This window comes from Mycobacterium sp. 48b, assembly GCF_048282725.1.
GTDB lineage: Bacteria > Actinomycetota > Actinomycetes > Mycobacteriales > Mycobacteriaceae > Mycobacterium.
Genome location: NZ_JBLVUL010000001.1, coordinates 2,206,472 through 2,261,241, shown reverse-complemented (window position 1 = coordinate 2,261,241; position 54,770 = coordinate 2,206,472). Strand labels below are relative to the sequence as shown.

60 protein-coding genes and 1 pseudogene (2 of these 61 running past the window's edge) are annotated in these 54,770 nt (G+C 66.2%); 28 read left to right on the top strand and 33 right to left on the bottom strand.

Annotated elements, in window-relative coordinates:
• On the top strand, window positions 1–192 hold the end of the coding sequence (locus ACNQR1_RS11035) for a hypothetical protein (RefSeq protein ID WP_418046025.1). Its footprint begins 192 nt before the window's first position; only the last 192 of its 384 coding nucleotides appear in the window; the start codon falls outside the window, past its left edge; the stop codon is at window positions 190–192.
• Between the two features lie 15 nt (window positions 193–207).
• A complete protein-coding gene (locus ACNQR1_RS11030) occupies window positions 208–1,398 on the top strand; it encodes a lipid-transfer protein (protein WP_418046023.1) in 1,191 nt (396 codons plus the stop codon).
• A gap of 104 nt (window positions 1,399–1,502) precedes the next feature.
• Here ACNQR1_RS11030 and ACNQR1_RS11025 read toward each other — a convergent pair whose 3' ends face one another.
• The gene (locus ACNQR1_RS11025; protein WP_418046021.1) at window positions 1,503–2,108 is read right to left on the bottom strand and encodes a TetR/AcrR family transcriptional regulator; all 606 of its coding nucleotides are present in this window, start codon (window positions 2,106–2,108) and stop codon (window positions 1,503–1,505) included.
• A gap of 62 nt (window positions 2,109–2,170) precedes the next feature.
• On the opposite strand from ACNQR1_RS11025, the gene ACNQR1_RS11020 reads away from it, so the two are divergent.
• Window positions 2,171–3,001, top strand: a complete 831-nt coding sequence (locus tag ACNQR1_RS11020) for an alpha/beta fold hydrolase (RefSeq protein ID WP_418046019.1) — start codon at window positions 2,171–2,173, stop codon at window positions 2,999–3,001.
• A gap of 216 nt (window positions 3,002–3,217) precedes the next feature.
• Here ACNQR1_RS11020 and ACNQR1_RS11015 read toward each other — a convergent pair whose 3' ends face one another.
• Window positions 3,218–4,840 carry a fatty acid--CoA ligase gene (locus tag ACNQR1_RS11015; RefSeq protein WP_418046017.1) on the bottom strand — a complete coding sequence of 541 codons (1,623 nt, stop codon included), beginning with the start codon at window positions 4,838–4,840 and terminating at the stop codon, window positions 3,218–3,220.
• Between the two features lie 108 nt (window positions 4,841–4,948).
• Between ACNQR1_RS11015 and ACNQR1_RS11010 the strand changes: the two genes are divergently transcribed.
• Entirely contained in the window at window positions 4,949–5,260 is a 312-nt protein-coding gene (locus ACNQR1_RS11010) for a hypothetical protein (protein WP_418046016.1), read from the top strand.
• Window positions 5,261–5,263: 3 nt separating this feature from the next.
• Here the strand turns inward: ACNQR1_RS11010 and ACNQR1_RS11005 are convergent, their stop codons facing one another.
• The 3 genes from ACNQR1_RS11005 to ACNQR1_RS10995 form a co-directional block, all read right to left on the bottom strand.
• Window positions 5,264–5,578, bottom strand: a complete 315-nt coding sequence (locus tag ACNQR1_RS11005) for a hypothetical protein (protein ID WP_418046014.1) — start codon at window positions 5,576–5,578, stop codon at window positions 5,264–5,266.
• A 134-nt stretch (window positions 5,579–5,712) separates the two neighbouring features.
• Complete coding sequence (locus tag ACNQR1_RS11000; RefSeq protein ID WP_418046012.1) at window positions 5,713–7,074, bottom strand: cation:dicarboxylate symporter family transporter; 1,362 nt, start codon at window positions 7,072–7,074, stop codon at window positions 5,713–5,715.
• 152 nt (window positions 7,075–7,226) lie between these two features.
• Window positions 7,227–7,478 carry a hypothetical protein gene (locus ACNQR1_RS10995; RefSeq protein WP_418046010.1) on the bottom strand — a complete coding sequence of 84 codons (252 nt, stop codon included), beginning with the start codon at window positions 7,476–7,478 and terminating at the stop codon, window positions 7,227–7,229.
• 205 nt (window positions 7,479–7,683) lie between these two features.
• On the opposite strand from ACNQR1_RS10995, the gene ACNQR1_RS10990 reads away from it, so the two are divergent.
• Window positions 7,684–9,246, top strand: a complete 1,563-nt coding sequence (locus ACNQR1_RS10990) for an ATP-binding protein (protein ID WP_418046009.1) — start codon at window positions 7,684–7,686, stop codon at window positions 9,244–9,246.
• A complete protein-coding gene (locus ACNQR1_RS10985) occupies window positions 9,243–9,932 on the top strand; it encodes a response regulator (protein ID WP_418046007.1) in 690 nt (229 codons plus the stop codon). The genes ACNQR1_RS10990 and ACNQR1_RS10985 overlap by 4 nt, the downstream gene beginning before the upstream one ends.
• A 1-nt stretch (window position 9,933) precedes the next feature.
• Here the strand turns inward: ACNQR1_RS10985 and ACNQR1_RS10980 are convergent, their stop codons facing one another.
• The 7 genes from ACNQR1_RS10980 to ACNQR1_RS10950 form a co-directional block, all read right to left on the bottom strand.
• Window positions 9,934–11,025: an MmpL3/TtfA transport complex stabilizer gene (locus ACNQR1_RS10980; RefSeq protein WP_418046005.1), complete on the bottom strand. Its 1,092-nt coding sequence runs from the start codon at window positions 11,023–11,025 to the stop codon at window positions 9,934–9,936.
• Window positions 11,026–11,473: 448 nt separating this feature from the next.
• Entirely contained in the window at window positions 11,474–12,148 is a 675-nt protein-coding gene (locus ACNQR1_RS10975) for a helix-turn-helix domain-containing protein (RefSeq protein ID WP_418046003.1), read from the bottom strand.
• A 98-nt stretch (window positions 12,149–12,246) separates the two neighbouring features.
• Entirely contained in the window at window positions 12,247–13,059 is an 813-nt protein-coding gene (locus ACNQR1_RS10970; RefSeq protein WP_418046001.1) for a methyltransferase domain-containing protein, read from the bottom strand.
• On the bottom strand, window positions 13,056–13,808 hold the full coding sequence (locus ACNQR1_RS10965; protein WP_418050338.1) for an ABC transporter permease: 753 nt from the start codon (window positions 13,806–13,808) through the stop codon (window positions 13,056–13,058). Before ACNQR1_RS10965 ends, ACNQR1_RS10970 begins: the two co-directional genes overlap by 4 nt.
• 32 nt (window positions 13,809–13,840) lie before the next feature.
• Window positions 13,841–14,548 (bottom strand): ABC transporter ATP-binding protein, encoded by a 708-nt coding sequence (locus ACNQR1_RS10960; RefSeq protein ID WP_418045999.1) that lies wholly within the window; start codon window positions 14,546–14,548, stop codon window positions 13,841–13,843.
• A gap of 7 nt (window positions 14,549–14,555) precedes the next feature.
• The gene (locus tag ACNQR1_RS10955) at window positions 14,556–15,011 is read right to left on the bottom strand and encodes a hypothetical protein (RefSeq protein ID WP_418045997.1); all 456 of its coding nucleotides are present in this window, start codon (window positions 15,009–15,011) and stop codon (window positions 14,556–14,558) included.
• 109 nt (window positions 15,012–15,120) lie between these two features.
• Entirely contained in the window at window positions 15,121–15,960 is an 840-nt protein-coding gene (locus tag ACNQR1_RS10950) for an N-acetylmuramoyl-L-alanine amidase (protein ID WP_418045995.1), read from the bottom strand.
• Window positions 15,961–16,202: 242 nt separating this feature from the next.
• Here ACNQR1_RS10950 and ACNQR1_RS10945 point away from each other — a divergent pair, with 242 nt between their 5' ends.
• Window positions 16,203–16,904 (top strand): DUF3060 domain-containing protein, encoded by a 702-nt coding sequence (locus ACNQR1_RS10945; RefSeq protein WP_418045993.1) that lies wholly within the window; start codon window positions 16,203–16,205, stop codon window positions 16,902–16,904.
• On the opposite strand, the gene ACNQR1_RS10940 is transcribed toward ACNQR1_RS10945, so the two are convergent.
• Window positions 16,877–17,776, bottom strand: a complete 900-nt coding sequence (locus tag ACNQR1_RS10940; protein ID WP_418045991.1) for an alpha/beta fold hydrolase — start codon at window positions 17,774–17,776, stop codon at window positions 16,877–16,879. The genes ACNQR1_RS10945 and ACNQR1_RS10940 overlap by 28 nt on opposite strands.
• A gap of 104 nt (window positions 17,777–17,880) precedes the next feature.
• Between ACNQR1_RS10940 and ACNQR1_RS10935 the strand changes: the two genes are divergently transcribed.
• Window positions 17,881–18,483 (top strand): TetR/AcrR family transcriptional regulator, encoded by a 603-nt coding sequence (locus tag ACNQR1_RS10935; protein ID WP_418045989.1) that lies wholly within the window; start codon window positions 17,881–17,883, stop codon window positions 18,481–18,483.
• A 1-nt stretch (window position 18,484) separates the two neighbouring features.
• Here the strand turns inward: ACNQR1_RS10935 and ACNQR1_RS10930 are convergent, their stop codons facing one another.
• Together ACNQR1_RS10930 and ACNQR1_RS10925 are read right to left on the bottom strand one after the other, a co-directional pair.
• Window positions 18,485–19,258 (bottom strand): amino acid ABC transporter ATP-binding protein, encoded by a 774-nt coding sequence (locus ACNQR1_RS10930; RefSeq protein ID WP_418045987.1) that lies wholly within the window; start codon window positions 19,256–19,258, stop codon window positions 18,485–18,487.
• Entirely contained in the window at window positions 19,255–20,625 is a 1,371-nt protein-coding gene (locus ACNQR1_RS10925; RefSeq protein WP_418050337.1) for an amino acid ABC transporter substrate-binding protein/permease, read from the bottom strand. The genes ACNQR1_RS10930 and ACNQR1_RS10925 overlap by 4 nt, the downstream gene beginning before the upstream one ends.
• 221 nt (window positions 20,626–20,846) lie before the next feature.
• Between ACNQR1_RS10925 and ACNQR1_RS10920 the strand changes: the two genes are divergently transcribed.
• Window positions 20,847–21,764 carry a hypothetical protein gene (locus ACNQR1_RS10920; RefSeq protein WP_418045985.1) on the top strand — a complete coding sequence of 306 codons (918 nt, stop codon included), beginning with the start codon at window positions 20,847–20,849 and terminating at the stop codon, window positions 21,762–21,764.
• A gap of 4 nt (window positions 21,765–21,768) precedes the next feature.
• On the opposite strand, the gene ACNQR1_RS10915 is transcribed toward ACNQR1_RS10920, so the two are convergent.
• A complete protein-coding gene (locus tag ACNQR1_RS10915) occupies window positions 21,769–23,433 on the bottom strand; it encodes a CotH kinase family protein (RefSeq protein WP_418045983.1) in 1,665 nt (554 codons plus the stop codon).
• 344 nt (window positions 23,434–23,777) lie between these two features.
• Between ACNQR1_RS10915 and ACNQR1_RS10910 the strand changes: the two genes are divergently transcribed.
• Window positions 23,778–24,071: a hypothetical protein gene (locus ACNQR1_RS10910; protein WP_418045981.1), complete on the top strand. Its 294-nt coding sequence runs from the start codon at window positions 23,778–23,780 to the stop codon at window positions 24,069–24,071.
• Between the two features lie 14 nt (window positions 24,072–24,085).
• Here the strand turns inward: ACNQR1_RS10910 and ACNQR1_RS10905 are convergent, their stop codons facing one another.
• Window positions 24,086–25,006: a TauD/TfdA dioxygenase family protein gene (locus ACNQR1_RS10905; RefSeq protein ID WP_418045979.1), complete on the bottom strand. Its 921-nt coding sequence runs from the start codon at window positions 25,004–25,006 to the stop codon at window positions 24,086–24,088.
• A gap of 72 nt (window positions 25,007–25,078) precedes the next feature.
• Window positions 25,079–25,393, bottom strand: coding sequence for a hypothetical protein (locus ACNQR1_RS10900; RefSeq protein ID WP_418045978.1), 315 nt, complete (start codon window positions 25,391–25,393; stop codon window positions 25,079–25,081).
• 158 nt (window positions 25,394–25,551) lie between these two features.
• Between ACNQR1_RS10900 and ACNQR1_RS10895 the strand changes: the two genes are divergently transcribed.
• Window positions 25,552–25,845 (top strand): DUF4193 domain-containing protein, encoded by a 294-nt coding sequence (locus tag ACNQR1_RS10895; protein WP_135457682.1) that lies wholly within the window; start codon window positions 25,552–25,554, stop codon window positions 25,843–25,845.
• A 30-nt stretch (window positions 25,846–25,875) separates the two neighbouring features.
• Here ACNQR1_RS10895 and ACNQR1_RS10890 read toward each other — a convergent pair whose 3' ends face one another.
• Complete coding sequence (locus tag ACNQR1_RS10890) at window positions 25,876–26,235, bottom strand: Rv2640c family ArsR-like transcriptional regulator (RefSeq protein WP_418045975.1); 360 nt, start codon at window positions 26,233–26,235, stop codon at window positions 25,876–25,878.
• 99 nt (window positions 26,236–26,334) lie between these two features.
• Here ACNQR1_RS10890 and ACNQR1_RS10885 point away from each other — a divergent pair, with 99 nt between their 5' ends.
• From ACNQR1_RS10885 to ACNQR1_RS10840, 10 genes and pseudogenes are all read left to right on the top strand, one after another.
• A complete protein-coding gene (locus ACNQR1_RS10885) occupies window positions 26,335–26,766 on the top strand; it encodes an ArsI/CadI family heavy metal resistance metalloenzyme (protein WP_418045974.1) in 432 nt (143 codons plus the stop codon).
• A pseudogene (gene arsB, locus ACNQR1_RS10880) lies at window positions 26,751–28,255 on the top strand (ACR3 family arsenite efflux transporter). The gene ACNQR1_RS10885 and the pseudogene arsB overlap by 16 nt, the downstream one beginning before the upstream one ends.
• Before the next feature lie 42 nt (window positions 28,256–28,297).
• On the top strand, window positions 28,298–28,720 hold the full coding sequence (locus tag ACNQR1_RS10875) for a YybH family protein (RefSeq protein ID WP_418045972.1): 423 nt from the start codon (window positions 28,298–28,300) through the stop codon (window positions 28,718–28,720).
• 78 nt (window positions 28,721–28,798) lie between these two features.
• Window positions 28,799–30,160: a cytochrome P450 gene (locus ACNQR1_RS10870; protein ID WP_418045970.1), complete on the top strand. Its 1,362-nt coding sequence runs from the start codon at window positions 28,799–28,801 to the stop codon at window positions 30,158–30,160.
• 11 nt (window positions 30,161–30,171) lie between these two features.
• Window positions 30,172–30,495, top strand: a complete 324-nt coding sequence (locus tag ACNQR1_RS10865) for a hypothetical protein (protein WP_418045968.1) — start codon at window positions 30,172–30,174, stop codon at window positions 30,493–30,495.
• Between the two features lie 13 nt (window positions 30,496–30,508).
• On the top strand, window positions 30,509–30,799 hold the full coding sequence (locus tag ACNQR1_RS10860; protein WP_418045966.1) for a cupin domain-containing protein: 291 nt from the start codon (window positions 30,509–30,511) through the stop codon (window positions 30,797–30,799).
• 147 nt (window positions 30,800–30,946) lie between these two features.
• A complete protein-coding gene (locus ACNQR1_RS10855) occupies window positions 30,947–31,510 on the top strand; it encodes a hypothetical protein (RefSeq protein ID WP_418045964.1) in 564 nt (187 codons plus the stop codon).
• An 11-nt stretch (window positions 31,511–31,521) separates the two neighbouring features.
• Window positions 31,522–32,859 carry a Dyp-type peroxidase gene (locus ACNQR1_RS10850; RefSeq protein WP_418045962.1) on the top strand — a complete coding sequence of 446 codons (1,338 nt, stop codon included), beginning with the start codon at window positions 31,522–31,524 and terminating at the stop codon, window positions 32,857–32,859.
• Window positions 32,856–33,872, top strand: coding sequence for a hypothetical protein (locus ACNQR1_RS10845; protein WP_418045960.1), 1,017 nt, complete (start codon window positions 32,856–32,858; stop codon window positions 33,870–33,872). Before ACNQR1_RS10850 ends, ACNQR1_RS10845 begins: the two co-directional genes overlap by 4 nt.
• Before the next feature lie 11 nt (window positions 33,873–33,883).
• A complete protein-coding gene (locus ACNQR1_RS10840; protein ID WP_418045958.1) occupies window positions 33,884–34,714 on the top strand; it encodes a bile acid:sodium symporter family protein in 831 nt (276 codons plus the stop codon).
• Here ACNQR1_RS10840 and ACNQR1_RS10835 read toward each other — a convergent pair.
• The 4 genes from ACNQR1_RS10835 to ACNQR1_RS10820 form a co-directional block, all read right to left on the bottom strand.
• Window positions 34,644–36,908 (bottom strand): AAA family ATPase, encoded by a 2,265-nt coding sequence (locus tag ACNQR1_RS10835; RefSeq protein WP_418045956.1) that lies wholly within the window; start codon window positions 36,906–36,908, stop codon window positions 34,644–34,646. The genes ACNQR1_RS10840 and ACNQR1_RS10835 overlap by 71 nt on opposite strands.
• 38 nt (window positions 36,909–36,946) lie before the next feature.
• Complete coding sequence (locus tag ACNQR1_RS10830) at window positions 36,947–37,624, bottom strand: YczE/YyaS/YitT family protein (RefSeq protein ID WP_418045954.1); 678 nt, start codon at window positions 37,622–37,624, stop codon at window positions 36,947–36,949.
• Between the two features lie 87 nt (window positions 37,625–37,711).
• The gene (locus ACNQR1_RS10825) at window positions 37,712–38,134 is read right to left on the bottom strand and encodes a hypothetical protein (protein WP_418045952.1); all 423 of its coding nucleotides are present in this window, start codon (window positions 38,132–38,134) and stop codon (window positions 37,712–37,714) included.
• Window positions 38,135–38,324: 190 nt separating this feature from the next.
• Window positions 38,325–38,615, bottom strand: coding sequence for a hypothetical protein (locus ACNQR1_RS10820; RefSeq protein ID WP_418045950.1), 291 nt, complete (start codon window positions 38,613–38,615; stop codon window positions 38,325–38,327).
• A 131-nt stretch (window positions 38,616–38,746) separates the two neighbouring features.
• Between ACNQR1_RS10820 and ACNQR1_RS10815 the strand changes: the two genes are divergently transcribed.
• Complete coding sequence (locus tag ACNQR1_RS10815) at window positions 38,747–39,586, top strand: 1,3-beta-glucanase (RefSeq protein WP_418045948.1); 840 nt, start codon at window positions 38,747–38,749, stop codon at window positions 39,584–39,586.
• A 21-nt stretch (window positions 39,587–39,607) separates the two neighbouring features.
• Here ACNQR1_RS10815 and ACNQR1_RS10810 read toward each other — a convergent pair whose 3' ends face one another.
• The gene (locus tag ACNQR1_RS10810) at window positions 39,608–40,222 is read right to left on the bottom strand and encodes an LGFP repeat-containing protein (RefSeq protein ID WP_418045946.1); all 615 of its coding nucleotides are present in this window, start codon (window positions 40,220–40,222) and stop codon (window positions 39,608–39,610) included.
• Window positions 40,223–40,324: 102 nt separating this feature from the next.
• On the opposite strand from ACNQR1_RS10810, the gene ACNQR1_RS10805 reads away from it, so the two are divergent.
• Complete coding sequence (locus ACNQR1_RS10805; RefSeq protein ID WP_418045944.1) at window positions 40,325–40,633, top strand: GNAT family N-acetyltransferase; 309 nt, start codon at window positions 40,325–40,327, stop codon at window positions 40,631–40,633.
• A 13-nt stretch (window positions 40,634–40,646) separates the two neighbouring features.
• On the opposite strand, the gene ACNQR1_RS10800 is transcribed toward ACNQR1_RS10805, so the two are convergent.
• From ACNQR1_RS10800 to ACNQR1_RS10780, 5 genes are all read right to left on the bottom strand, one after another.
• A complete protein-coding gene (locus ACNQR1_RS10800) occupies window positions 40,647–41,789 on the bottom strand; it encodes a zinc-binding dehydrogenase (RefSeq protein WP_418045942.1) in 1,143 nt (380 codons plus the stop codon).
• Window positions 41,790–41,817: 28 nt separating this feature from the next.
• Window positions 41,818–43,719 carry a hypothetical protein gene (locus tag ACNQR1_RS10795; protein ID WP_418045940.1) on the bottom strand — a complete coding sequence of 634 codons (1,902 nt, stop codon included), beginning with the start codon at window positions 43,717–43,719 and terminating at the stop codon, window positions 41,818–41,820.
• Window positions 43,720–43,813: 94 nt separating this feature from the next.
• Window positions 43,814–44,257 carry a DUF6636 domain-containing protein gene (locus ACNQR1_RS10790; protein ID WP_418045938.1) on the bottom strand — a complete coding sequence of 148 codons (444 nt, stop codon included), beginning with the start codon at window positions 44,255–44,257 and terminating at the stop codon, window positions 43,814–43,816.
• A gap of 35 nt (window positions 44,258–44,292) precedes the next feature.
• A complete protein-coding gene (locus ACNQR1_RS10785; RefSeq protein WP_418045936.1) occupies window positions 44,293–45,081 on the bottom strand; it encodes a glutamate racemase in 789 nt (262 codons plus the stop codon).
• Window positions 45,078–47,006 carry a methyltransferase domain-containing protein gene (locus ACNQR1_RS10780; protein WP_418045934.1) on the bottom strand — a complete coding sequence of 643 codons (1,929 nt, stop codon included), beginning with the start codon at window positions 47,004–47,006 and terminating at the stop codon, window positions 45,078–45,080. Before ACNQR1_RS10780 ends, ACNQR1_RS10785 begins: the two co-directional genes overlap by 4 nt.
• Before the next feature lie 110 nt (window positions 47,007–47,116).
• Here ACNQR1_RS10780 and ACNQR1_RS10775 point away from each other — a divergent pair, with 110 nt between their 5' ends.
• Both ACNQR1_RS10775 and ACNQR1_RS10770 read left to right on the top strand, forming a co-directional pair.
• Window positions 47,117–48,250, top strand: a complete 1,134-nt coding sequence (locus tag ACNQR1_RS10775; RefSeq protein ID WP_418045932.1) for a BTAD domain-containing putative transcriptional regulator — start codon at window positions 47,117–47,119, stop codon at window positions 48,248–48,250.
• Window positions 48,247–49,104 (top strand): hypothetical protein, encoded by an 858-nt coding sequence (locus ACNQR1_RS10770; protein ID WP_418045930.1) that lies wholly within the window; start codon window positions 48,247–48,249, stop codon window positions 49,102–49,104. Before ACNQR1_RS10775 ends, ACNQR1_RS10770 begins: the two co-directional genes overlap by 4 nt.
• Here ACNQR1_RS10770 and ACNQR1_RS10765 read toward each other — a convergent pair.
• Both ACNQR1_RS10765 and ACNQR1_RS10760 read right to left on the bottom strand, forming a co-directional pair.
• A complete protein-coding gene (locus ACNQR1_RS10765) occupies window positions 49,092–50,531 on the bottom strand; it encodes a protein kinase domain-containing protein (protein ID WP_418045928.1) in 1,440 nt (479 codons plus the stop codon). The two genes, ACNQR1_RS10770 and ACNQR1_RS10765, sit on opposite strands and share 13 nt — an antisense overlap.
• A gap of 84 nt (window positions 50,532–50,615) precedes the next feature.
• On the bottom strand, window positions 50,616–51,074 hold the full coding sequence (locus ACNQR1_RS10760; RefSeq protein ID WP_418045926.1) for a lipoprotein LpqH: 459 nt from the start codon (window positions 51,072–51,074) through the stop codon (window positions 50,616–50,618).
• Window positions 51,075–51,183: 109 nt separating this feature from the next.
• On the opposite strand from ACNQR1_RS10760, the gene ACNQR1_RS10755 reads away from it, so the two are divergent.
• A complete protein-coding gene (locus ACNQR1_RS10755) occupies window positions 51,184–51,474 on the top strand; it encodes a hypothetical protein (RefSeq protein WP_418045924.1) in 291 nt (96 codons plus the stop codon).
• Window positions 51,471–52,067: a hypothetical protein gene (locus tag ACNQR1_RS10750; RefSeq protein WP_418045922.1), complete on the top strand. Its 597-nt coding sequence runs from the start codon at window positions 51,471–51,473 to the stop codon at window positions 52,065–52,067. Before ACNQR1_RS10755 ends, ACNQR1_RS10750 begins: the two co-directional genes overlap by 4 nt.
• 11 nt (window positions 52,068–52,078) lie before the next feature.
• Here the strand turns inward: ACNQR1_RS10750 and ACNQR1_RS10745 are convergent, their stop codons facing one another.
• Complete coding sequence (locus tag ACNQR1_RS10745) at window positions 52,079–52,711, bottom strand: cutinase family protein (protein WP_418045920.1); 633 nt, start codon at window positions 52,709–52,711, stop codon at window positions 52,079–52,081.
• Window positions 52,712–52,860: 149 nt separating this feature from the next.
• Between ACNQR1_RS10745 and ACNQR1_RS10740 the strand changes: the two genes are divergently transcribed.
• The gene (locus tag ACNQR1_RS10740; RefSeq protein WP_418045918.1) at window positions 52,861–53,724 is read left to right on the top strand and encodes a CDP-diacylglycerol diphosphatase; all 864 of its coding nucleotides are present in this window, start codon (window positions 52,861–52,863) and stop codon (window positions 53,722–53,724) included.
• A gap of 159 nt (window positions 53,725–53,883) precedes the next feature.
• Here the strand turns inward: ACNQR1_RS10740 and ACNQR1_RS10735 are convergent, their stop codons facing one another.
• On the bottom strand, window positions 53,884–54,770 hold the 3' portion of the coding sequence (locus ACNQR1_RS10735; RefSeq protein ID WP_418045916.1) for a thiamine pyrophosphate-dependent enzyme. The gene runs 832 nt beyond the window's last position; the window shows 887 of its 1,719 coding nt (coding positions 833–1,719); the start codon falls outside the window, past its right edge; it ends in the stop codon at window positions 53,884–53,886.

Sequence of the window (54,770 nt, the reverse complement as noted above, 5' to 3'; positions counted from 1 at the left end):
GTGATCGCCGTGGTGTTGACGGGTTTCCTGGTGGCCAACACCTTGCACGCGGTCAATCACTTCTTCGACCGCGACGGGGGCAATCCGGAGAACTGGTGGCAGCTCGGGCTGTTCTCGCTGCTGGCCGGGGCCGCGCTGGTGGTGCGGCTGCGTCAACTCCAGTTGAAGACGGTTGACCGCGTTTCGCCATGAAGTATGTTCCGTTGCATGGCTAACAAAGTGTTCGTCGTCGGTGTGGGGATGACGAAGTTCGAGAAACCGGGACGTCGCGAGGGTTGGGACTATCCGGACATGGCACGCGAGTCGGGCACCAAGGCGCTCGAGGATGCGGGCATCTCCTACGACCAGGTGCAGCAGGGATACGTCGGGTACTGCTCCGGCGATTCCACCTCAGGGCAGCGCGCGCTCTACGAGCTGGGCATGACCGGCATCCCGATCGTCAACGTCAACAACAACTGTTCCACCGGCTCGACCGCGCTTTACCTTGCCGCACAGGCGATTCGCGGCGGCCTGGCCGATTGCACGATCGCGCTGGGCTTCGAGAAGATGCAGCCCGGCTCGCTGGGCGGCGGCGCGCAGGACCGCGAGTCCCCGCTCGGCAAACACGTCAAGGCGCTGGCCGAGATCGACGAGTTCGCCTTCCCCGTCGCGCCGTGGATGTTCGGCGCCGCCGGCCGCGAGCACATGAAGAAGTACGGCACCACCGCCGAGCACTTCGCGAAGATCGGCTACAAGAACCACAAGCATTCGGTGAACAACCCGTATGCGCAGTTCCAGGACGAGTACACCCTCGACGACATCCTGGCCGCCAAGATGATCTCCGATCCGCTGACCAAGCTGCAGTGCTCCCCCACCTCCGACGGGTCGGGCGCGGCGATCGTGGCCAGCGAGGCGTTCGTCGACAAGCACGGACTGGCCTCCCAGGCCGTGGAGATCGTCGGGCAGGCGATGACCACCGACTTCGCCTCGACCTTCGACGGCAGCGCCGCCAACATCATCGGCTACGACATGAATGTCCAGGCGGCACAGCAGGTTTACGCGCAGTCGGGTCTCGGGCCCGAGGACTTCCAGGTCATCGAGTTGCACGACTGCTTCTCGGCCAACGAGCTGCTGCTGTACGAAGCCCTGGGACTGTGCGCCGAGGGCGAGGCACCGCGGCTGCTCGACAACAACGACACCACCTACGGCGGTCGCTGGGTGGTCAACCCGTCCGGCGGCCTGATCTCCAAGGGCCACCCACTGGGCGCGACGGGCCTGGCCCAGTGCTCCGAGCTCACCTGGCAGTTGCGCGGCACCGCCGACAAGCGCCAGGTCGACGGCGTCACCGCGGCCCTGCAACACAACATCGGCCTCGGCGGCGCAGCTGTCGTGACGGCCTACCAGCGCGCCGAGCGGTAGCGCTTTCCCGCCCAGACTCCGGGCGGCCGCCTGCCCTTTGTCACGCCAGAGTGACCGTCATTTTCGACGGCCACTCTGGCGTGACATTTCATTGGCGGGAGTAACTAGCCCGACAACATCGCGTCGATCAGCCGACGCAGCACCTGCCTGATCTCACGGCGGGCCTTCTTCGGGTCCTCGGCGGTGGCGATGGCCATGGCCGCCTCGTCGAGCGCGCCGATCAGCACATGCGCCAGCGCCCGCACCGGCTGCTTGGCGAGCTGGCCCGCTTTGATCGCCTCACTCAAGAGCTGCTCGGTCATGCCGAGGCTGTAGCGCTGGGCGACATCGCGGAACCCTGCCCAACCGAGCACGCTCGGGGCATCGAGCAGGACCAACTGCCGCACCTCAGGGTCACCGGACACCTCCAGCCAGGCGTCGACCGCGGCCCGGATCGCGTCGGCCGGGTTGGTCGCACCCGAGGCCGCCACCTCGGTCGCCAACCGGGCCATCACGTCCTGCTCCACGACCTCCACCACGGCCAGGAAAAGCGCTGCCTTGTCGGCGAATTGGTGATACATCGCGCCGCGAGTCACCCCGGCGGCGGTCGCGATCTCGGGGGTGCCCACTTCGGCGTAGCCACGTTCACCCCACAGCCGCCGGGCAGCCGAGATCAACGCCTCGCGGGTCGCCGCGGAACGCTCTTCCTGAGTACGTCTCTTGTTTTCCATACACCCTGTTGGTAAGTTACCGGCAGACTGTTCGTAAATGCGTATCGAGCCGGGAGTCATCCATGTCGATCATTGAGATTAACGCCGGAACCATCCATTACGAGGAATTCGGACCATCCGACGGCAGGCCGGTCGTCTTCGTGCACGGCTACATGATGGGCGGCCAGCTATGGCGGCAGGTGAGCGCTCGCCTGGCCTCGCGGGGCCTACGGTGCATCGTCCCGACCTGGCCGCTGGGCGCGCATCCCGAGCCGCTGCGGCCCGGAGCCGACCGGAGCATCCGCGGTGTGGCGAACATCGTCGCCGACACGCTGGATGCGCTCGACCTGCAGGATGTCGTCCTGGTCGGCAACGACACCGGCGGCGTCGTCACGCAACTGGTCGCGGTGCACCATCCCGACCGGATCGGCGCCCTGGTGCTGACGAGTTGTGATGCGTTCGAACACTTTCCGCCGCCGATCCTGAAGCCGCTGATCGCGGCCGCCCGGACCAAGGCCGTGTTCCGGTCTGCTGCCCAGTTGGTCCGGATCCCGGCCGTGCGCAAGCGCGCCTACGCCGGCCTGGCCCATTCCAACATCGACGCACTCACCCGGGAATGGGTGCGCACCGCCCGGTCGAACCCGGCGATCGCCGAGGATCTCCGGCAGTTGACCCTCTCGTTGCGGACCGAGGTCACCACCGGGGTGGCCGCGCGGTTACCCGAGTTCGACAAGCCGACGCTCATCGCGTGGTCGGCCGACGACGTGTTCTTCGAACTCGGCGACGGTGAACGCCTCGCCAGAATCATTCCGCAAGCCCGCCTGGAAGTGATCGAGGGAGCCCGGACGTTCTCGATGGTCGACCGGCCGGACCGGCTGGCCGATCTGCTGTCGACGATCGCCGTGCGCGCCTAGCGGTAACCCCCTCCGCTCTGGCCATTGCGCAACTGCATTGTCACGCTGGAGTGGCTCTCGAGGTCGACAGCTGCTCTCGCGTGACAGAGCAGAGTCGGTCACGCACGCTTCGTCACGTCAGCGAGACGTTCGGGCCCGAGAGCCACTCCAGCGTGACAAAGACGGGGCGAGACCGAACACCCGCAAGACCGAACACCCGCAAGGCACAGCGAGACGCTAGATCTCGATCACCTCGTAGACACCGTCGGCGTGCCGGGCCCGGATGGTCTTCTTGTCGTACTTGCCCACGCTGGTGCGCGGCACCTGTTCGATGAACGCCCACCGTTCGGGCAGCCACCATCGAACCACCTTGTCCGCCAAGAACTCCCGCAGCTCGGCCGGCTCGGCTGAGGCGCCTTCTTCCAGCACGATGACTGCCAGCGGGCGTTCCTGCCAGCGCTCGTCGGGCACCCCGACCACGGCGGCCTCCAGCACCGCCGGATGCGCGATCAGGTGGTTCTCCAACTCCACCGAGGAGATCCACTCCCCGCCGGATTTGATGACGTCCTTGGCCCGGTCGGTCAACGTCACGTAGCCCTGCGGGTCGATCGAGCCGACGTCGCCGGTGCGCAGCCAGCCGCTGTCGAACTTCTCGGCGTCGCGGTCCAGGTAGTAGGCGCCGGTGATCCAGGGCCCGCGCACTTCCAGTTCGCCGACGGCGGTGTCGTCGTTGGGCAGCGGGGCGCCCTCGTCGTCGACGACACGTACTTCCACACCGCACATCGGCCTGCCCTGGCTGACCCGCATCTGCCACTGGCGTTCCTCGGTGACCCCGGGCAGCGGCTTGGCCACCGTGGCCAAGGGCGAGGTCTCGGTCATCCCCCAGGCCTGCTGGATGTAGACGCCGTACCGCTCCTGGAAGGTCTGCATCAGCGACATCGGCACGGCTGAACCACCGCAGGCCACCAGTCGCAGCGACGTGACATCGTGTCCCGGGTTCTTTTCCAGGCGATGCATGACGTCGTTCCAGATGGTCGGTACGGCGCCGGCGAGCGTGGGGCGCTGCGATTCGATCAGGTCGATCAACGAGGCACCGTCCATGAACCGGTCGGGCATCACCAGGTTGGCGCCGGCCATCAGCGCCGCATACGGCAGTCCCCACGCGTTGGCGTGGAACATCGGCACGATCGGCAGCACCGAGTCACCGCAGCTGACGTCGAGCGCGTTGGCCGTGCAGGTGCTCAGCGCGTGTAGGTAGCTCGACCGGTGGCTGTACACCACACCTTTCGGGTTTCCAGTGGTTCCGCTCGTGTAACACATTGCCGCCGCGGAGTTTTCGTCGATCTCAGGCCAGTCGAACTCGGTGGGTTGCGGGGCCAGCAGCTCGTCCCAGCGCAGCACCGTCTTTCCGGTCAGGGCGCTGGTGTCGCCGTCGCCCACCACGATCACGGTGTGCACCGTCTCCAGCAGCGGCAGCACGGGGGCCAGCAGCGGCACCAGGGACCCGTCGGCGATCACCACGCTGTCGGCCGCTTCGTTGGCGATGTAGGCGATCTGCTCGGGAGACAGCCGGATGTTCAGGGTGTGCAGCACCGCGCCCATCGCGGGCACGGCGAGGTAGGCGGCGAGGTGTTCGGTGTTGTTCCACATGAAGGTGCCGACGCGCTGGTCACCATCGATCCCGAGCCCGCGCAGGGCATGGGCCAGTTGGGCCGCCTGCCCGCCCAGCTCCTGATAGCTGATCGTGCGGTAGCGGCCCTCGCCGCATGCGGTGGTCACGGTCCGGTCCCCGTTGACTCCGCAGGCATGTCGCAGGATCGCGGTGATCGTCAACGGCCAGTTCTGCATCGTGCTCTTCACGGGCGCGATGGTATGCGCTCACCGGTCGGCACCGGCGGGAACGATTCGAATTCCCCGAACGATGTATGTAGGGAAAGATGGACCGGTAACGACGGAAGGACGTGTCCGATGCGCGCGAAGTGGCCGCTGGCAGCAGTGGGCGTGGCTGTGTTGGGCGTGATGGGCGGGTCGACGGCGATCGCCTCGGCGGAGGAAACCGCGCAGGAGACGATCAACCGTTTGCAGTCCGAGGGATACACCGTCACCATCGACAAGATCGGTACTGCGCCGCTGGACCAGTGCACGGTTACCAGCGTCCGCAATCCCCAGCGGGTCTCCCAGTTGGTGCCCTATGTCGGGCCCGGCCTCGGCGGCGACCGGATCCTGGTCCCGTCGGTCACCAGCCAGACCGTGTCGGTGTCACTCAACTGCCAGCGCTGACGCTCACTTCGAGCAGTCCAGCGACACCGTGATGGTTCGCCGCACCACCACGGGTACGAGATCGAAATCCTTCGTGCCGTTCTTGCCGAACCGCTCGACCCGGATCAGCTTGGTCTGGGTCTGTGGGTTACGGACGCTGATCACCGTGCACTGGTCGAGCGGGGCACTGCCCACCCGATCGATGTTGACGTAGAAGCCCTCGGCTTCCAGCAGTCCGATGGTCTCGATCGCCGAGTCGGCGGCTGCCGATCCGGCGGGCGCCAAAATGGTTCCCAACGCCGCCCCCGACGCGGCCAGCATGACGATTGCAGCTCGCATGACCGTGTCTTCTTTCTAACTTGCTCGCATTCACTCTTTCGGTGATGTCCTCTCCCTTGTTACGGACGAGAACGGTTGGCAGTTCAACGCAGAAGGCCCGGCCGGTCCTACCGGCCGGGTCTTCTGGCCGCTTGCTATGCGTGCGCGGGTTCGGGCGTCCGGTCGGCGTGGTCGTCGACCATGGTGAGTTCGTCGAACGGATCGTCGCCGCGGAGCACCGCATCGACCTTGGCCTTGTCCACGGTGTGTGTCCACGAGCCGACGAGCAGGGTGGCCACGGCATTGCCGGAGAAATTGGTCACCGCGCGCGCTTCTGACATGAACCGGTCGATCCCGACGATCAGTCCGACCCCGTCGAGCAGATCGGGGCGATGGGCCTGCAGGCCGCCGGCCAGCGTCGCCAGTCCGGCGCCGGTCACGCCGGCCGCTCCCTTCGACGCGACGATCATGAACACCAGCAGGCCGACCTGCTGCCCGACGGACATCGGGGCACTCAGCGCGTCGGCGATGAACAGCGCCGCCATGGTCAGGTAGATCGCGGTGCCGTCGAGGTTGAACGAATACCCGGTCGGCACAACGACACCGACGGTGCTGCGCTCGACGCCGAGGTGCTCCATCTTGGCGATCAGCCGCGGCAGCGCCGACTCCGACGAGGACGTCGAGAAGATCAGCAGGTACTCGCGGGCCAGGTACCGCACCAACTTGAAGATGGACACCCCCGACACCGCACGCAGCAGTACACCCAGCACGCCGAACACGAACAGCACGCAGGTCACATAGAAGCCCAGCATCAAGGTCAGTAGCTGGGTGACGGCGGTCCAGCCGGTCTGCCCGACGACGTTGGCGATCGCACCGAAAGCACCGATCGGCGCCAGCCACAGGATCATGATCAGCACCTTGAACACGAGCTTCTGCAGGTGCTCGATGCCGCGCAGGATCGGTTCACCCGCGCTGCCCATGCCCTGCAGCGCGAACCCGACCAGCAGCGCCACGAACAAGGCCTGAAGCACGCTGCCCGCGGTCAGCGAGGAGAACAGCGTCTCCGGGATGATGCCCTGGACGAAGTCCATGAGTCCGCCGGACTCGTGTGCCTTCTCCGCGAGTTCGGCGCCCTTGCCTGCCGAGCTCTCCGTCAGGTGCATGCCGCTGCCCGGGTGGATCAGGTTGCCGACCACCAGACCGATGGTCAACGCGATCGTGGACATCGCCAGGAAGTAGCCGAAGGCCAGGCCACCGACCTTTCCGACGGTGGCGGCCTTGCGTACCGAGCCGATCCCCAACACGATCGTGCAGAAGATGATGGGGCCGATCATCATCTTGATCAGGTTGACGAACATGGTGCCGAGCACGCCGACGCTCTTGCCCACCTCGGGCGCCACAAGCCCCACCACCACGCCGACGACGACGGCCGCGATGACCGCAATGTAGAGCCAGTGCGTGCGGTCGCGACGCTGCCGGGGCGCCGGCTCAGATTGCGGGTCTATGGACACGGTCATCGGTCCACCTCCAGTTCGGTCAGGTTCGACGTGAATGCGCTACAAGCACCTTCGACCATAGGGTGAGCCAGGTCACGTTTTAGTTCATTACGTTCACGCGGCGATCCGGCCCCGGTGCGAGCGGCTTCGGGACCGGATCAGCGATCGATCGCTCAGATGCCTGCGCAGACCGAGACGAACGGGATCGGCGCGCAGATGCCGACCGAGAAATAGGGCGTGATGTCGCCGTTCCACGCCGGCGGCGGAGGCGGCGGTGGGGGCGGAGGCACCTGGGCCGCGACGCAGGTGTTCGACGGTGGATCGAACACGGTGCCCATTCCGCACTCGGTGGCGTGACCGACCGCCGGGGAAATCGCCGTCACCACCGCCAGTGACGCAACCGCAGCCATGATGATGGTTGTCAAGCGATGAATGGTGCAGCTCATCGCAGGTCTCCCTTGGATCTACCCTCGACCCTGCTTATGGTCAGATTCTACGACTCCGGGCCCGCGAACAGCAGCCCCGAATTGACGGGCGCGAAGGTCGTGAATGTTGTCGGCGCGAACCCGCTACCAGCGGATATCCGGGCCACTAGGTTGAAAGATCATTGCCTTCACAATCGGAGGTGTCGTGGCGCGCTGGTGGCGGCAGTATTCGGGACGGGCCTGGCCGCGGTCGCTGGCCGGGCAGGCCATCGCGCTGCAGGTCCTGGTGGTCGCGGTGGTGGTACTGGCGGGCACCGCGCTGGCCCTGCTCGATGCCCGCCGCGACGGCGAGGCTGCGGCCCGCGAGCAGGTGATCGGCATCGCCACCGCACTCGCCGATTCGCCCTCCACCGCGGCCGCGATCGAATCAGGCACCGCGACAAAGGTTTTGCAGCCGGTGACCGAGGCGGTGCGCACCAGCACCGACATCGCGTTCATCACGATCATGGCGCCCGACGGAGTCCGGTTCACCCACACCGATCCCACCCAGATCGGCGGGCACTACCTGGGCACCGTCGAACCAGCGTTGCGCGGCGAGACGTTCAGCGAGGTCTACACGGGGACGCTGGGTCCGTCGGTACGCGCGATCGCGCCCGTGCGTAGCGCCGACGGGCGCATCGTGGGCCTGGTGTCTGCGGGGATCACCCAGCAGACACTGGCGCAGCGCTGGCGCGCACAGATCCCGGTGATCGCGGCGGTAACCGCTGCCGCACTGGCGGTTTCACTGATCGGGGTATGGGCGATCCGGCGCAGGTTGTTGCGTCAGACCCGGGGTCTGCGGCCCGACGAGCTACGGGTCATGTACGACCACCACGACGCGATCCTACATTCGGTATCCGAGGGGCTGATCGTCCTCGACGGCGATCGCGTGGCGTTGGTCAACGACGAAGCACGCCGACTGTTGGGGCTGGAGTCCGGGCCGGTGCGCACGCAGGACCTTCCGCAGTTTCTGCGCAGCGCCGATCCCGGAGCACGCGACGAGCTCCACGTCACCGGCGACCGCGTGCTGGTGGTCAACCGCGCCCGCGTCGCCGACTCCGGATCGGAGGTCGTCACGATCCGCGATCGCACCGAACTGCAAGGCGCCCTGGGCGAACTCAGCTCGCTGCAGGTCCTGGCCGATTCGTTGCGGGCGCAGGCGCACGAGTCGGCCAACAAGTTGCACACGGTGGTCACCATGGTGGAGATGGGCAGGCCCGAGGACGCGGTCCGGTTCGCCACCAGTGAACTGGAGTTGTCCCAGCGCCTGGTCGACCGGTTGTCGCAGGCCGTGGGCGAACCCGCCCTGGTCGCACTGCTGCTCGGCAAGACGGCTCAGGCCGACGAACGCGGGATCGCCCTGACGGTCACCGAGGACACCCAGTTGTCCACCGACGCCGTGCTCTCCGGGCAGGAGATGGTGACGGTGCTGGGTAACCTGATCGACAATGCGATGGATGCCTGTGACCGTGAGGATCCGTGGATCGAGGTCACGGTGACCCAGGATGACGATGAGTTGTTGATCCGGGTTGCCGACAGTGGCCCCGGCATGGTCCCGGACACCTTCGAAAAGGCCATGCAGCGTGGCTATTCCACGAAATCCGCCGACACGGCCGGCCACGGGCTGGGACTGGCCCTGGTTGCCCAGGTGATCCGCAAGCACGGCGGGACGCTGCGCGCCGACGTCACTTACGGTTCAGTGGTGACCGCAACGGTGCCGCGCCCGTGATCAGCGTCCTCATCGTCGAGGACGATCCGCTGATCGCCGAAGCCCACCAGGCCTATCTCGGCCGACTGGAAGGATTTTCGGTGGCGGCGGTGGCGCACACGGCGCGCGACGCGATGCGGGCGGCGGCGGCCGCAGCCGCGTCCGAGCATCCGGTGGATCTCGTGCTGCTGGACATCGGATTGCCCGATGCCAGCGGAATCTCGTTGGCGTCCGGACTTTCCGGGCTCCGTCCCGCGCCTGACATCATCGCCATCACATCCGAACGCGACCTGGAGATGGTTCGCGCCGCAGTGGCCCACGGCGCCCTGGCCTATCTGCTCAAGCCCTTCGCGTTCGCAGCTTTCCGCGACCGGCTGGAACGCTACCGCCGCTATCGTTCGGCGCTACCGTCGGGAACCGATGCCGCCAGCCAGGCCGAGGTCGACCGGGCTTTGGCCGAGTTACGCGTCGCCACAGAGAAATCCACCGCGCCCAAGGGCGCGGCGCCGCAGACCACGGAGGAGATCGCCGCCGCGGTGCGCGACCAGCCGGACGGCTTGACCGCCGACGAGGCGGCCAAACGGGTCGGCGTGTCACGGGTGACGGCGTGGCGCTATCTCGAGCGTCTTGCCGACGACGGCACCGTCACCCGGCACACGGAGTACGGAAAGGCCGGGCGGCCGCGTACCCGCTACCGCTGGCGCTGAATCAGGCGCCGGCGGCCTGGAGAGCAGGCAGCGCGTGCATCTCGACCGCGTCCGTCGAAGCCAGCTGCGAATACAGCGACTCGGCGACCTCGAAGACGTTGACCTGACCGGCGTAGTCGGCCACATACAGCCGGGTGCCGCTGTCGCGCAAGGCGATTGCGGAGGGCTGTGCGTGCACGTCCACGCTGCCCTGGATCTCGCTGGTCAGTGCGCACCACACGATGACCCGGTCGTAATCGACCAGGTAGGCGCGAGTGGCGTCGGGGCTCAGCACCAGCTGGGTCGGCGCTCCGCCGACCTCGACGGCGTCCACCACAGCACCGGCGGACAGGTCGACGGTATGGACCACACCGCGATGCTCAAGGTCGGAGGTCAGTACGTACGCCACACCATCGCCGATCGCGATGTCGCGGATCGGGGCACCGACCCACACGGTGGCCTGCGCCTGGGTGGTTTCGGTGTTCACGATGACCAGGCGGCTGCCACGCGAATCGGAGGTCGCGACATAGAGGCGCTTGCCGGTCGAGTCGATCTGCAGGGCATCGAGGTTGATGCCGGGGCCGGTGGCGATGTCGATGGTGCCCACACGCTCGGCGGTCGTGTCGATGACGGCGATGTCGATGCGCTCGTGGCCGGTGCGGCCGGCGAAGACGCGCTTGCCGTCCGGGCTGATGGCCAGCGCGGTGACGCTGAAGGCCAGCGGGTATTCGGCGAGCACAGCGCCGGTGATGGTGTCGACGGTGACGATCGAGTCATGTCCGGCGGTGGCGACGCTGACGTACGCGCGGTCGTCGGCGACCACGACGGCGAACGGGTCTCCGGCGAGGCGGACCGAACCCACCACACCCATGGTGTGGGGGTTGATCACGGTCAGGCTCTGCGCTGCGGTGTTGGTCACCACGACGGTCTCGCGGTCGGGATCGACGGCGATGTCACCGATCGGCCCGCGTCCGACCCCGGCCAGACCAGCCACGTCGATGTCGTCCAGGGCACCGTCGAAGGCGACGCCGCGGGCAGACATGTCGTCGATGGCGCGGTCATCGCGGCCAGTGCGCAGCGCTTCGACCAGCGCACGCAGGAAGTTGTTTGCCATCGTTATCGGCACCTCCGCCGGCAAGGATGTAACCGGCTCTAGATTCCAGGTCTATCTGCGCCGGGAGTGGCGCGGTTGCATTGAGTCTAGCGACGAAACCGACAGGTCCAGAACGAGTTCACAGCGAATGCGTGACACTTAACAATCCTCTCTCAGAATGCGCTTAGGAAAATCTTCGTTATCGACTCGTTACCTTTTGGTCGCATTTGATTAAATGCCTGTTACCAGGGACTTCCCAGCGTCGGCTGGACATGGCGCATTTCCCGAGCAGCGACGCCGTCAGTACCAATTCTTACCTTCCCCGGCAAAAGTGAGCGGTAGATCACACCGCGACACGCCAGCAAACTTTCTCAGGCGTCAACACGCGCTGACTGGCGGAGACGGCCGATTCGTGTTACCGGTGTGAAAATTGAGCCGTGCCAAATCCGTAGTTCGCTGCGCCCAGCAACTAGTCGGCGACCGGCTGCAGTACGAGACTCACCTCGCACGAACCGTGGCGGGCGTCGGGCTGAACCGTCACCGCGTAGCGACCCCCGACGACCTCGGCATTCAGGTCGACCACTTCTTGGATCATGCCCTGCTGGATACCCCGCACCACTTCAGGAGAGCCGACGGCGACCTCGGCCAGCGGACACGTGCAGATCTCAACGGATATCTCGCCGAACGAATTCAAGACGGAGCGGATCTGAAACCCCAGCTCACCGAGCGTGGCGACCACCAGATCGGCGATTGTCGTCTCACCGCGCCGACGCGCCACCCGCACCCGGTGCGCCAGGTCGGCACCGATCAGCAGCGCACGGGCTTCCCGCTCTTCCGGAGTACCGCCCAGATGGGCGGCGAACAGCGCGACGATGTCGGCGTAATCGAGCCGCGGGGCGATCTCGTAGGTCAGCCGCGGCCGCCCGACGCGCCCGGCACCGGACGTCCCGCTGCCACGGCGGACGGCCCCCTGACCTTCCAGCGTGCTCAGATGAAACCGCGCGGTGGTGACGTGGATCTGCAGCGTCTCGGCGATCTGCCGGGCGTCGAGCGGGTTGTCCGCTGCGCGCAGCAGGTCGAGGACCCGCTGCCGCTGTTGGCCGGCCGCGCGGTCCGACTCGACGCGATCACGATGCCGGGGCATCCACACATCATGCCCGGCGGCGGGCCGCCAATCGGAGTCGGCGGCGGGCCGCCAATCGGAGTCGGCCGCGGGCCGCCCATCAGTCCCTGGCGCAGCTGTCATTTCGATTCTGCGGCAGGGACCACGGCGACGATAGCCACCGCGGTCAGGTGCTCCCGGTAGCGGTTGAATGTCCCGCGCATGTGCAGTACCCGCTTGCGGGCGGCCGGATGTGTCAAGACGTTGCCGACAATCCGCAGCGCGCCCAGCACGCCCTCGTCGGCGATCACCCGGCGCGGCTGCAACAGCGCCATCGGGGCACGGTCGACACTGGAGATCTCGAATCCCGCGCTGGTCAGCAGCCCACTCCATTCGGCCACGGTCAGGGGGCGAGCGTTGACCTTGATGGCGCGGGCCATCTCGCGGCGGATGTCGTCCTTGATCTCGTCGGCCAGATCGTCAGGCATCAACCCCAGTTCGTGGATGGCGTAGCGGCCACCGGGACGCAGGATCCGGAAGGCCTCGTCGACGACGGCCTTCTTGGCCTTGTCCCCTTGCATGGTCAGCATCGCCTCGCCGACCACGACGTCCGCCGAACCCGCGTCCAGGCCGGTGGCCGAGGCATCGGCATCGACCAACCGGCCGCCGTTGGCCGCCACCACCTTCCGCAGTGGGGTCGAGGTTGTCGAACTGTCGTCGACGCCGACATACGACCGGGGTCGCAGCGCGGCGATATCGGCGGCGGTCCGGCCCAGCCCAGGCCCGAGTTCGACCACATCGGCATCGCCGATCCGGGCGGCACCGAGCAGCCGGGTGGTCAGTTCAAGGCCGCCTGGGCGCAGCACGCGCTTGCCCAGCCGGGCGAGCAGCCAGTGCCCGGGCAGGTCCGCGTCGGACCGCTGCGCCAGCGGCAGGTCGTTCTTGCCAGTCATTTCGGGATTCCTCCTCGCCGAGCTGTGCACCACGTACTGCACAGCGGAACAACGGAAAACACGGCGCACGTGTACGCCAGAGCGACATCAAAACCCCAGGGAGGGTTCAAGACGATGTCTTGTCCGGTGGCATAGATCCCGTTGAGGAACGGCATGAACCGTTGCAGTGAGTAGCCGCCGGGCAGGTAGCCAACGGCGGTTTCGATCACGTACACCCACAACAGGATCGCGCCGACCGCCGCGGCAGGTGTGCGGATCACCGTGCCCATGCCCAGTCCCAGACCGGCCGCGAAGAACGCGTACACCGGCACGGCCCACATCAGGCGCAGGCCATCCGGATCGATCAACGACACCTGCCCGTAGACCGACTCTGATATCTGCGGCAGTAGGACGAGCACCAGCGCGACCATGAAGCCCGACACACCAGCTCCGAGGAAGCCGTAGAAAAGCCACTTGCCCGCCAGCTCCGCTGATGTGCGTGGAACCGCAAATCGTCCGTATTGATATGCGCCAGATCGGAATTCGTGTGCCCGACCGTATGCCGCGGCCAGCGCGGTCACCACCACCGTCACGCTGATCACCCAGTATGCGGCATTGGTCGTCGACACCTGCTGGACGTAACTCTGACCCGGAATCCTGGCAAATCGTTCGGCCACATAGGCAATCAGGAACGTGATGGCAGCAGGCAGGATCACCGCGACCGGTACCAGAACGCTCCACAACGGACCACGGCCGCCGGTGCGGATCATCTCGGCCCGCGCGCTGCGCAGCACCTGCCCGCTCACGCGTCGGCCATCCCGAGCAGCAGGGCCTCCAGGTGCTCTCGCGGATCGGAACCAGGCGGGACGATCTCGTCGAGGCGGCCGGCGGCGGCAACCCGGCCCTGCTCCATCACCAACAGTCGATCGGCGGTCAATGCCACCTCTCCGAGGAGGTGGCTGGCCACCACGACAGTGCACCCGTCGGCGGCCAACTGGCGCAACAGCACCCGCAGCCAGGCGATGCCGGGGACGTCCAAGCCGTTGACCGGTTCATCGAAGATGAGCACCGGAGGTTGGGCTAGCAAGGCGCCGGCGATGGCAAGTCGTTGCCGGGCACCCATCGACAGTTTGGCGATGGGTCGGGGCCGGAGTCCGGCCAGGCCCACCTGGACCAGCACCTCGTCGATGCGCTCGCGCGCGATGCCTCCCAGTGCTGCCAGCCAGGACAAGTGGCGCCGGGCTGTGTGCCGCGGGTCCATGACCGTCGGGTCGAGGTGCACTCCGAGCACCTGCATGGGTTCTGCGCGACCATCGATCTGCTTACCGCACAACGTAACTGTGCCGCCGTCCGGGCGCTCCAGGCCCGCGATCACCCGCAGGAGGGTGGTCTTTCCGGCCCCGTTGAGGCCGAGCAGGGCGGTGACGGTCCCGGGCGGAAACGACGCAGTCACCCCGGCCAGCGCGGGAACGCCCGCGAAGGCCTTTGTCAGTTCGCAAACCTCGATCATCGGCAGGTCACTGGAAGTTGCACGGAATGGGCAGGCCCAGAGTGGAGATGCCGTTGCACATCGACTTGCTCGCCAGCTTCCACTGTCCGTCGAGGTAGCGCCATTCGGCAGGGATCTGCAACGTGGGCTGCCCTTGGCGGCTGCCGTTGATGACCGCGGTGTGGCTGGTGCCATCGTGGGTTTCGGGCCCGGTGACCACGGCTGAGCCCTTCGGTGCGCGGAAGATGCCGAGCCGGTAGACCATCTTCGGGACGATCACCGCCCGGGGTCCGCCTTCGAGTTGGGCGGCCTTCACGTAGTCGGGGGCCTGGCTGGCCACCAGTAGCTGGATCTGGGCGTTGAGCTCCTCCAGCGAGGGGAGTGGAGCCGTGATGGCGAAGTCTTCGGCAGCCGCCGGAGGCGCTACCGAGAGCGAGAGCGCCGTGACAACAGCGCCGGTGAACAGGAAAGTCAGGCGCTTCACCAGCAGCTCCTTAATTTAGAGGAGAAGTATTCGGTTAACCATAGAAGTTTGGTTAGCCTAAGACAACACCTTCGTCAGGATGCTGGACGCGCGAGTTAGCCCGAACGCGTCAGAGCCGCAGTGCGGCGGCGGTAGCCGGGCCGACGATGCCGTCGACCTTGAGCCCGCGGGTACGACGCTGGAATTCCTTGACGGCCGCTTCGGTCTGCGGCCCGAAGATGCCGTCGACCTCAAGATCCCCCGCATAGGACGCGTAGGCCGTCTTGAGCCGACGCTGCAAATGGGCCACCTGCGGGCCTTCCATCGGCCGGAACAGCAAGGTGTCGGTGTACTGGCCCTCGGGTACCGGCGGCCGAGGTGTCGGCGCAGGATTCGCGATGTCACCGATCTGCGCCTGGATGTCGGCGCGCAGGATGTCCATGTCGATGGCGCCGGGATCCCACTTCCCCTGTGCGCGGCCCGCATACTCCTTGTGCCCGATGGTGCGTTCGGACGTTTGCGCCAGCCGGCGATTGATCGCGGCGCAGCACCGAACCAACGCGAAATACTGTGCGTCAGGCCAGTTCTTGCGATGCGGCGCGGTGGGGCTGGTGCCGCTGTTGGCGCATTCGATACCGATCATGTGCCAATTGCCCATGTTCGTCGGCAGCCACGGATACATGCCGACCCCGGCGTGCCAGGCCACCCCGAGAGCCACCACCGTCACCGTGCCGTCACGCGCGATGTGCAGTTGCGACAATGGTCCGGGAAGGTCCGGTCGGCCGTTGGCGATCGACGCGGCCGAGGCCGTGTCCGATCCGGTGTGGTGCACCATCACCCCGCGGATGTCCTTGAAATCACCGTGCCCCCGCGTCCGCCACCCGGGATACTCGACGAGGTCGACACCTTCCGCCCGAAGCACATCGGCCAGCCAGACCGGGTCGCCGGTCCATCGTCCCGTCTGAGGCACCGAGATTCCTTTCCTTACGTAGCAAACCTTTTGTGAAATCAAGCCTACGCCCGGGGACCGACATCGCCCCGTGCGACGCACGGCGGTCAGACAGGTTATGCATCAACCGCTTTGCTCAACATCACCCCACCTGGAACCGGTTGCCCACCGTCGTTCGCGCGCGGATCAACCAGCAAATAGTGCGACGCGATGGCGGCACACTTTGCACCCGCACCGGCGGCCGAATGTGCGAGCATCTGCCCATGGACCCGAAGGACGACCCCGAGGCCCGCATCCGGGACCTCGAGCGCCCACTGGCTGACGCCGCTCGCACCTCCGAACTCGGGACCGGCGGCTCCGCCACTCCGCCCCCGACGCAGCCCTGGACATACGGGAACGCCTTCCCGCCCCCGCCCCCCGGACCGCCGGCACCGTGGCCGGGCTATGAGCCGTATCCGGTACCGCCGCAACCTCAGCCCAGCAGCACCGGCGGCGCACACTTGTTCCTGGTGTTCGGCGGATTCGCGCTGGCCCTGTTGGCCGGCGGTCTCGTGACGGCCTACCTGATGTTCAGCAAGACGGACGACACAGCAGGCGCCGACACCGACACAGTCACCGACAGCCAGTCGACGACCATCCGGCAGACAACGATCAACGGCGTACCGCTACCCGGATCCGTTGCACCGACCCAGGTTCAGGCAGGAGAGACGGTGATCGTCTCGGGGATCAACGAACACCGGACCGTCGAGTGCCGGGACAACACCGTGATCGTGAGCGGTATCCAGAACGAGCTGGAGATCACCGGTCACTGCGTCGCGGTGACCGTGTCCGGTGTCGAGAACGTCATCACCGTCGAATCCGCTGACACCATCGGGGTGTCCGGATTCGACAACCGGGTCACTTACCGCACCGGGGAACCTGACGTGAGCAAATCGGGTCAGTCCAACGTGGTCGAGCAGGGCTGACCGGATTCGGCCGCGACCTCGGGGGATCCGAGGAACTCGCACAACAACGCGACCAGCGGGGCCGGATTGTCCTCGGGCGCCCAGGCGTAGGAGTCGTCGATGAATTTCAGCGTGGCCCTGGGCAGCGTCCGGGCCAACCGGGGCGCTCCTTCGGCGGGGAAGTACCGCTCCTCGCGCGGCCAGACCACCAGGGCGGGCCGGTCGTAGCCGGCCAGCCGAGGTGAGTACTCCGCAAGGTACGCCGGCGACAGCCCGCCCAGGAATCGCCGGAAATCTTTACGCACCAACGGATCACTGCGCAGTGGCCGGAGATACTCGGCCATGATGTCGGCCGGGATGGGACGTTTGGTCGCGCCGCCGTAGGTGATCCGGAGCCGTTGCACGGGTTTGAGCCCGATGGCCTTCGACTGCAGCAGTCCGGCTCCCGGCAGGGAGGCGAGCCGGGACAGCACCTTGACCGGCCAGGGATCGGAGTCGAACGCGTTGGTCGCAACGAGCACCAGCGCCTGGACGCGCTGCGGGTGGCACGCCGCGACCACCTGCGCGATGTCGCCACCGTAGCCGTTGCCGACCAGTACCGCCTGCTCGATGTCGAGCGCATCGAACAGGTCGATGACGGTCCGGGCCAGACCGGGCAGGGTGAGATCAGCCGCGGGAACCGCCGGCGTGTGCGATCCCAGAGCCAGATCTGGTGCGATACAGCGGATCTGGTCACCGAACCGGTCGGCGAGCCCGCCGGCCACATGACGCCAGACCAGCCCGTTGGCCACCAGTCCGTGCAGGAACACGACGGGTCGACCGCTGCCGCATTCGCGTACCCCGACCTGACCGCAGGGCAGCTGGACCATCCGCCGGGAGCTGAGCATGTTCATTACCTGTCCTCTCGCCGCGAGCTTCGGGACATAAATCAATACAGACTGTATGGAAACACATGAACCGCCGAACATCAATACATACAGCTTGTTAAAATTCTCCGATGAGCGACGAGCCCCGCGACGGCCGCGAACAGCGCAGTGAAGCCACCCGATCCGCACTGGTCGCCGCGGCCCGCTCGCTCTTCGTCGAACACGGTTATGCGGCGGTCTCCACAGGAGACATCGCGCGCATCGCGGCCGTCACCCGCAACGCGCTGTACTACCACTTCCCCACCAAAGAGGCGGTGTTCCGGGCGGTCTACGAGAATGTCGAAGGCGAGCTGGCCGAGCGGGTGTTGCCCGCAGCGCTGGCCCACGACACCGGCAGAGCGCAGCTCGACGCCGGGATCGACGAGTTCCTCGACGGCTGCCTGGATCCCACCGTGGCCAGGATCAGTGTGCTGCAGGCGCCGGCTGCGCTGGGATTCGCGCAGATGCGCGAGATCGACAACCGCAACTACCTCGGCGCGCTGCGCGACGGCCTCCGCAGCGCCATCGACGCCGGCGAACTCCGGGACCTTCCTGTCGAGACCCTCGCATCGATGATCATCGGGGCGCTGGACGAGGCGGCCCTGCTGATCGCGACGGCCGACGACCCGGCCACGGCCCGCCGCGACGCCGGCAAGGTGGCCCGGGCGCTGGTCGACGGGCTCTTCGTGGGCTGAGCTACAGCACCTTCGACAGGAACTCCTGCAGCCGAGGATGCTTGGGGCTGTCGAAGACCGCGGAGGGAGTGTCGTCCTCGACGATGTTGCCGTCGGCCATGAAGATCACCCGGGACGCCACCTCGCGGGCGAAACCCATCTCGTGGGTCACCACCACCATCGTCATGCCGCCCTCGGCCAGGTCGCGCAGCACCTGCAGTACATCGCCGACCATCTCGGGGTCCAGCGCGCTGGTGGCCTCGTCGAACAACATGATCGACGGGTTCATCGCCAGCGCCCGGGCAATCGCGACACGCTGCTTCTGACCACCTGACAACGTGGCCGGTTTGACGTTGGCCTTCTCCGCCAGGCCCACCTGGGTCAGCAACTCCATCGCCCGCTTCTCGGCGGCCGCCTTGTCCATCTTCTTGGTCAGCAGCGGCGCCAGCGTCACATTGTCGATCACCGTCATGTGCGGGAACAGGTTGAAGTGCTGGAACACCATGCCGATGTGCTGACGAACCTTGTCCAGGTCCACTTTTCGGTCGGTGAGGTCGAACCCGTCGACGGTCACCTTGCCTGCGGTGATGTCCTCAAGCTTGTTGAGGCACCGCAGGAAGGTGGACTTGCCGGACCCCGACGGTCCGATGACACAGACCACCTCGCCCTTGCTGACCGTGGTGTCGATGCCGTCGAGCACCACCAGATCTCCGAATGACTTCTTCAGGCCCTCGATGCGGATCTTGACGGTGCCCTCGGGCTCGGCGGCCGCGGCTTCCGGTACCAGCTGGGTCATTTCACCATCCTTTTCTCGAGCCGGTCGGACAGCTTTGTCAGTGCCATGATGACGATGAAGTAGATGATGCCGATGATCAGCCACATGGTGAACGACTGGTAGTTACGGGCGATGATCAGCCGTCCGGTCTGGGTCAGCTCGGCGATACCGATCACCGACAGGATCGACGTGTCCTTGAGGGTGATGACGAACTGGTTGACGTACGACGGGATCATGGTGCGGACTGCCTGCGGCAGAATGACTTTGCGCATGGTCGGCAGATATCCGATACCGAGGCTGCGGGCGGCCTCCATCTGTCCCTTGTCCACAGCCTGGATTCCGCCGCGCACGATCTCGGTCATGTAGGCCCCGGCGTTGAGTGACAGCGTGATGATGCCCGCGGTCAGCGCCGTCATCTGGAATCCCAGCGCGGTCGGTATGCCGAAGTAGATGAAGAAGGCCTGCACCAGAAGTGGTGTGCCGCGGAAGATGTCGACGTAGGTGGTGCCGATGGCCCGCAGCACTATCGACCGCGACACCCGGAAGAGACCAAAGATGATGCCGAGCACCAGCGCGATCGCGATGGACACCACCGTCAGGATGAGCGTCATCTTCAGGCCGGCCATCAGGAACGGGAAGGTGCTCTTGATCAATCCGAAGAACGAGTTGTCGGCCTCCGAAGCGCCCTCGCCGAGGTACTTCTCGACGATCTCTTCGTAACGGCCGGAATCCTTGAGTTCCTTGAGACCCGCGTTGAACTTGCTCAGCAGTTCGGCGTTGCGGCCTTTGTTCACCGCGAACCCGTAGCTGGAGCCCTTCTCCTTCGGCGTCACGGTCTTGAATCCGTTGCCCTGTTGGATGCCATAGGCGAGCACCGGGTAGTCCTCGAAGACCGCCACGGAGTTACCCGTCTTCACTTCCTCGAACATCGACGCGGAATCGGCGAACGAGACGATCTGGAAGCCGTACTTGTCCTTGATCGACTCGGCGAACTCGGCACCCTGGGTGCCGTTCTTGACCGCGACCCGCTTGCCCTTGAGGTCGGCGTAGGACTTGATGTCCTCGTTGCCGGCCAGCACCGCCATCTGTACGCCGGATTCGAAATACGGGTCGGAGAAGTCGAAGACCTTCTTGCGTTCGTCGGTGATCGACATGCCGGCGATCACCCCGTCGGCCTGATTGGCCTGAACGGCCTGCAGCGCAGCGTCGAAACCCAACGGTTTGATCGTGATGTTGAACTTCTGGTTCGCCGCGATCTCATTGATGAGATCGATGTCGATGCCGACGAATTTCCCGTCCACGTCCTGGAATTCGAACGGCGCGAACGTGATGTCGGTGGCGACGATATAGGTCTCGCCCTCGGCGGAAGCGTAGGCCGGGGCCAGCATCGCGGCCCCGAACAGCCCGACCAGCAACGCCACGACGGCGGCCGTCAGCCGTTGCGGGGACCGGAATACGCCGGCGATACCCTCGCCCGACGCGGATTCGGCTCTCATCGTCCAGTCTCCTATCCAGGTGCGAAACGACGAGTCCTCACGCTATCCCCGCAACATCGATTAGGGCGGGATTTCCGGGGGCACGGCGGAGGCCACCGGCTTAGCATCGCTGTATGGCCAAGCCCCTGAAGCCACCGCGAGCGCGGTTCGGGGACAGGTCACGGATCAAGTCACGTTCGTTCGGCAAGCGCAACGACGGCGTGGTGTTCAATGCATCCGGGGTCGTACAGGTGGCACCGGATCGGTTCGTCTTCATCGACAATCACGACGCCACAGCGGTTTTCGAGATCACCCTGGATCGCGACGACGACGAGCTGAAGCAGATCCGGCGACGTGATCTGGTGGGAGTGACGGAGCAGCAGCTCGGCGATCTCGAGGGGTTGACCCGCCTCGACGCGAACGGCCGGACCTACCTCATCGCGGCTTCGTCATTGTCCGTATCGGATGCGCAGGTCAATGACGGATTGGTCCGCATCAGCTACGCCGACTCCGGTAACCTGCGCGCCGAACCGATGACGGGGTTCCGGTCCTGGCTGTTGGCACACCAGCCCGCCTTGGCCGCGGCGGCTTCATCCGAACCCGACGACGGCGGACTCAACGTCGAAGGCGTGGCGTGGGATCCGGGCTCCTGCGCGCTGCTGTTCGGGGTGCGCGGGCCTGCCGAGCCCGGGCGGGTGACGATCATCGAGGTGCGCGCGGCCGCAGGCGGCCCGTGGTCCACGGATTCCCTGGGCGCCCCGGTCACCCGGACCCTGCGGGTGCCTCATTCGGAGGCACTGCAGGGCATCCGCGACATCTCCTACGACGAGCGGTCCGGCGAGTTCCTGATCTTGCTCGGCAAGTCGTTGAGCAGGAAGGCCGAGCCGTTCGCGCTGTGCACCTGGACGCGCGGCGCCGACGCGGTCCGGGTGACCGGTGCGCGGTTCCACGAGTCGATGAAGCCGGAAGGGTGCACCGCGTTCTACCGGGACGGCGAACGACGGATCCTCATCGTCGACGACCGCGGCGGCTACGCGGTGACCGACGGTTGAGCGGTCAGTAGAAGCAGATCCGCGAGCCGAGTGGCTCCTGATGGACCCGGGCCCGGCCCCCGGGGGTGAGGTCCATGCCGTAGGTGGCCTGCAGGTTGGTCCGCGCGCTCACCAGCCGGAAATAGCCGCTGTAGGCGAAGTCGGCCGGTACCGACGCCGAGGGCACGATCGTGAACTCTTCGGCGTGGTCGGTGTTGGCCGGCGCGCAGGTGTAGAGGTACTTGTGCCCCTGGCCCGTGGTCAGGCTGTCGCTGGCGTGCAGCACGCGGCCGGAGCCCTGATTGGTCAGCGATTTCCGTCCGCCGGCGGTGTCGTTGATCCGCCAGAGGTCAGCCGGATCGTCGTCGTCCTTCAGCGGCCAGTGGTACACCTCGAAGTTCTGCGGTGGCGCCGCCCCGGGCGGGATGGTCTCGCTGTTGCTGGCGTGCAGTGCGGCCCCGGCCTCCTCGTTGAGCAGGTACACGGTGGCGTTGTCGGGGAATCCGGTCAAGGCGAAGGCGGCCGACTCGGCCAGCCGCAACTGCTGACGCACCGTGGCGACCTGACCGACAGCATCGGGAACACCGAGGTCGGCGGCCAGGCCCTCAAGCTGGTCCAACAGCGGCTTGAGCACCGTCTGCTGTGACTTCCGGCTGAAGATCGTCTCGCGATACATGCGGATCTGGTCGAACAGCTGATCACGGCGAGCCGGATCGTCTCGTACCAGCCGCGCGAGCACCGCGGTGCCGCCCAGCTTGAACCGGTGGTCGGTACGCAGGGTCTGGTCGATCCCCCAGGGGATCAGCTTGAACTTGACGTTGCCGACGCCGGGCCGCTCGACGGCGGTGACGTCGTTGTAGACGTAGGTGTTGTTGGTGTTGTTGGAGTAGCCGTCCCAATGTTTGAGGAAGAACTCCATGGCGTAGAGCCGGATGAACTGCTCGAGGTCGAACACCTCTGCGGCTCCGGTGATCCCGTGGCCGGCGATGTGGCCGATGGCGAACTTCAGATCCGCTTTGTCCTCGAACGCCGACAGCTCCTCGGTGGCGATGAAGTGCACGCGGGCGGCGACGAAATCGTCCCGGTGCTCGATTTCGTACAGGTTCCCTTTCATGTTGCCGAAGTTGCGCTCGATGTAGCGCTTCATGATCGGTTCGGCGTTGACGTACACGCCCGGTGCGTTGACCCCGGCAAGGCCCTGCCCGATCGGCGTGCCGTTGACGAAGACGCGGGCAAGGTTGCACCGCGAGTGCGGCAGCCCCGCCATCCCGAGCAGGCGATAGCCGAGCGGTTGCCGGACGAAGGACGGGTCCTGGATGGAGTTGTTCAGGGTCAGGTATCGCGATCCGAGAAGATCCTCGGCCCGCTCCTCGGTTGCGTCGCTGAACTTGCCGAAATCCAGTTGAATACACGGCTTTTCACTGTTGATCGAACCGCAGAAGGACTTCTTCTTCACGCCGACATCGCTGAATTCCGTCCGCGGGGGGAACGTGGTTCCCGAGATCTCGACCGAGGCCGCCTTGCGCCAGCTGTAGCGCGATCCGCCGTCCCAGTCGAAATTACATATCCCGCCGGCCGGCTGTTGGGTGCGGACCGCATCCCAGTCCGCTTGCGCCATAGTGATTCTGATGGTCAAGACGTTGTCGAGCGCGTAGAGCGCATCGAGCTTCTGTTGTTGCTGCGCACTCATCGGATCTCCCCCACGTCAGCACTTCTCGCCGAATCCCTGATGACAAGTGTGCGCGCCGGCAACGCGAGGGGCCATCCAATCACGCTGCGCGGGAACAAGATAGTTGCACAGGAAAGGTCCCGCCCGGCCCGCCATCGGCCAGTGGCAAACTGCGTGGTGGCCTTTACAAATCGCTTAGCCTGTCCATTTAGCAGCCTCGGGGGGCCTTGCTGTAAAAGGACGTTCGGTCCGAAACGTCGCATATAGAGGTAGTGCACTACGCGTGAGGATTAACCACCGGCGGCCGTACGTTTTCTTCATGAAAGCGCTGGAAAGTACGGCGCTTGGTTCAGAGGAAGTTCGAAATGAGCATTTTCCATCCGGTTTCCGTCGACAAGCGCGAAGCCCCACAACAGACCGCATCGGGTCGACATTCACGCGAACCGGTGCTCATCACCGAGCAGCAGGTGCTGTTCAGTACCGCCGCGGCAGCGGGTTCCCGCAGGGACCACACCGTCGTCGCGATGGTGTCGCATGCGATGTCATCGGTGGCAGAACTCTGGCACGCCAGTACCGAGCGGCGGCATGCCCGTTACTACCCGTCGCGGTGCAGCTACCTGGAGAACAGCCTGATGGCTCGAGAGATGGACCGGCTCTGATCAGCCTGTCCGGCTCATCCCGCCAGCGCGACCGGCGTGACCACCTCGGAGTATCGCGATGCGTCACCGGCGATCGCCCGGCTGCGCTGCCCGCGGACGTCGACCGGGATGTCGCCGGCCAGCGTGATCCGGCTGAGCCGGCGGAACTGGTCGTCGTAGTCGGCCACCGCGTAGTGCTGGGTGGCCCGGTTGTCCCAGATCGCCAGGTCGCCGGGTTCCCAGCTCCACCGAATCGTGTTCTCCAGCTTGATGACCCGATTCTGGAGGAGCTGGAACAGCGTGGCCGATTCAGCGGCACCGAGGCCGACGAACTGCTTGATGAAGTGTCCCAGCAGCAGTACTCGCCTACCCGTCTCGGGATGGACCCGCACCACAGGGTGCTCGGTCTCGTAGTACTCGGACTCGAACTCTTCGCGGTACTGACGGTGGCCGTCGGCAAGATCCTCGTGGCGTCCGTCGTAGTCGGCCGCGTAGTCGTACTGGTTGGTGTGTACGGCCCACAGGTTCTCGACCAGCGCACGCAGCGACCCGGGCAGCAGGTCGTACGCCGCCTCGGTCGACGCCCACGTCGTGGTGCCGCCGTAGTTCGGCAGGGTGATCGCCCGCAGCAGCGACGCCTTGGGGATGCGGTCGACGAACGTCACATCGGTGTGCCAGCTGTTGGCCTTGTCATACCGCGAGTCGATCGGCAGGATCCGGTCGCCCCGCGAGGTGACGGTGGGATGTGCTCCGGTTGGCGTACCGAGCAACCGGGCGAACGCCAGCTGTCCGGCGTCGTCGAGGTGGTGTTGGCCGCGGAAGAAGATGACCTTGTGCTCGAGGAGAGCGTCGTTGATCGCCGACACCGTGGCGGTGTCGAGGTTGCCGTTGACGTCGATTCCGTCGATGCGGGCCCCGATGTGGGCACCGAGCTTCACTACACGCAGAGAGGACACCCCGTCACCATCGGTGATGGGGTGTGGCAGCACCACGGTTACGCTCACTACGAGCGCAAAGACCTCCGAAGGTCAGTCGATCCGGATGACGTAGGTGCCGTCGTCATCGCGCTCGATCTGGCCGTCGAGGGCGTTGATCCACACCGGGGTGTCGCGTCGCGAACCAAGGAACGCGCTCTGCACGGAGCCCCCGGGCTGCAGGTCGACATTCCACTCGTCGTCCTGGGCCACGATGGTGAGGAGCTCCTCGCCATTGGCGCGGCGGATCGAGATCACCTGGCCGTTGGAGTCCAGGTCCTCCAGGTCCGCATCGTCGTCATCGAGGTACTCATCAAGCTCAGCGTCATCGAAGATCTCGGCGTCCGAACCTCTGACATCGTCATGCACGCCGACGACTGTACTCAGCATCACGTCTACCGATGAAGACCCCAGGCATTTGAACCGCTAACGTGCATCCGACGTTTACAGGCTGTTCGCCCGGGGAACAAGGAGTCCCGCTGTGGCGTTGGCGAGAAACATTGGTCTTGAACTTAGGAGGATCATTTATGGCTACCGACTACGACGCCCCGCGCGTCAAAGAGACCGACGAGCCTGCTGAGGAGTCGCTGGAACAGCTGGCCACGCGGCGCACCGCAGCCGACACGGCAGTCATCGACGAGGACGAGGTGGTCGATTCGTTCGACCTGCCCGACGCCGACATCTCGGGCGAGGAACTGAGTGTCCGGGTCATTCCCAAGCAGGCTGACGAGTTCACCTGTTCGAGCTGTTTCCTGGTGCAGCACCGCAACCGGATGGCCCTGCAGAAGGGCGATCAGCAGCTCTGCGTCGACTGCGTCTGACGCGGGCTCAGGCCCGGCAGCCGTTGTGTTCTAACGACAGCAGTTCGGGTCCAGCACCGTGCACAGAGCGATGAGTGAGTCCCGGCGCGGTCGGTGGTAGACGTTCATCCCGCGCCGTTCGGACTCGACCATTCCCGCTCGCCGCAGCTGCGACAGATGGTGGCTGACCGTTGATTCGGCCAGTCCAACCGCAGCCGCCAGATCGCACCCGCAAATTTCTCCAGCCTCGGCACTGAACAACAGCGACACCAGCTTGACCCGCACCGGGTCGGCCAGCGCTTTCAGCCGTAAGGCGATCTCCAGCGCTCCATCGTCATCGATCGGTCCCGCCGCCACTGGTGAGCAGCAGACCGGTTCGGTGGTGTCGACCACGGGTAACGCCTTGGGCATGAAACTATTGTGCCAGAGAATGTTGACTTATATCGAAGAGGTGGCATCATCGATGCTGTCCGATAGTTCGACATAAGTCGCAGAGGTTGGGAGCCCGTCATGTCCCGCGCACAACTTGCCCTGAACGTCGATGATCTCGACGAATCCATCGCGTTCTACTCGAAGCTCTTCAATACGGCCCCGGCCAAGATCAAGCCCGGATACGCCAACTTCGCCATCGCCGCTCCCCCGCTGAAGTTGGTGCTCATCGAAAATCCCGGACACGGCGGGACACTCAACCATCTCGGTATCGAGGTCGAGTCGAGTGAGCAGGTGCACGCCGAGATCGCCCGCCTCACGGGCGAAGGCATGTTCACCGAGGAGGAGATCGGCACCACCTGTTGCTTCGCGACGCAGGACAAGGTGTGGGTGACCGGGCCCGCGGGCGAGAAGTGGGAGGTCTACACCGTTCTCGCCGACTCGGAATCCTTCGGCACCAACTCATCCGCGCTCGATGGCACCGAAGCCGGCGGCGCCTGCTGCACATCGTGAACCAGGTTGTCCCTGCACGGCTTTCCACGCTGGACCGGCTGCTACCGGTGTGGATCGCGGTGGCGATGGCCGCGGGCCTGCTGCTCGGAAAGCTCGTTCCCGGAGTCAACACCGCACTGAATCACGTTCAGATCGACGGCATCTCACTGCCCATCGCACTGGGCCTGCTGGTCATGATCTACCCGGTCCTGGCGAAAGTTCGCTACGACCGACTCGACCGCGTGACCGGTGATCGCACGCTGTTGATCAGCTCGCTGATCCTCAACTGGGTGCTCGGTCCCGCCCTGATGTTCGCGCTGGCCTGGCTCTTTCTGCCCGACCTGCCCGAGTACCGGACGGGTCTCATCATCGTGGGGCTGGCCCGTTGCATCGCGATGGTCATCATCTGGAACGACCTGGCCTGCGGCGACCGCGAAGCTGCCGCGGTGCTGGTTGCCCTCAATTCGATCTTTCAAGTGCTCATGTTCGCGGTACTCGGCTGGTTCTACCTGTCGGTCCTGCCCGGCTGGCTCGGCCTGGAGCAGACCAGCATCGACACATCACCATGGCAGATCGCGAAGTCGGTGATCATCTTCCTGGGCATCCCGCTGCTGGCCGGCTACCTGTCGCGCCGTATCGGTGAATCCACGAAGGGCCGCGACTGGTACGAATCGACGTTCCTGCCCCTTATCGGCCCGTGGGCGCTGTACGGACTGCTGTTCACCATCGTGGTGCTGTTCGCCCTCCAGGGCGACCAGATCGCCGACCGCCCTTGGGACGTCGCGCGCATCGCGCTGCCGCTGCTGGCGTACTTCGCGATCATGTGGGGCGGCGGATACGCACTGGGAGCGGTCCTGGGGCTGGCCTACGAGCGCACCACCACCCTTGCATTCACGGCCGCCGGCAACAATTTCGAACTGGCCATCGCGGTGGCGATCTCGACGTATGGCGCCTCCTCCGGTCAGGCCCTGGCCGGTGTGGTCGGGCCGCTGATCGAAGTGCCGGTGTTGGTGGCCCTGGTCTACGTGTCACTGGCCCTGCGAAAGCGTTTCAGCCCCGTGAGCGATGACCAACCTGCGAGGAGCACCTGATGACCGAGCGCGACCGCCCCAGTGTGCTGTTCCTGTGTACGCACAACGCCGGCCGCTCGCAGATGGCGATGGGCTTCTTCGCGCACCTCGCCGGAGACCGGGCATCGGTGTTCTCCGGAGGTTCGGAACCGGCGGCCACGGTGAATCCCGCCGCGATCGCCGCCATGGCCGAGGTCGGGATCGACATCGCACACGAACAACCCCGGCGATGGACCGACGCCATCGTCGAGGCCGCCGACGTCGTCGTCACCATGGGATGCGGGGACACCTGCCCGTACTTCCCCGGCAAGCGCTACGAGAACTGGGAGTTGGCCGATCCAGCGGGTCTCGGGGTCGAAGCGGTCCGCCCGATTCGCGACGACATCGAAGGGCGGGTTCGCGTCTTGCTGGCCGAACTCGGACTCGGCCCCACCGGCTGATTTGCCGGTGCCCGGTGGCGGTGGTGGCCTACCGTGACATTCGTGACTGAAGCCGCCATCCGACAGCGCATCGCCGACGGTGTGGATGCGATCCGCGCGCGCGACCTCGACGCCCTCACCGCCCTCTACGCGCCCGACGTCGTGTCCTTCGACCTCGGGGCACCGCTGCGGTACGCAGGAGACGACAACAAGCGGCGGGCCTGGCAGGAAGTCTTCGCCGCCTACACCGGCCCTATCGGCTACGACGTGCACGAATTGACCATCACCACCGAAGGTGACATCGCGTTCGTGCACAGCCTCAACCACGTCCGTGGCACTCTCGCCAGTGGCCGCGACATCGACATGTGGCTGCGTTGGACGGCGTGCCTGCGCCGCGTCGACGGCGTCTGGATGGTCACCCACGACCACGTCTCGGTGCCCGCGGACCTTGAGTACGGCAAAGCAATCGTGAATCTCACGCCGTGATCCACCAGAACCGCCCACACCACGGCGCATAGTTCCTATCCTCAGACCTGCAGACCCACAACGGCGTTGGGAGCGCAGATGACCGAGGGTGCGACGGCAGAGGCTCGACATATCGAGCACAGCTACCACTTCGACCGGCACACCCCGCAGTATCGCGACCAGTTCGAGCCGATCACCTCGGAGATGCTGGGCACCTGCCCGCTGGCCTGGACCGACACCTACGGCGGGCACTGGGTGGCCGCTGGCAGCAGCGAGGTCTTCGAGCTCGCCCGCTGCCCACACATCTCGAATGACAACGACATCGTCGGGGAACGAAAAGGCTATCGGGGCATCAACATTCCGCGCGGCGAGGTGAGCACGCAGTTCCGCGGCGGCATGTTGGAGATGGATGACCCCGAGCACCGCGCCTACCGGACACCGCTCAACGGCTACCTCTCACCGGCCGCTGTCGCACGGTGGAAGCCGGTGGTCGACGAGCTCGTCAGGGCGTGCCTGGACGAGAAGATCGAAGACGGCAGTATCGATTTCGTCGACGATCTGGCGAACATCGTCCCGGCGGTGCTGACCCTGGGACTGCTGGGTGTCCCACTCGCCGAATGGGAGATCTACTGCGAACCCGCGCACGCATCGGTATACACACGGGCCGACTCCCCCGACGCCAAACGCGTCTTCGACCTGTCGGTGGCCTCAGCGGTCCACATGATGGGCCACGTTGCGGTGATCCGCGACGATCCGCGTCCGGGATTGATCGACGCCATGGTCCGGATGCGCGTCGACGGCGAGCCGGCACCCGATTCCGAGATCCTGGGCATGCTCATGCTCCTGATCGGCGGCGGCTTCGACACCACCACGGCACTCACCGCGCACTCGCTCGAGTGGCTCTCCCTGCACCCCGATCAGCGTCAGCGATTGAGCCGGGACCGTGCTTCCCTCCTCGACTCGGCGACCGAGGAGTTCCTGCGCTTCTTCACCCCGGCCCCCGGGGACGGCCGCACGATCTCCGAGGACATCGAGGTCGATGGCGTGCCGCTCAAAGAGGGTGAGCGGCTGTGGTTGTCCTGGGCGATGGCCAACCGCGACCCACGTGTCTTCGAGAACCCGAACGAGCTCATGATGGATCGAACGGGTAACCGCCACTTCAGTTTCGGCCTGGGCGTGCATCGGTGTATCGGTTCGAATGTGGCGCGCACGGTGTTCAAGTCGATGCTCACCGGGGTGCTCGACCGGATGCCGGACTACCGGTGCGACGCCGGCGGCACCGTGCACTACGAGACCATCGGAGTCATCCAGGGCATGCAGCACCTGCCCGCGACCTTCACGCCGGGCCGCCGCACCGGTCCGGGTCTGGCCGAGACACTGGAGAAACTGCAACGGATCTGCGACGAGCAGCAGCTGGCCGCGCCGATCACCGTGCACAAGGCAACCGCGGTCATCGACTGAAAGTGAATGACATGAAAGCCCTGATCACCACCCGAACCCTGATCGTCACCGCCTGCTCCGCGGTCGCGTTGGTGACAGCGACAACTGCCGTCGCCGCCCTACCCGCCCCGTCCACGGCGCTGGCGGCCTGCCCGAACGGCGAGGACAACGACACCTACACCCAGAATTGTGTCCCCTACCTGGTGCCGAACTCACCGAGCGGCAACAGCCTGTGCCCGCCCGGCGTGAGCGGTACGGAATGCGGTTCGGCCGAAATCCAGACGACTCCCACTGCTCCGGTCGCGCCAACCGGACCCGAGCAGGAACTCGAAGACGTCAGCACGCCCGACTTCTGATGGCCGAGCGAACATGACGACCGGATCCCACGGCGAGATCCAGATCGAAAATGACTGGTTCCGGGTGACTCAGTGGACGATCAACCCCGGTGGTGCGATACCGATGCACCGGCACGATCACGAGTACGTGGTGGTCCCGCTGGTCACCGGCACCATGCATGTCGTCACTGCCGACGGTATCGAGATCGTCGCGGAACTCGTCGCCGGCCAGAGCTATTCGCGCCCGGCGGGTTCCGAGCACACCGTCGAGAATCGCGGCGACCTCGACCCGATCGTCTTCGTCGAAGTGGAGCGACTCTCCTAGCCGGAACCCCGACACATCATCGGGCACAATCCGGCCTCCGGTGTGACGCGCATATCACCGACCGGCGTGCGTTTCAGGGCGCTGACAAGCGGTTTTCCCCCGAATTGGGGGACGACGGGAGGCGGCGGCGTCCATAATCTCGTTGCCATGGCGCACAACGGAAACAACGATTGGACTCAGCCCGCAGCCCTAGCCATCCCCAAGGAGGGCTATTTCGAACTGACCCGGGGGCGGTACGGCCCGGTCTTTCCCCGCACCCCCGCCTGCTACGGCTTCAACATCATCGCCAAGGTGCTCGACGGCCACGAGCAGGCGATCCGCGACTATGGCAAGCAGCTTGAAGCGGCCGTCGCCGCGCAGCCCGACGTGCTCGCCCCGTTGAAGTTGCATTACCTGCGCTGGCAGTTGTTCGACGTCGGCTCCGGTCTGCATTTCCAGTACCAGGGCATCTTCGACACCGACTTCGACAAGTACACCGAGGATGCCGTCAAACTGTTCAGCTCGACCGGCATCACCACGGCCTTCACCCACCTGGAGGGCTTCCCAGAGGATTGGAAGACCAACCCGGAAGCCTTCATCATGTTCGTCCGCGACCACCAGGTACCCAGCTTCCTGGAGTACGGCGAGTACCCGTACGTGACGTCCGAGGAGGTCAAAAAGGCGCTGCGGCTCAAGGCCGCGTTCGCGTACATGTTGGACGAGATGCAGTGACCGTGGATGCAATGACGGACCTCGAATTCGGCGATATCCAGCACATCATGCTGACCGGGACGCCCCACCTGACCGGCCGGTACGAGTTCCTGTCTTTCGACACCCCCGAGGCCGGGCAAGCGTGGCTCGCCGAGATGGTGCCGCTCGTGCAGTCGGCCACCGACGTCCGCGAGACGGTCAACGTCTTCAAGCGTTGGGTCAACCTGGCCTTCACCTGGAATGGGTTGCGCGCATTGGGAGTTGACGAGGAGACATTGGCGTCGTTCCCAGACGAGTTCCGGGAGGGCATGGCGTCGCGCGCCGACATCCTCGGGGACACCGGCGCGGCCGCACCCGAGCACTGGGTGGGCGGGCTCGCGGGCGACGACCTGCACGCGATCGTCATCCTGTTCGCCCGGGACGAGGAGGAGCGCGTCCGGTGCGTCGGCGAGCACGACGCGCTACTTGCCCGCTGCCCAGGCGTGCGGTCGCTGTCGCATCTGGATCTGGCCGCGACCGCGCCGTTCGAGTACGACCACGATCACTTCGGGTACCGCGATCCGGTGTCGCAGCCGCAGATGAAGGGTTCGGGAGAGACGTTGATCCCCGGCTCGGGCGGGGCACTGGCACCGGGCGAGTTCCTCCTCGGCTATCCGGACGAGGAGGGCTTGGTGTCACATCAGCCCACACCCGAGGCGCTTTCGCGCAACGGCAGTTACATGGCCTACCGCAGACTGGAGGAGCATGTCGGGACCTTCCGCGACTACCTGAAGCAGAATGCCGAGGGCGCCGAGGGCGAGGAGCTACTCGCCGCCAAGTTCATGGGCCGCTGGCGCAGCGGTGCACCGCTGGTGCTGGCACCCGAGCACGACGATCCAGAGCTGGGTGCGGATCCGATGCGTAACAACGATTTCGACTACGGTCAGATGGATCCGCACGGCTATGCCTGCCCGGTCGGCTCCCATGCCCGCAGGCTGAACCCGCGCGATACGGAACCGAACCCGAACCGGCGCAGGATGATCCGGCGCAGCGGCACCTACGGGCCTGCGTTGCCCGAAGGCGTCGCCGACGACGGGATCGAACGCGGTGTCGGGATGTTCCTGATCTGCTCAAGCCTGGTCCGTCAGTTCGAGTTCGCCCAGAACGTCTGGATAAACGACAAGGCTTTCAAGGACCTCGGTAATGACCACGACCCGATCTGCGGCACCCAGGATGGCACGCTGGACTTCAAGATTCCGAAACGGCCGATCCGCAAGGTGTACAAGGGATTGCCCGCGTTCACCACCCTGCGCGGCGGCGCGTACTTCTTCCTGCCCGGCATGAACGCGCTGCGTTACCTCACAGACCTCGAGAACCAGGAGACATCATGACCGCATCCCTTCCCTACGCCCGCACCTACAACCAGGCGCACATCTCCCGGCCGCGCAACGGCAAACGACGCGTGAGCATCTACTGGTCCTGGAGCTACCCGTGGGAGGTCCAGCGCGACCCCGCCGAGCTGTACAACCGGTTCTCCACGATCACCGAGGTACGCCTGGCCACCTGGCCGGCATACGAAACACCCGAGTACACCGCCAAGGAGTTCCTGCAGGGCATCGACGGAACGCTGGAACTGTTCCACCGCTCGTCCTTGAATTTCCAGGACGTGGCCGGCGAAGCGACCGGCCATCCGGTGGCGGTGTTCCAGCGGGTCGATCAGGCCGGGTACCGGCTGCCGATCGATGAACGCATCCTGAACGACACCGACACCCTGATGATCTTCGGCCTGGATCATCTGCTCGGTGACGAGGCCGCGACCGAAGACGAGATCGCCGCGATCAAGCAGTGGTTGAAGCGTGAGGGCACCTGTCTGATGCTGGCGCCGCACCACGACGTCGGGTTCACCGACGACAAGGAGCAGCAGCAGATGGAGTACCTGCACCACGGTGATCCGCTGACGCCGCGAATCCAGCGGTTCAGCGGCTACGCCCGGTCGCTGCTGACCGGCCTGGACATCCCGGTCCACAACACCTGGGGCCTGCGGCCCGCCACGGTCGAGGGCACCAGACAGATTGTGCCGCTTACCACTTTCCGCGATCTGGATTCCGCGGGTCTGCTACGCGACGTCAGCACGCTGGCCTTGCATCCGCACCTGCCGCACTACGAGCTGACCGCGCCCGAGGGACCAGACCTGCGGGTGTTGGGGCGGCAACCGATCGACATGACCCGGCCGCATCCGTTCACCCTCGCGGGCAACACCGAGTTCAACGCGCTGATCCACATGCCGCCATCGGGCGACCGCGCCGGCGACATCGTCCTGGTCGACTCAACCCACTTCACCACCCTCTTCGGCGCCAGTGACAGCCTGAAGTCCTTCTGGCGCAACCTGGTCACGATGGCCTGATGGGGACCGGTATGAACGATCTCCTCTTGCAGGGGTCGAATATCGCCGTCGTCTTCTTCGTCGTCTCCAGCACTCTGGCCGTCGGTCTCGGCCTCACGGTTGGCCAGATCCTGGCCCCACTCAAGAACATTCGTGTCGTTGCACTCGCTCTCGCGGCCAACTTCGTGCTGGCGCCGCTGGCCGCGTTCGGGCTGTGGCAGGCGTTCGATCTGGATGATCCGCTAGGGATCGGGCTGCTGTTGTGCGGACTCGCGGCCGGCGCACCGTTCCTGATCAAGCTCGCCGAGTTCGCGAAGGCCGACATGGCCTTCGCGGTGGGCCTGATGGTGCTCCTGATGGTCGTCACCGTGGGATATGTGCCGCTTATCCTGCCGATATTTGTCTCGGGCACCGCGGTCAATCCTGCGCAGATCGCGATGTCCCTCGTCGTACTGATGCTCATCCCGCTGGCTGCGGGCCTGCTGCTGCGGGCCCGCGGTCCCAGCATGGCCGCCCGCCTCCAGCCCGTGATCGCGAAGATCTCCACGATCAGCATGATTCTGGTGATCGTGTTCACGATCGCTGCTCATTTCAACAGTGTGCTGTCGGTTTTCGGCACCTTCGGGATATTGGCGGCTGTCGTGTACACGGTGATCTGCGCCGGGATCGGTTGGCTGATGGGCGGTCCCGGAACACGGGAGGTCCTGGCATTGGGGACCGCTCAGCGCAACGCTGCCGCGGCGTTCGTGGTGGCCGGGCAGAACTTCGACGACCCGAAGGTGGTCGTGATGATCACCGTGGTGTTGATCGTGGAGTTCCTGATGCTGTTGCCGTTCTCGCGGCGGCTCGCGCGGTCTCGCTGAGCAGCCCGAGCCGGTCCGCCTCGGTCACCGCGGCGGCCCGCGACGAGACGCCCAGCTTGCGGTAAATCGACTTGGCCTGGCTTTTCACGGTTTCCCGGCCGATGACGAGCTCATCGGCTATGCGTTGCAGGGACAGATGCGTGGCCAGGTGAGGCAGCAGCCTGAGCTCGGCCGTCGTCAGCGATGGCCGAGCGCCACGGGCCGCCCGGGCCGTCGACAAGGCCCGGATACGGTCCAGCCATTGCCCGATGCCGACCGCATCGGGTTCCCGCCGATGGGTGCGTTGCGCCTCGGCCAGGTGCCGGTCGCACAGTTCGGTGTCGTCGATCTCCACAGCTGCGCCGGCGACCAGCACGTGGGCCATCAGGGCAGTACGGGCAGATAGATCGCCGAGCCGGTCGACGAGCCGCTCGGTCGCGTGCACGGCCGAGCGCGCTCCGGCCACATCACCGCGCCGGGCCCGGACCAACGCATCGACCGCATAGACAACCACCATCGGGACCATGTCGGACAGGTCCCGCGAGTCGACGATCGAGCGAGCGGCGTTGGTGTGTGCGACGGCGGCCGACAGGTCACCGTCGAGTAGGTCCAGTGCGGCGAGATGTGCCAGTGCGGCGGCCTGGAATCCGGGCAGGTCTTCGATCACCGGCAGCGCCGATTCCAGGGTGGCCCGCGCCTGCGCGGCTTTACCGAGCATGGACAGCGCGGTGCCCTTCATGGTGGTGGCCGCGCCCCACCACGGATTCACCAGGTGATCGCCTGCGCTACAAACTGTTTCGGCATGACGAATAACCTCCCCCACGCCCCCGACACCGATCAGTGAACCGATCAGCGCCGCAGCCACCTCAACCGAGGGCGTGCCGTCGGAAAGTGGTTCACCAGAGTCCGCCGCGCTCGCGGTCAGCACCGACCGCTGGATCAATTCGGCGTCACCGGTCATCACTCCCAGCCAGGCCCGTGCGATCGCCGCATCGGGGTAGTCGGCGAAGGTCTGTTCGTCGATCAGGCTGAGCCGCCGGGCCAGCACGCCGGCACGCCCGTCGAAACCCAGCCGGACGGCGTCGATTCCCACCAGCGCAGCGGCCTGCGCACGGTCGTCGGCGGCCAACGCCTGGGCCAACGCCCCGTCGATGTCGCCGGCTCGGGCTAGCCGATCTGCCGCCCGCGCGGCCAATTCCCGGAACCGGTCCGGATTCCGCTCGCGCAGCCGGGCACGCAAGAGGTCTCCGAACAGCTGGTGATAGCGGTACCAGACACCTTGGGTATCAAGGGAAACCAGAAACATGTTGCCCGAGTGGGTGATCGCGTCGAGCATCGCAGCCGAATCGGCACCCCCCAGCAGCGCATCGAGTTCGTCGGCGCAAAAGCGTTCCAGGACTGCTGATTCCGTCAGAAACGTCACGGTGTCGGGTTCGAGCTGACTGAGCACCTCTTCGACCAGATAGTCGGCCACCAGCCGGTGCCGCCCGGTCACCGCTTCAGCGGGCGCGCCATCACGCAATGCCAATGCCGCCATGACCACCCCGGCAGCCCAGCCCTCACATTTATCGAGGACGCGCGCGATCGTGGCCTTGTCCATACCGGCACCGAGCGCCGCGAATGCGGCCGTGCCTTCGGATCCGGACAGCTTCAGCTCCGGAATTCCGATCTCGAAGACATAGCCCTGCAGTCGGCGTCGCGCCAGATCGAGCGCGGGCATCTGCCGGCCGAGCAGCGCCACCGTCGTCGAATTCGGGGCCAGGTCCACAACTGCACGCAGGGCGTCCACGGCTGCGCGCGCCGACAACTCGTGGACGTCGTCGAGCACCAGGACCACGGGCCCGCAGCTCTCGAGCGCCTGGACAAATGCGGACACCAGCTGGGTTTCGGCGCGGCCCGCGCCCTGCAGGTAGTGCAGCACCGCCGGGTCGATGGGCTTGATCTGGTTGAGCGCCGTGGCGAGGTGCAGCAGCAGATGCGCGGGGTCGTTGTCGAGGTTGTCGAGCCGCGCCCACGCGAACGGGCGGTCGTCGGCGTCGTCCCACTGCGCCACCACGGTGGTCTTCCCGTATCCCGCGGGCGCCGCGACGACCACCAGACCGGTGCGATCCCTCAGCAGGCGGGTGATTCCAGGGCGGGGAATGCCGGCCGGTGTCAAGGCCGGCCGTCCGACGGTGGCCACCGGTATGTGTGCCGGCCAGGGTCCTCCTCCCACCTGCGCATTCTAAGTCAGCGCAGCGATGCGCTGTTCGATCAGAAGTGCCAGCGGGTTGTCTTCACGCGCTCCTGAAACGCCTCGAGTGCCGCCAGATCCTTCTTCATCAGCGGCTTGTTGACCTTCTCGGTGAAGAAGTCGATCAGCGGACCGGCGAAGAACGCCGTCATCACGGTGCCGATGCCGACCTGTCCGTGGAACGCCAGCGCCAACGCGACGAACGCGAGGTCCTGGGCCACCCGCACCACCCGGTACGGCAGGCGGGTGTGATCGACGATGATCGGGGCGATCGCGTCGTACGGCGCATTGCCCAGCGCGGCTGTCATGTACATCGACGCGCCGGCGGCGAACAACGTGATCCCGACGAGGAACATCACGGTCTGCACCAACCGGGTTGGCTCGCTGGGGACCAATGGGGTCAGCAGCGCCGAGAACCACTGGACGAAGTACCCGGTCATGACCATGTTGATGATCGAGCCGATCCCGATGTACATACGGCCGAAGAAGAAGACCGGGATCAGCAGCACGGCGTTGCTGATGAGTTGGTAGGTACCGAGGTCCAGCCCGATCGTGTTGCTGATGCCGATGTTGGCCGCGGTGTAGGGATCCACGCCCACCTGCGCCACGCGCAGCACGGCCGCTCCGAAACCGAGAATGGCCACGCCCACCAGTGCCCAGAACGACCGCCGCCAGTAGTGCTTGTCTCGACTACCCACAATCCCCTCCGATGCGGTACCGGGCCTGATGGTGACTATCGCATGAGGAGGGCGTGGGTCATCGAGATTGCGGTCAGGCCAAGGCCACTAGGACAGCTTCGTCAGCGTGAACGAGAACCGGTCACTGCGCTCGGCCGGGCCGCAGTCGCTGGCTTCCCAGGTGGCGAACCCGGAGCCCACGAGTGTCGCGTCGTCCCAGGCGAGCGTGCGCGAGGCGGTCAGCGGGGTGCCCTCACAGGTCCCCGCGTCGGGCCACGGGCTCACCATCGTCCAACGCCCGGCCTCCAGGTGGGCCTGACCGCCATAGGGTGCCCACGTCGCGCCACCGGTGGCCGACACGTCGGCGCATCCCTGGCCACATGACGTCACCGTCCACGTGCTCCAGGTCGACGGACCGTCGTGGTCATACCGGTAGGTGCCGTTGAGCTCCTCGGCGGCGGCCGGGCCCGCAAAACCGACAGCCGTTCCGGCAAGAACCATCGCCGGAATAATGCCCATGACAAGTCTCACGATCGCACTCCCTGAATTCGCCCCGACCCGGTGCCCACAAATTGACGCGCAGAGCATCTCACACGAACACGCCTCGGACACAGCAGGATTGACCGTGCGGCGATGTGACGCGACACCTCAGCCGGCACTCGACTTAGCTGGCACGCGAAGACCGCTCACCGGTACCCGCGGACTGACCTAAGGTCCACAGTTAGCGGGACTCGACCTCGAACTCGACCAACCCGGCACTCCGGGCGTTGACGACGAGGTGTTCCCAACTGGTCGCCACGGCGGCGATCACCGTGATGGCAGTCGCGAAGCCGGCCAGTGAGGCCAGCACGGTCGCCCACTGCCCGTCGGTCGCGACGCCGAGTAGCAGCGCGACGAACGCACCGGCGAGCACCAGTGCCGCGGCCGGCGCGCTTCGCCACCATGCCCGACGCCGGATAACGGGCGCGGAATGGGAGTTCGCCCGGCGCGATGATTCGATCGGCGTGGTCATATAACCCACTGTCCCGTCGCTAGCTGAGGAGAGATGAAGCGTTCGTTATGGGAACGCTCTGAACTGTGCGCACCGCTGGCAAAACCGCTCAATCGCTACTCCCGCACGCCGCGCGGCTATCGTGGTCCAACATGGCCAACTTGGATCGTCGAAAAATGATGATGTTGTCAGGTCTGGGCGTGATGGCGGCGGCACTGCCCGCCCCGCAAGCCCAGGCGCTCCCGACCAAGCCCCAGACACCGCCCGTCCCGGCACCGTCAGCACCGCAAGCCGCGGCAAGCTACGTGTTCGCGGACGAATTCGACGGGCCCGCGGGCTCGTCGCCGAACACCGCGAAGTGGACCATCGCCAAGGCTCGCGAGACCTTCAAGGAACCCACCTACTGGGAGCAGCCCGGCCGCATCGGGCAGTACCGCGATGACCGCAAGAACGCGTTCCTCGACGGCAAGGGCAATCTCGTCATCCGGGCCACCAAGGAAGGCGACGCGTATTACGGCGCCAAGCTGGCCAGCGTGTGGGAGGGCGGCGCCGGCCATACCTGGGAGGCGCGGATCAAGTTCAACTGCCTGACCCCGGGCGCCTGGCCGGCCTTCTGGCTGGGCACCCTCGGCGAGGGCGAACTCGACATCGTCGAGTGGTACGGCAACGGCAAATGGCCGTCGGCCACCACCGTGCACGCCAAGTCCAACGGCGGCGAATGGGAGACCCACAACATCGCCGTCGACACCGGCTGGCACACCTGGCGTACCCAGTGGGACGCCAACGGCGCCCGGTTCTGGCAGGACTACACCGAAGGCGCCAAGCCCTACTTCGAGGTCTCGGCGAGCCAGCTGCCTGACTGGCCCTTCAATCAGCCCGGCTACACGATGTTCGTGGTGTTGAACCTCGCGGTCGCGGGATCGGGCGGCGAAGACCCCAGCGGGGGCACCTACCCGGCCGACATGCTCGTGGACTACGTGCGCGTCTGGTAGGCCCGGTAGAGCGGGCAGCCGCTACTTCGTGGTGACGGTCTCTGCGAAGACGCCGTTGCCCTTGTTCAACCAGCTGATGGTGCCGTGCTGGAATTCGCTGATCCAACCACCGTTGGCGGCATCGGGACCACCGGCCGTTTGTTCCTCGTCTTCGGTGGGGAAGCCCAACTTGCCCGCCGCGCCGCCGTTCGCGGTGTACACCCGCAGGATCTCGCCCTGCACCACGTGGGTGCCGGCCGATGGCGACGAGAAGATGGTGCCGTTGGCGAATGCCTGCACGGTGCCGTCGCCGACCTTCTCCGGTTGTGCCGTCGGTGGACCGAGTTTGGCTTCACCGCCGGCGTCGGAGTACTCGTCGGCGATGGGGGCATCGAGTACCACTTCGCCGACGCCTGGAGCGTTCACCGTGCTGGGTGCGCCTTCCATGGCCGACGAGACCGCACTCGAGGCGGAGCTGGCCCCCTCCTTGGCCTTGCTCGTGCCCGCGTCATAGGCCGACGACGCGGCACTAGTGGCACTGGACAAGGCGTCCCTGGTGTTGTCTTTCGATTCCTCTGAGCATGCAATGGCCGCCGCCCCCGTGATGGCGAAAGCTGCGGCCAGCGCACCTGCGCGTTTCATCAGCTTTTGATCCATTTTTCGAACGTAACACCGGTGTCCAAGCCTCATCAGCAAATGCCGGGATCGCCGGGGCGACGCCCGCCGCGGCTATCGTAGGGAAACCGCGGAGGAGGACATGTGAGTTCCGGGACCCATCTCGACCGCACCGGTGCTGCGACCAGCGTGACGGAACACCCTGACCGCTTCACCATCGATGTCGAGGGCAAGACGGTGGGGCTCGCCGATTACCACGATCGTGACGGCCGCCGGATCTTTCCGCACACCGAGGTTCAGCCGCAGTACCGCGGCCGTGGACTGGCGACGATCCTCATCGCCGAGGCGTTGCGATCCACCCGCGCCGCGGGGCTGCGCATCGTGCCGACCTGCTGGATGGTCGCCGAGTACATCGATAAACATCCGGAGTACGCCGACATCACCGACCGGTGAGAGTGGACGGCCCTCAGGCCTGAGGCGTCACCAGGTATTTCTCGCCGGTGGCCTTCTGCAGGTAGCTGTTGAACGCGTCGGGCTGGAGCAGGCCGGCCAATGAGACCTCTTGGGTGTAGGCGCTCGCGAACGTCGTGGTGAGCTCCGCGGCGACGCGGGCGCGCAACCTCGCGATGGTCTCCGGCCCGGCGCCGGCGAGGAACGGGGTGAGCAGCCAACCGCCCACGCCCCAGGCCATCCCGAAGTTTCTGGTGAGGACGGTGGGGCCGGTATCGAGGCTGCCGTAGATGTACACCTGCTTGTGTACGGCCGACCCGTACCGGGAGTACTGCGCCGCGGTCGCATTGGCCGCCTGCTCCATGCCGTTGAGGATCTGGCTCGCCAACGTGCCACCACCGGTGGCGTCGAACGCCAGTGTCGCCGACGTCGCCTTGAGTGCCTCGACGAGATCGGCCTCGAACGACGGGGACGACGAGTTGCAGACGTGTACAGCGCCCAGACCGCGCAGGATCTCTTCCTGCTCGGTCTTGCGGACGACGTTGACCAATGGGACGCCATCGGCGAGACACGCCTTGACGAGCATCTGACCCAGATTCGACGCCGCGGCCGTGTGCACCAGAGCCGAATGTCCTTCGCGGCGCATGGTTTCCAGCATCCCCAGCGCCGTGAGTGGGTTGACGAACGACGATGCCCCGTCCTTCGCCGTCGCCCCGTCGGGCAGTACCAGACATGCCGCGGCATTGACCACGCGGTACTGCGCATACATCCCGCCGCCGGCGATGCCGACAGTCTTGCCGAGCAGGGCTTGCGCCGGTGCCGACTCCCCCGCCGCCACCACAGTGCCCGCGCCTTCGTTGCCGACCGGCAGCGAGGCACCGATGCGGGCCGACAGACCGGACAGTGCCCCCTCCCGCAGTGGTGCGGTGACGACGGGACGTTCCGGCGTGCCCGCGACCGTCGCGGCCGACATGTCGGCGGAGCTGGGAATCAGCAGGCCCAGATCAGACGGGTTGACCGGCGACGCTTCGACCCGGACCACGACGTCGTCCGGGCCCGGGGTCGGCACCTCGACCTCGTGCAGCGACAACTCGAGCGTGCCGTCCGGTGTCACCAGCGACCGGAGTTCCAGAGCAGACTTGGGCAGGGCTTCGGTCATGCTTGAACACTACGTCGATCGCGCTGAGCTACACCGAGCATTTGCCCCCGGTGAACAGATCACAGGTGGTCACGACTCCGTTGAGCACCCCGGCCGGGATCGCGGAGACGAAGTCGGTCAGGCTGATGGCTCGCAATGACGTGAGATCGGTGGCCTTCTGCGTTCCGATCAGCACCGCTACGGCGTCTCCCCGTGCCGTGGTGATCGTGAACGAGTCGTCGCCGTCGCCGTACTGCCCGGCACAGTCGGTCTGGCAGGTCCCGGTCGTGGGATCGATCTTCTCGTCGAACATGTCGTTGATCCACCCGGCGGACAGCTCTCGGACGGCCAGCGGGTTCTGCGGCTGCGGGAATCCGGCAATGAGGTACGCGGTGGCCTGGATCAGCGGGTTGCCGCCCTGCATCGGGTCCATGTGCACGCCGCCTTCGAGGACGACGCCGGTGAACTGTCCCGGCCTCGCCTCGGTGAGCTGGTCGTTGACATCGCTGAACACGTTGAGGAAGTTCAGCGGGGCACCGATCTCATAGATCGGGATGTAGTCGTTGGGATCGTCGTCGCTGGGGTCAGCCGTCCCGTTCGTCTCCAGCGCATCGAGCCGGTCCATCGCATCGGGGATGATCGAGCCCATCGGCACCGCATCGTAAATCACCACGCCGGCAAACTCGTTGGGTGCGTCCAGCCCCTGCTCGCGCCGGCGGCTCAACCCCTCGGCGTAGTACCCGGCCACCCCGGGCGCGAACCCGCCGCCCAGCGAGTGACCGACCAGGACGAACTGCGTCGGCACGTCGAGATTCTCGGTGTGGCCGGCCTTCAGCTCGGCGGTGTCCATGCTGGCGTTCAGCGCCGTGCGGTCGGGATCGAGGAACAATTGCGCGACCGCCTCGTGCAGGTTGTCGCCGCCGAGCCACATGCCGTCTTCCTCGAACGGGTTCGAGGTGAACGTGGTGGTGACCACGATGCTGTTGGTCGTGTGGGCAAGATACGACGCGGTGTAGCTGTAGAGCGGTCCGTTCGCCAGGAAGCCGTGCTGCAGATAGATCATCCGGGTTGGCGGGTCACCGTTCTCGGATGTGGGGAAATACCAGTTGGATTCGACTTCGTGACCTTCGGAGATGACCAGGGTGGAGGTGCTGACCTCGACGGAGTCACGCAGTTCCGGTGGGACCACCGGGTCGCCGCCCACGGCGCGCTCAAAAGCGGCGACGGTGTCGAAAACGACACCGGTGATCACCGACAACGGCTTGGGATAGTTCTGCGGCTCGGGATTGAGCGCCAGTGCGCCGAGGCTGCGGATCACGTCGTGGATCGCCTCGACCGGGTCGTTCTGCTGAGCCGCGGTTGCCGAGGCGAGGCCTTCGGGGCGCGCGTCGGCGTGGCCCGGGTCGGCAGGCTCCGCAGCGTCGCGCAATGTCCCGATCAAGCTGTCGCGCAGCTCGGTTGCCGACTTCGGTCGCAATGCCGGGGCGCGAACACCCTCGCCTGGCTCCGCGAGCGCCGACCGGATGCTGAGCGGTGGCCGGACCCGGACCTCAGCCGCACGTACCGTCTTCTCCGTGACGGTGCGGGTCGCGTCGTCTACGACGTCGCGGGTGGCATCGCCGGCGTCGCGCACGGCTTTCCGTACATCACTGACCGAATCCCGGATCGCGGCACGAGCCTTGGTCGACACGGACTCGCCACGTTGTCTGGTCTTGGGCTTCGCATCGGTGGCCGTGGCGCCCGAGATCTCGGATTTCGGCTGTTGTTTCGCTGCACGCGTTTTCCGGTGCTGAGACCGCGGCGCGGAGTCGTTCTGCGTGGCGTTCGGCTTCGTGTCGGGCTTCGACGCGCCACCCTCCTCGGCATTGGCGGTTCCTGCCCCGGCCAGCACGGCCGCCGATAGTCCCGCCGTGAAAACCCCAGCACCAACCCATGCGGCTACACGCGTCATTATTCGCCCCCCGTTACATCGAATCCGACCTTTGTCACGCTAGCGGGGGTCGGCGCTCCGTCGGACGGAATTCGGTGAGATGGCCGCGGGAGCCCTAACCGAGTTCGAGGGATTCGCGCGACATCCGGAAAAAGTGTCCGGTGCTGGTGTCGGTGCACGTGACGCCCGCCGCTTGCGACTCGCACTTCATCGGTCCGGCCGAGCGCGTCCGACCGTACGCCAGCGTGGGCATTCCGTTGTCGAAGATGGTGTCGCCGTGGCAGTGCACCTCGGGTGCGCTGCCTGGTTTCAGGCTGACCCGGTCGCCCCAGTCCAGGTGGCAGTCCGCCGGCTTGGCCGGCGGGGTGTAGGTGTGGTCCCGGATCTCGCAGACGACGCCGTTGCGGCCGTCGAAGCCGTTCGGGACCAGACACCAGATGTTGCCCGACGGGGTGACGAACTTGGGTGGCGCCGGGCAGGCGTTCGCGGTTGCGGGGAGGGCGATGAGGGCGGCCGCCGCGGTGACGAACGGGATGAGGTGACGCGGTTGTGTGCTCATGGCATTGAGCATGCGGGGACCGTCTTGCGGAATTCTCAATGGAATCTCGTGCTGAGTTCGTCGGCGGTGGCGGCCGGTTCGGCGACGAGTTCCACTCCCCAGGCGAGCTCCGCACCACGACGCATGGCTTCGACATCGCCGCTGGTCAGATAGGACCTTGCGGCTACAGGGCCGGCCTGCGCGGCTGGATGGCGCGCGGCGATCGCGGCGGCCAGCCGCTGGGCCGGGTCGATCAGCGCGGCGTCGGGCAAGGCGTCGGCGAACCAGTCCCTCACGGCGGGATAGTGGGTGCACGCCAAGACCACGGCTTGGGCCCGCTGCAGCGGGGCCACGATCCGGCGCAGGTCGGCGACGAACTCCGGTGAGCTGGTGCTGCCAGCCTCGATGTGCGCCGACAACGGTTGCGCCACCCGAGACAGCACCTCGCGGCCGGGCCGGGCCAGCCCTCGCCGGTAGCAGCCGCTAGCGATGGTGCGGCGCCCGCCGACGACGCCGACGGGTCCTTGGACGTGGTCGGGCACCGACGCCAGACCGTGACCGATGATGCCCTCGACCGGAACCGGCGCCTGGCTCAGGCGCGGGGCGACCGTGCTCGCTGCATTGCAGGCCAGCACCACTTCGGTGGCGCCGTGGCGGACGAGCTCGGAGACCACGGCGTAGAGCCGGACCGTCAGGTCCGCGCCGCGCATCCGGCCGTAGGGCGTGACTCCCGCGTCCGACCAGTACAGCACCGGTAATCCGGGCGCGCACCGGTCCAGTTCGCGCACCAACCCGATGCCGCCGATGCCCCAGTCGACGATGCCGAGGCACGGAGCCAGTGTCATGGATAGGTGAGCGGGGCCGTGAGCCCCTTGTCGAGGGGACCGGAGTCGAAGGCCATCACCCGTTGTGACGGTGTCGCGGTCAGCAGCCGCAACTGGGTGCCGGGGAACCGGCTGGCGAAGTACCAGCGGTACTCGTGTTCGGCGCGGATCGGATTGTGCCGCAGCATCTCCCGCCATGCCGGATGACTGGTCAAGGTGGTCAGATCAGCGGCGAACTGCGGGCGGGCCCGTCGGGTGCGCACGTGCGCGAGCGCCGACCGGGCCAGCACCGGGAGTTCGCGAACCCGTATCGGATGCTCGACCATGTCGACCACCCAGAGCTGTCCGCCGGGCGCCAGTACCCGACGGATGTCGGCCATCACCGGATCCCAATCCAGATACCGGAATGACAGGAAGCAGATCACCACGTCGACGTGATCGTCGGGGAGGTCGAGCTGCGGACCATCGACAGCGGTGAACCGCAGCCGCGGACGATTCCGGCCACGCCTGCGCGCCTGGGCCAGCATCGCGGCGGAGATGTCCACGCCGATGCCGAAATCGAGTACACCGTCGTCGTCCAATGCACGTAGCAACGCACCAGTGCCGCAACCGATTTCAAGCACGCGAAGCCCCCGGCCGAGTTCAGCGCGGGTATGTGCGGCGCGTTCGGACACCCACCGCCACTCGGTGCCGCGCACCCTGATGTCGGCGTAGGCACGGTCATAGAGCTCGGCCACCGGATCGTACGACCCGACAGCACCGGCGGGGTCCGGCATGCTGAGCACCGGCGGCTGCGCCGCCGCTCCGAGGTACTTGCGGGCGGCACCGAGCGGCCCGTGCGACTTCCGTCCCGGCGCGTCGATCAGATAAAGATCGGAGCGCGACGTCGGGCGGCGACCCGCCCAGGAGAACCGGTCCTTACGCGTTGACACCGTGGTGTAGTCGCGATTTCCGAACGCCGGTACACCGAACACGTTGGCGAAGAACGGCGCGAACCAGCGCGCGGTGCGGCAGGCATGAAAATAGGCGCGGCCCGTGGCGGTGAAAGGGATTGCCATCGACCGCCATTCGTGCGGTGAGAACTGCTCGGGCCAGTCGGTCGATCCGAACATCGGGCCGTACATTCCGGAATGGCTGATGAGGTGCAGCTGATCGATCACGCGACCGGCCTCGGACAGCCGGGTGAGCTGCGCGGTGAAGTCCGCCTTGCGATGCAGACCCGACACCATGACCTCGGCGTCGGGGTGGGCGGCGGCCAGCTCACGCGCCATGGTCGCCGCAGCCACCGCGAACTCTGCCGATCCGCCCCGGTAGTGCGTGGTGTGTGCCACCCAGATCACCGGCGCGGCTACCGTTTCAGGGGATACCTGAGCGAACGGGACACGCGGGTGCGGCTCTTGCGGAATCCAGGCTCCATAGTTGCCGACCAACTCCAGCACCTCGGAGCGATCCAGATCGAACACCCGCATGCTGGTCGCAGGCGGACTGTAGAAATGCAGGGTCAATCCGCCGTCCAGGCCGGCCATATCGTGGATCACCTCGCTGGTGATGCTCGTGACCTCGCCGGCCAGGTGTTCGGTGCGGCTGATGACGGACAGCCGTGGACCGTCCCAGCCGAACCGCCGCTCCTCGAACCGGCCCTGCAGGACGATGACGAAACCGCCTGCCCCGCCGTGGTCGTGGGGTGCGCAGCGTCGCCCTGGTCGCCATCGGGCCAGCATGATCTCGACTTCGTCATCGACGCGCAGGATCGTCCGGGAGTAGGGCTCACCGTCGTTGGGGACGGCCGCCATCGCGGCCAACGCCGGGCGCGCATCGGCGACCCTGGTCAGCAGGTCCGGGCCTGGGACCTCGCCCCTGACCGCGACGCCGGCCAAGTCGTCGAGCAGCGAATCCAGTCCGGCAGCGTCGTCGTACCGGGCGGGGAGGTGCGAAATCGTGGTCATGCCGGAACGATGACGCCGACACCTTGCAGGATTCTCAACGGATCCTTGCGGTAGCGCCGCCTGGCGTCACAATGAGATGCGGACCGCGCCGTACACCGGGAAGGCTTGTGATGAGCAGTACTCGTCTCGGGTTCGGCCTGCTGGGGCCGCTGCAGGTCACCGTGGACGGTGCGACTGTCGCGCTGGGTACGCCCAAACAGCGCGCGGTGTTGGCATTCCTGCTCATCAACCGCAATCGGGCGATCAGCACCGAATCGCTGATCGACGCCGTCTGGGACGGCGAACCGGTGCCCGCTGCCCGCGCCACCATCCACACCCATGTGTCCAATCTGCGCCGACTGCTCGGCAGCTCTAACCGGGACACGCATGCCGCGCTCGTCAAAGCGGCGCCCGGTTATAGGCTCAACGTGGCTGCCGGCAGTTGTGATCTGGACCGGTTCATCGCCGAGAAGTCCGCGGGGATAACCGCCGCCGCGGCCGGACGGTTCGAGTCGGCCGGTACGCACCTGGCCGCAGCTCTGGCGCAATGGCGCGGCGAGGTCCTCGAGGATCTCCGTGGATTCCGATTCGCGGACGCCTTTGCTGCGGCCCTGGCCGAGGACCACGTGCTCGTGCATACCAGCCGCGCCGAGGCCGAGATCGCCTGCGGGCGCGCCTCGACCGTCATCGCCGACCTCGAAGACCTCGTCGCCCAGCATCCGTACCGGGAACCGGTATGGGCCCAGTTGATCACGGCCTACTACGTCGCCGAGCGGCAGTCCGATGCGCTCGAGGCGTACCGGCGCGTCAAGTCAGTGCTGGCCGAGGAACTCGGCATCGATCCCGGGCCCACACTCAGCGCGCTGCATGCGCGAATCCTGCGTCAGGAGCGCCTCGAGATCCGGCAGGTCGCCATGGCCACCGCGGCGCGTACAGTTAGCGCCGGACGCACCGCGGCCAGCCGAGGTTCGACGGCCGCCGCGCTACGCGACCCGGCAGGGCGTCGGTATCCGTTGCGGCCGAACGTCACCCGGATCGGGCGGCTGCCCGACAACGACATCGTGCTCGACGATGCCGAGATCAGCCGTCACCACGCGGTGATCATCGACACCGGAAGCAGTTTCGTCATCACCGATCTGCAGTCGGCCAACGGTGTGCAGGTGCGGCAGGAGCGCATCCGCCCGAGCGCCACCGTCGGCGACGGTGACCACATCCGCATCTGCGGCCGCGAGTTCACCTTCGAACTGCAAGGCGGCGCGCCGTGACATCTCTTCGCAGCGGCCGGCTGTGGACCCTCATCGCCATCTTCGCCGTGATCACGCTTGCCGCGGGGGTGTTCATCGGGACTCACCTCGGTTCCCGCGGGTCCGCACCGGAGCGCTCCACGGCTGCCACGTCACTGGCCGCGGATTTCGCCCAGCTGGAGCCCGAGTTGCATGCCGTGGCGGGCATCGCGCTCAGCGGGGTCGGACCCGGGGCGGAGCCAATATCCTTGGGACAGTGGAAGAGCGGCCCCGCCTGGTCGACGATCAAGGTGCCGTTGATCATCGCCGCGTTGCGCGAGGAGGAGCCCCCGCGGGTCACCGAGGCGATGACCGCTGCTATCACCCAATCTGACAATGCCGCAGCGGAATCGATCTGGGAGAGCCTGGGCACACCGGCCGAAGCTGCCGACAAAGTCGAGGCGGTCCTGCGGCAGACCGGTGACCCGACGATTGTCCAATCGCAACGCGTGCGGCCCGAGTTCAGCGCGTCAGGCCAGACCGACTGGTCGTTGACCGACCAGGTGAGGTTCACCTCGGTCGCCGTGTGCGACAAAGAGAATGAGCCCGTGTTCGACCTCATGGGCCGTGTCGAATCCGATCAGCGGTGGGGCATCGGGACGATTGCGGACAGCCGCCTCAAAGGCGGCTGGGGACCGTCACCGACGGGTGGGTATCTGGTCCGCCAGCTCGGTGTGCTGACCACCCCGGCGGGAAGGGTCTCGGTGGCGTTGGCGGCGCTGCCGGATTCGGGGAAGTTCGAGGACGGAACCGCGGCACTCACCACGATGGCTAGCTGGCTGCGTGAACGTCTGGGCGGCCTGCCCACAGGTCACTGCCCGGCTCACCAGAGGTAGACGCGGGCGTTCTTGCCGCCGGTGCAGGTGATCCAGCTGTCGCCCGGGGACTGCTGGCAGTGCATCAGGAAGTTGGAGCCGTCGCACAGTGCGCCGGGCACCTTGCCGCAGTCCACGGCGCCCGGTGCCGACACCGCGCGCGGCAACGGGCTCGCGTTGCCGTATTCGGCCCAGTACGACGTCAGCACGCTGTTGGTGAAAAGGCATGAGGTTTCGGCGGTTCCGCGTCCGGCGCGGCTGCCGAATCCGGTGCCGGTGGTCACCGCGAAACCGTCGTCGCACGACTGGTGCAGGCTGCTCTGATCAGGTCCGGTGACCAACGGTGGCATTGGACCGCCGCCCCTCGCCGGGTCCCGCTCCGACGCCGCAGGCGGAGAGTCCGTGGGTTGTCCGGCGTTGGTGACGAGCACGCCGATCACGACGCCGATACCACCGAGGATCAAGGCAGCCGCCACCGCGATGACGGTCGGCAGCACCCAACCCCGACCACGAGACTCGGGGTGCGCAGGCTCCGCAACGGGCTGAGCCGGTATCGGAACGCTGGCGGGGCCGGAAAGCGGTGCGGCAAGCGTCGGCGCCTGGTGCGGCAGAGTCGATGGCGCCGAGCCGGCCTGCAGCGCTCGCTGCGCCGCACGGCCCAGTCCACCTGCAGTCCCGTATCGGTCATCGGGATCTTTGGCCATGCCCCGTGCCACCACATCGTCGAAAGTCGAGGGCACCGTGGGATTGGCGATGCTGGGGCGCGGGGGTGGAGCCGAGACATGCGCGGCGAGCACGCTTTCCAGGCTGTCACTGATGAACGGCGGGTGGCCGGTCAACGATTCGTACAACACACACGCCAACGAATAGGAATCGACCGCCGGTGTCACGACCTGACCGGTGAACCGTTCGGGCGCCATGTAATTCAGGGTGCCGATGCGCGATCCGGCGGTGGTCAGATGGCTGTCCCCCTGGCTCTCCGCGATGCCGAAGTCGACAAGGTAGGCGAAATCGGCTGGGGTGACGATGATGTTCTGCGGCTTGATGTCGCGATGGATCAATCCGGCGGTGTGTGCCGCGTCGAGTGCGGCGGCGATCTGGGTGACGATGGCCACCGCCCGGGCCGGCGCGAGCGGTCCGTGGGCGATCAGATCCGACAGCGTTGCGCCCTGCACCAGGCGCATGTCGATGTACAGGTTGCCGTCGATCTCACCCCAGTCGTGGATGGGGATGACATGCGGCTCCTGCAGGACCGCGGCGGCGTGGGATTCGCGTTGGAATCGGGTGCGAAACGTGGTGTCGTGTGAGTATTGGTCGGCGAGGATCTTCAGGGCGACGGTGCGGTTCTTTTCGGTATCGAAGGCCTCGTACACCTCCCCCATCCCACCCCTGCCGAGCAGGCGCGTGATGGAGTACTTACCGAACGTCGTGCCGACGCGCGAATCCACTGCCGATCCCCCTGGTCGTTCGTTATAGACGCAGTATCGCCTGTGGGACCACGGGATGCACAAAATTGCCGACCTTCCGGCCGGTCAGGGGCTCCCGATCGCGGGCACTGTGTCGGGTGGTCCCTTTGGCCGTTGGTACCCGGGGCAGGCTATCTCGATCTTGACCTGGCGCCATCCCGGCCCCTCCTCGGCAGGCATCCGTCCGCTGACCGTGTAGGCATCGTCAACCTTGATGGCCGTCATCTCCTGCGAGTCCTTGGTGAATCCACTGCCTTCGGGGATATGGAAGCCCGCCGCCGTGACGACCAGGCGGTGTGTCGTCGCCAGCATGAGCCGCACACTCTGTCGGTGATTCGTCGCCGACGGCGAGGCGTAGATCAGCAGGTTGCCGTCGGGGAACCTGGTGCAGGTGACCTGCGCGGCCAGGGTGTGGACGTCGCCGTCGATCACGATCTTCACGTCGGACAGACCGACCCCCGAAGTACATCCCGTCAACAGTGCGATCGCAGCCGTCGACGCCGCGATACCAGCCCGGGCACGCATCTGTGCAGTATGAACCGGCTGTAGCGCGGGAGCGACCCATACGCGGGACGACAGAATTAGGTAGCCGACTACGCTACGCAGCCCTGCTGCCCCGCACGACACTTGACGGATGAGCGTGCAAGGCATGCAGGGCAGCGACGCCAGGGACGGGAACCGGCTGGCACCGGAGTACCTGGCGCACTGGGTGGTCAAGACCGCGCGCAGCGACGAGGTAATCGCTTGGTATGGGACGGTATTCGGCGCCCGCATCGTTCACGAAGATTCGAAGATCGCCTTCTCGACGTGGGACGAGGAAAGCCGTCGCCTTGCTCTGGTCAAGGTCCCAGGGAGCCGGTACCCGCCCCGGCGCCAAGGTTCGGCGTGCGCTGACCTGGAAGACGCTGTGAGGGGGCGGACATGAAAATCGGCAACGCGATGATCAGGCTGACGGGTGCGGTCGGCGTACTGGTGGCCGGCGTGTTCGCGTCGGCGACAGGCTGCGCCGACCCGTCTCCAGCGCCCCCGGCCGCCGGCAGCCCGGTCACGCTGCAGGACTTGCTGTCCGCACCGGTACCGGCGCTGTGCCAGCACGATCCGGGCAACCTGGTGAACGGGGAACTCCCGCCGCAAGATTCACATCCCGGTTCGGTGAGGATCGCCCAGAGAAACGACGAGCCGGACCGGAGCTACAAGGTCGCGTTCGGCAACCTCACCGGCGGCGCCAACGCCGATGCCGCGATGGTGACCGACTGCAGCGCCGGCGGGGTGCCCTGGCCAGAGACCGTGCAGCTCTACACGGCCGGGCCGACGCTGTTGGGTGGGGTGAACCTGGGCGACCTCACGCACAGCCGCGAGGTCGTGACCGACCTGTCGATCAGTGATGGTGTCGCGCACGTGAACTGGCTGGCCAGCGGTCCCGACGATGGCGAATGCTGTCCCACCATGAAGATGACTGCCGACCTGAGGTGGGACGGCTCCGCCGTGAGCGCCCAGAACGTCCGCAGACTCAACTGAGCGCAGCGCTGTCAGAGCTTGCCGGCCGCGAAATCGGCTGCCTGAGCAACTTTTCCGGACTGCACGTAGGACACGTGGGCACCCATGTCCCAGCCGCCTTCCCAGCAGATCGGGTCGCCCTCGTTGCACTGGGCGATGGAGTTGGCCGTGTACTGCGGTGCCAGCATCGGCAGCGTCTGCCCGGCGGCCAGAAGTCCCGAGAAACTGGTGAGGGGTGTACCGAACAGTGCGGTGGCCGCGACATGGTCAGCGACCTGAGGAGACGCCTCGTTGGTGGCCTTTTCGATGACCGCCGCGCCCTGTGAGTAGCCGCCGAGCACCATCTTCGTATTCGGGCAGCCGGCCGCGACGGACTCGATGAGGGACCGCGCCGCGTCAGTGCCGGCCGGGGTGCTGACGTTGAAGTCATTGGTCGCCGGGTAATCGACCGGGGTCCCGTCGACGGTGCGCGGAGCCACCCGGGCCCGCAGGTCGTCGACGAACGGACCGCCGACACTGCCCAGGCCGGGTGGCTCATTGGTGCCGCGGGCGAACACCACCTGAACATCGGGGCACGGCGCCGCCGCGGCCGGCGCGGCGGTGGCAGTCGGGACAGCTGCGGCGAATGCCGCCAAGGCCAAGATCAAAGCAGGCTTGCTGGTCATACCGATCGATCGTAGGACCGCGGACGCGGTTCCCCCGATCGGTGGACCCACAATTCCGCCGATTCATAGCCTGACCAGCGGACAGACGCGGCGACTCCCAGACGGGATGGTGTTTTCAACACACCAACACCGACCGAGGGGAACACAACATGACCACCAACACCACCAACCGCATCGGCTTCTTCCGCCGCGCCGCACTCATCGCCGCCGCGGCGGCCGTGCCGGCAATGGGACTCGCCGTCGCGCCGACCGCCGGCGCGCAGGCCGCCGAGTTCGGACCGTGCGGAAACGTGCACGACAACGTCGATCTCTGGAAGGACGTCAAATTCGCCACGCCGAAGCACAAGGACGGCGCGATCGACGTCGTATTCCCCGGCGGGGACAAGTCCCGCGGCTACGCGGTCCGGCAAGGGCACCACCCCGCGCAGCTGACCGACCTGCTGGTGATCCCGACGGCCCGCGAGACCGGCATCGAATGCGACAACCTGGTGGATGCCAGTGCTCCCCACTACTTCAAGGACGCCTTCGAGCAGGTCAGCATTCTGCCGCCGGGCAACCAGGGCCAGGCTCCGGACTGGGCGCTTGGCATCAACTCCGCCGACAACCGCGGCCAGGATCAGCTGCACATCCACGTGACCCTGCTTGATCCCACGGCCCGCGCCGACATCGACCAGGCCGTCAAGAACCACAAGGTCACCAGGGATGAGAAGGCCTGGAAGACCTCGGTGATCGGGGTGCGTGGGCACACCCAGGCGGGACCGATCGAGAAGAGCGCCCGCGGCTACCGGGCCTGGAACACCGACAACATCGACCAGAACTTCTTCGCCGCGCTGAACACCCAGATCGTCGCGCCGATCAAGAAGCAGGACCCCAGCTTCGGGATGGGCAACGAGACCCTGCTGATCACCAAGAACCACCAGGGCCCCGGGTTCATCGTGCTCGCCAGCGACGAGAAGTCCGGCATCAGCCCGGCCGGCGTCAACAACATCGAGCGGCTGCTCGACAAGGGCTAGACCTGTCTGCAAGCCCAACGGCCACCCGGGTTCGGGTGGCCGTTGGTGTGTTCGGTGCCGAGTCGGCTGCCGAGAAACCAGGCCAGAAGAAGTCGGAGGCCGGCGCCGACGACGACTGAGGATCCATACCGCGCGGAATCTGGAGTCAAGGTATTCGCACTATTCGCGGCTATTGAGAGTCTCTTTGATCTTGGCGATGGCGAATCCCCAGCCCTGTTCGACGGTTGGCTTGGGCGGCACCGATATCTCGTCGGGGTTGGTCCGGATGTCCAACAGTGCCGGGCCTTGGTGGGCCAGCGCGGTGGCGACTGCCGAGGCGACGTCGTCCGGGGAGGTGACGAGCTGAGCATGCAGCCCCATCGCGGTGGCGACGGCCGCGATGTCGGGGTTGTCCAGCTGAGTGCCGTACTCGGGCAACCCGCTCTGTTCCTGTTCGAGTTTCACCATGCCCAGTCGGTTGTTGTTGAAGACCACGAACGTCACGGGCAGCTCGTAGGTGACCGCTGTCCGCAGGTCGCCCAACAGCATCATCAGTCCGCCGTCTCCACAGAACGCGATGACCTGACGCTGCCGGTCCAGCGCCGAAGCGCCCAGAGCCTGGGGCATCGCGTTTGCCATCGATCCAAGGTTGAAAGACCCCAGAAGCCTTCGTCCTCGGCGCATCTCGACGAAACGGGACAGCCAGACCGCTGACATGCCTGTGTCGGTGGTGAAGATGGCATCGTCGGCGGCAGCTTCGTCGACGGCGACCGCCACCAGTTCGGGCCGGATCAACTCATCGGGGTTGTCGAGGTGCTTACGAATTCTTCCCAACAGTTTGCGGTCGTGGTCGGGTTCGGCCAGCCGACGTTGGGCCGCCCGCCACGTATCGAATTCAGCACGGTGATGATCCAGGAACTTCGTGCCCTCCCGACGCTGCAATTTCGGAAGCAGCTGGGCCAGAGTCCCTTTCGCATCACCCACCAACGCAGTGCTGACCGGCAACCGTCGGCCGATGTGTTCGGGCCTGTGGTCGAGTTGCACGACCTTCTTGTCCTGGGGCAACC

Bases quoted from the DNA above. Each gene is read 5' to 3' on its own strand.
- ACNQR1_RS10790 (WP_418045938.1), bottom strand. From the start codon at position 44,257: ATGAGCACACAACCGCGTCACCTCATCCCGTTCGTCACCGCGGCGGCC.
- ACNQR1_RS10860 (WP_418045966.1), top strand. From the start codon at position 30,509: ATGACGACCGGATCCCACGGCGAGATCCAGATCGAAAATGACTGGTTC.
- ACNQR1_RS10925 (WP_418050337.1), bottom strand. From the start codon at position 20,625: ATGCTGGCCCCGGCCTACGCTTCCGCCGAGGGCGAGACCTATATCGTC.
- ACNQR1_RS10960 (WP_418045999.1), bottom strand. From the start codon at position 14,548: ATGATCGAGGTTTGCGAACTGACAAAGGCCTTCGCGGGCGTTCCCGCG.
- ACNQR1_RS10820 (WP_418045950.1), bottom strand. From the start codon at position 38,615: ATGACCACGCCGATCGAATCATCGCGCCGGGCGAACTCCCATTCCGCG.
- ACNQR1_RS10980 (WP_418046005.1), bottom strand. From the start codon at position 11,025: ATGGCAAACAACTTCCTGCGTGCGCTGGTCGAAGCGCTGCGCACTGGC.
- ACNQR1_RS10895 (WP_135457682.1), top strand. From the start codon at position 25,552: ATGGCTACCGACTACGACGCCCCGCGCGTCAAAGAGACCGACGAGCCT.
- ACNQR1_RS10890 (WP_418045975.1), bottom strand. From the start codon at position 26,235: ATGCCCAAGGCGTTACCCGTGGTCGACACCACCGAACCGGTCTGCTGC.
- ACNQR1_RS10795 (WP_418045940.1), bottom strand. From the start codon at position 43,719: ATGACGCGTGTAGCCGCATGGGTTGGTGCTGGGGTTTTCACGGCGGGA.
- ACNQR1_RS10815 (WP_418045948.1), top strand. From the start codon at position 38,747: ATGGCCAACTTGGATCGTCGAAAAATGATGATGTTGTCAGGTCTGGGC.
- ACNQR1_RS10885 (WP_418045974.1), top strand. From the start codon at position 26,335: ATGTCCCGCGCACAACTTGCCCTGAACGTCGATGATCTCGACGAATCC.
- ACNQR1_RS10745 (WP_418045920.1), bottom strand. From the start codon at position 52,711: ATGACCAGCAAGCCTGCTTTGATCTTGGCCTTGGCGGCATTCGCCGCA.
- ACNQR1_RS10945 (WP_418045993.1), top strand. From the start codon at position 16,203: ATGGACCCGAAGGACGACCCCGAGGCCCGCATCCGGGACCTCGAGCGC.
- ACNQR1_RS11020 (WP_418046019.1), top strand. From the start codon at position 2,171: ATGTCGATCATTGAGATTAACGCCGGAACCATCCATTACGAGGAATTC.
- ACNQR1_RS10915 (WP_418045983.1), bottom strand. From the start codon at position 23,433: ATGAGTGCGCAGCAACAACAGAAGCTCGATGCGCTCTACGCGCTCGAC.
- ACNQR1_RS10970 (WP_418046001.1), bottom strand. From the start codon at position 13,059: ATGACTGGCAAGAACGACCTGCCGCTGGCGCAGCGGTCCGACGCGGAC.
- ACNQR1_RS10840 (WP_418045958.1), top strand. From the start codon at position 33,884: ATGAACGATCTCCTCTTGCAGGGGTCGAATATCGCCGTCGTCTTCTTC.
- ACNQR1_RS10780 (WP_418045934.1), bottom strand. From the start codon at position 47,006: ATGACCACGATTTCGCACCTCCCCGCCCGGTACGACGACGCTGCCGGA.
- ACNQR1_RS10965 (WP_418050338.1), bottom strand. From the start codon at position 13,808: ATGATCCGCACCGGCGGCCGTGGTCCGTTGTGGAGCGTTCTGGTACCG.
- ACNQR1_RS10810 (WP_418045946.1), bottom strand. From the start codon at position 40,222: ATGGATCAAAAGCTGATGAAACGCGCAGGTGCGCTGGCCGCAGCTTTC.
- ACNQR1_RS10740 (WP_418045918.1), top strand. From the start codon at position 52,861: ATGACCACCAACACCACCAACCGCATCGGCTTCTTCCGCCGCGCCGCA.
- ACNQR1_RS11025 (WP_418046021.1), bottom strand. From the start codon at position 2,108: ATGGAAAACAAGAGACGTACTCAGGAAGAGCGTTCCGCGGCGACCCGC.
- ACNQR1_RS11000 (WP_418046012.1), bottom strand. From the start codon at position 7,074: ATGACCGTGTCCATAGACCCGCAATCTGAGCCGGCGCCCCGGCAGCGT.
- ACNQR1_RS10850 (WP_418045962.1), top strand. From the start codon at position 31,522: ATGACGGACCTCGAATTCGGCGATATCCAGCACATCATGCTGACCGGG.
- ACNQR1_RS10930 (WP_418045987.1), bottom strand. From the start codon at position 19,258: ATGACCCAGCTGGTACCGGAAGCCGCGGCCGCCGAGCCCGAGGGCACC.
- ACNQR1_RS10800 (WP_418045942.1), bottom strand. From the start codon at position 41,789: ATGACCGAAGCCCTGCCCAAGTCTGCTCTGGAACTCCGGTCGCTGGTG.
- ACNQR1_RS10845 (WP_418045960.1), top strand. From the start codon at position 32,856: ATGACCGCATCCCTTCCCTACGCCCGCACCTACAACCAGGCGCACATC.
- ACNQR1_RS10855 (WP_418045964.1), top strand. From the start codon at position 30,947: ATGGCGCACAACGGAAACAACGATTGGACTCAGCCCGCAGCCCTAGCC.
- ACNQR1_RS10785 (WP_418045936.1), bottom strand. From the start codon at position 45,081: ATGACACTGGCTCCGTGCCTCGGCATCGTCGACTGGGGCATCGGCGGC.
- ACNQR1_RS10920 (WP_418045985.1), top strand. From the start codon at position 20,847: ATGGCCAAGCCCCTGAAGCCACCGCGAGCGCGGTTCGGGGACAGGTCA.
- ACNQR1_RS10935 (WP_418045989.1), top strand. From the start codon at position 17,881: ATGAGCGACGAGCCCCGCGACGGCCGCGAACAGCGCAGTGAAGCCACC.
- ACNQR1_RS10760 (WP_418045926.1), bottom strand. From the start codon at position 51,074: ATGCGTGCCCGGGCTGGTATCGCGGCGTCGACGGCTGCGATCGCACTG.
- ACNQR1_RS10910 (WP_418045981.1), top strand. From the start codon at position 23,778: ATGAGCATTTTCCATCCGGTTTCCGTCGACAAGCGCGAAGCCCCACAA.
- ACNQR1_RS10750 (WP_418045922.1), top strand. From the start codon at position 51,471: ATGAAAATCGGCAACGCGATGATCAGGCTGACGGGTGCGGTCGGCGTA.
- ACNQR1_RS10975 (WP_418046003.1), bottom strand. From the start codon at position 12,148: ATGCCCCGGCATCGTGATCGCGTCGAGTCGGACCGCGCGGCCGGCCAA.
- ACNQR1_RS10755 (WP_418045924.1), top strand. From the start codon at position 51,184: ATGAGCGTGCAAGGCATGCAGGGCAGCGACGCCAGGGACGGGAACCGG.
- ACNQR1_RS11005 (WP_418046014.1), bottom strand. From the start codon at position 5,578: ATGCGAGCTGCAATCGTCATGCTGGCCGCGTCGGGGGCGGCGTTGGGA.
- ACNQR1_RS11030 (WP_418046023.1), top strand. From the start codon at position 208: ATGGCTAACAAAGTGTTCGTCGTCGGTGTGGGGATGACGAAGTTCGAG.
- ACNQR1_RS10940 (WP_418045991.1), bottom strand. From the start codon at position 17,776: ATGAACATGCTCAGCTCCCGGCGGATGGTCCAGCTGCCCTGCGGTCAG.
- ACNQR1_RS10775 (WP_418045932.1), top strand. From the start codon at position 47,117: ATGAGCAGTACTCGTCTCGGGTTCGGCCTGCTGGGGCCGCTGCAGGTC.
- ACNQR1_RS10865 (WP_418045968.1), top strand. From the start codon at position 30,172: ATGAAAGCCCTGATCACCACCCGAACCCTGATCGTCACCGCCTGCTCC.
- ACNQR1_RS11010 (WP_418046016.1), top strand. From the start codon at position 4,949: ATGCGCGCGAAGTGGCCGCTGGCAGCAGTGGGCGTGGCTGTGTTGGGC.
- ACNQR1_RS10870 (WP_418045970.1), top strand. From the start codon at position 28,799: ATGACCGAGGGTGCGACGGCAGAGGCTCGACATATCGAGCACAGCTAC.